Source organism: Sphingobium chungbukense (assembly GCF_001005725.1).
Classification (GTDB): domain Bacteria; phylum Pseudomonadota; class Alphaproteobacteria; order Sphingomonadales; family Sphingomonadaceae; genus Sphingobium; species Sphingobium chungbukense.
The window spans coordinates 1-57671 of the sequence record NZ_LBIC01000018.1 but is presented as its reverse complement, the minus strand read 5'-3'; the positions used below and the strand labels follow the sequence as shown (position 1 = coordinate 57671).

Below are 57671 nucleotides of genomic sequence, written 5' to 3'. Positions count from 1 at the left end.
TCGCGAACTGTTCGCCAGCGTCGGAAAGATCCAATTACCGGACTTGCTGATCGCAATAGATGCCACCACGCATTTTTCCTGGGCCCTGTTGGGCAGGACGCCCCGAAGCGAGCATGAGCTCATAATCCTCTACGCGGCCCTGATCGCCTTGGGTTCTGATCTGACTGCCGCCGACATGGCGCGCATGACGCTTAATATTGAAGCCGACGCAGTCGGCGAGATGATGCGCCGCATCGAGGCAAATGGTCGATTGCCGTGGGCCAACCGCCTGGTGCTTGATCATTTCAGGACGCTTCCGGTCACCAAGCTGTGGGGAGGTGGGATTCAGGCATCGGCCGACATGATGAGCCTTGATGCAACACGCCGTCTCTGGACAGCCCGCCATGATCCGCGGCGCCGCACGCCGGCAGTCGGAACCTACACCCATGTGCTCGACCAATGGGTGATCCTGCATGACCAAGCCGTCGTTCTGAACCGGCGGCAAGCCGGGGCCGCTATCGAGGGAGCTCTTCGCCACGAAGCCGTCGACCTCCACCGTGTCGCAGTGGATACGCATGGCCACACACATTTCGGCATGGCGCTGGCCAATCTGGTGGGATTTGATCTCGCCCCGAGGCTTGCCGGGATGAACAAGCGCAAGCTCTATCTTCCGCGTGGCCTCGATGTACCTGCCAGCCTGCGGCCAATTGTGAGTGAAACCGTCTCAACCAGCGCGATCACCCGGGGATGGGACCCGCTTCTGCGGATTGCGGCATCGACCAAGAGTGGCTGGTGTTCGGCCACCTACGTTCTGGACCGCTTTGGCAGCGCTGCGCGGGGCGATGAGGCGTTTCAGGCAGGCGATGCCTTCGGCAGGCTGTTACTGACCCGCTTCCTGGGCGCTTATCTTGGCGATCCGGCGTTCCGTGGGATGAATGACGCGTTGCTCAGCCAAGGCGAGTCGGTCCACACCCTGCAGCGCGCGATCTATTCAGGGCCGATCGGCGCACGGCATGGTCGCACGCCCGAGCAAATGGCCGCGATATCATCAGGCCTGACACTGCTTACCAACGTTATCATGACGTGGAACGCGGTCCGGATCGGTGAGGTTCGAGCGCGAAGGCCGAACACCTTTCCGGATCATCACATCATGCACATCGCCCCCAATGCGCACGAGCATATCAACACCAAAGGCGTCATCACCATTGACGTTTCGCCACACCGGGATCGGCTCCTGGGCGGGAAACCGCCGGCTGCCGGGATCAGGAGCGTAATATGAAAACCTCCAGAATGAGGGATATCAATCACTTACCGCGAGTGTTGCGCTATTATGCAAGCAATTCCAATGGGTTGCTTAGCGGCACTTTTTGCACCGCCGTCACGAGAACCCCTCATGGGGTTTAGATCAGAGACGCTTTGAGGGAGGAGTCCCTCCGATTTCAGTCGGATGCTGGCTTCCGCTGAGGGTGCAGGTGATGACAACTACAGCGGTTACAGCGTGATTCATAATCCAATGTCTCCGTAAAGCCCGGCGTCTTTTGGCAAGAGTCGGGCAATCTGCTTCAGGGCAGGGACCTCTCCAACAATTTTCCAGATTGTTTCCAATCTAAATTTATAGAGTAGGCAAGCATTTACCGCATCTCGGACAGTAATTCCAAAAATCGGGGAGCTGGTGCAGCATGCAAAGCTCCCTCGACAACTGTATAGCTCCGCCTGGCGACCATGTGCGGATGTTGGGCTGCCTCTTCAATTGTCAGAACGGGGGCGAAACATGCGTCCGTACCTTCCAACAGATTGCACCATTCTTCCCGGGTACGCGACGCGAATATCGATGCTAGAATTTGTGACTGAGCCGACCAATTGGCTGGCTCGTCACGCCCGTCCAGCAGTGAAAGCGGCGCCGAAATTCGCTCAAGAAGTGATTTGTAGAATTGCGGTTCAATCGCGCCAATCGCGACGTCGAGTCCATCGGAGCAGCGGTAGCAACGGTAGAAAGGCGCCTCGCCGCCGAGGATATTTTCCTGCGGGTTCAGCGAAATCACTCCCTGTGGTAGCAATCCCGCGAAAAAGGACATGAGGGAGGATACACCATCGACGATCGCGGCGTCGATGACTTTGCCCTTGCCCGAACGTTCCCGCTCCCATAGCGCCGCCAGTATACCGATGACCACGAATGTCGAACCGCCGCCGAAGTCCCCGACCAAGTTAAGTGGCGGCCGCGGTGGTTGATCAGCGGATCCCATGGGCGCGAGCGCTCCCGCTAGGGCGATATAATTGATGTCGTGCCCAGCACTCGAGGCGAGCGGCCCGTCTTGGCCCCAGCCAGTCATACGCGCGTAAATAAGGCCGGAATTTCGCGCGCAAAGTCGTTCGGGGCCCAGCCCAAGCCGTTCCATCACGCCGGGCCGAAAACCTTCAATCAGTACGTCGGCATCGTCAACGAGATCCACAGCACGAGAGCGCCCAACCTCGCTGCGGAAGTCCCGTTCGATAACTGTCCGTTCGCGGTCAGCTACGGGATTGGGCCAGCCATTGCCGCCCGGTCGGTCAATGCGCGTGACGCTTGCGCCCATGTCGGCTAGGAGCATCCCGGCGTGAGGACCCGGGCCGATACCGGCAAATTCAATTACCCGTAGTCCCGATAGGGGTTTCGTATTCGAAGTGGCAGCAACGACCATCGTCAGGAGTCCTTAATTCGAAAAATGACTGTGAACTGGTGGATCATGTCCTCCGACACTCGAGGTTGCGGGGGAGGATGAGCAGCTAGCTGCACGAAGATAGAGTGATTGTGGTGCAGTCTGATTCCGCAGGGCTCGAAGACCGGGGTGACTTGTATCGCCATTGGATCAACCGACAGCGATGTTCACGAAATTTCATAGATATCATCCCGATCAATCGGGGTCCCTTTCTGCTGTTAAGAGCTCTTGTTTCGGCTTGCGAAACGTCTCCCGATCCGCGCGCACCTGCATGATTTCGCCGATCACCGAGACCGCGACTTCCCACGGCGTTTTGCCGCTTCGCACGGCCCCTATTGGCGCGTGCAGTGCATTGATCCGCATAAGCGGTAATCCTGCGGCTAGAAGGCGCTCGCGCCGCGGGGCAATCCGCCTTGCGGACCCCAGAACGCCTATGTAACCGGCATCTGACCCTAGGGCTTCGACCACTACATCGTCGTCGATGTCATCGTCGTGCATTGCTGTCACGATCGCTGTCCAGGCATCTGGCGCCATTTCCCTGATCGCGTCTGGCGCGGCATTGCGAGAATAACGGATATTGGCGATCGGGGGCGGTGTCATGGGACCGAAGGGCCTGATGAGCGTGGTATCGAACCCGGATACCGCCGCAATTTCGGCGATTGCCAGGGCGATCGGATCCCCACCGACGATCATGACCCGCCATGCAGGGTCAAACCCGAGTCCATAGGTGCGACCATCGAAGGTGAACGGCGCAATGGCGCAGCTTATGGATGTAGATCGGCTCAGCCCGTCGCTGGTCAGCATCACGGGGCAGCGCCCGGCGCCAGCAGTCAACAGATTTCCGATCGCGGGATCGTCGGGATCGAGGCGTTCGAGCATTATGTCGAGAGAGCCGCCGCACAGGAGGCGAATGTCCAGCCAGGGGCTGCCATCGCCATAGCGAAGCAGGCGCGGTCGACCGTCCGCCCGCACCTTTTCCGCATGGTTGGCAACATCCGTTTCCAGGCAACCCCCCGAGAAATAGCCCGTCGCGCGACTGCATTCGAACAGCATTTGGGTGCCAGGTGGCCGTGGTGATGAGCCCCGCACACCCACCAATGTGCCCAACACCAAAAGCTGCTTTCGTGTACGCGCCTCGGCCAGGGCCGGCCGAATGTCTGTGATGCGACCGAAGAGAGGCCATTCTGAATCGTCAAGCTTCATCAGTCTATCTCCATTGCCACCAGATTGCTTCGTTATGGGGACGTGCAACGGTCGTCTGTCGGTCACTTATCTCATTATGCCACCTTGGCCTCAAACGCGAGTGGGCTTATGACTTCCGGGCTCCAAATGCCGCAGCCGGAAATTGTAGAAGTGGTTGACTGCTGGAAGATGGCAGCCTTTGCCCGCATGGATGAAGTGCTTGACGACCTCGGCATAATTGACGCTCGATACGCGCGCATCCGCAATGGCTTCTGTAACCATGCTCGCGCTGATCTCGTCTCGAAGGAAGCGCCAGGAGCGCTAAGGCATAGAGCACCACCTCACTCATTCGTCGGATTTTTCGCGGCGGGGGACAAGGAATGCGTCGACTGAAGTCTCGCCGCGGGTGGCACGGATTGGTTGACAGCAACGCGTGGCGCGGTGGGGATAGCCTTGGCGTTTCAACAATATCTGCTTCCGCACCAGGCGCGCCTCACCTCCATCTTGCGCAATCCCATTCCGGCTGCATTCGTTTCGGGGGCACCAAAGCTCAAGCAGCGATTGCATCCTTTGGCGCAAGGCCGAGCTTCTGCCGCAATGCGGGAATTGCCGCGTCAGCGCTGGCCATGCTCTCCGCTTTGACCGGGCCGTAGCCGCGGATCATATCCGGCCAGCGCGCCAAACCAACTGCCGCATCGAAGTTGGCGCTCGACAAGCTGACGAGGATTTCGCGAATCATTGTCTCGTATCGGTCGATCAGCGCGCGTTCTGCCCGCCGTTCCTCGCTATAGCCAAATGGGTCGAACGCTGTCCCGCGCAAGTGTTTGAGTTTCGCCAGGAGGCGTAGCGCAGTGAGCATCCATTGGCCGAATTCCTTCTTCTTCGGTCGCCCCGTCGCCGGATCGATCTTGGAGAAGATCGGCGGTGCCATGTGGAAGCGCAGCTTGTGATCCCCGCTGAACCCTTGGCGTACGGTGTCGAGGAAGGTGCCGTCGGTAAAAAGCCGCGCGACTTCATACTCGTCCTTATAGGCGAGCAGCTTGTAGAAGTTGCGCGCAACTATCTCAGTCAGAGCCGTGGACGATGGTGCAATCGCCCTCTCTGCCGCTACCACTGCGTCGATCAGCGCGAGGAAACGAACCCCCAGCGCCTCGTTCTGATAAGCAACCAGGTCGCGTCGCCGCCGCGCGATCAGATGCTCGACCCCTTCCGAAAGCTTCAGGCTGTCCCGGTTCGGCTTTCCCGCATTGGCGATCGACGCCAATGCCGCAGGATCGTGAGCCAGCAGGCGCCCGAGCGCGAACACCTGGAGATTGGCACGTACCGCGACGCCGTTCGCCTCAATGGCACGTTCGAGCGAGTTATGACCAACCGGCAGCCAACCCTTCTGGCAGGCAAAGCCGAGCAGCATGATGTTGGCGCCGATCGTATTACCTGTAAGCTGTTCGGCCAACTCGGTCGCCTCAACGAAGCTGACGCGACCCTTGCCGCAGAAGCGCTCGATCGCGGCACGCTGCGCCGGGACAGGTACTTCGAAATCGCGCTCGCGAGTGAAAGCCCCTGTGACGGTCGCGTGTTCGTTGACCACGGCCACTGTAGTGCCTTCACGTAGCCGAGAAAGCGATTCGTCGGAAGCAGCGGTCACGATGTCGGCGCCGATCAGCAGGTCGCACTGACCGACTGAAAGCCGCGTCGCGAGCAACTGCCCGGCATCGTCAGCAACCTTGAGGTGACAATAGACCGCGCCGAATTTCTGGGCAAGGCCGGTAAGGTCCAGCGCCTGGACCGATTTGCCTTCTGCCTGCGCGGCCGTGCCGATCAAATTGGAGATAGTCACCACGCCGGTGCCACCGATGCCGGTTACCATCACGCCGAATGGCGTGGCGGTCTCACGCACCTCGGGCTCGGGCAACCCGGCGAAAAATGTATCGCCTATCTTTACGCCCGTCGGCTTGGCCAGCATGCCGCCCTCGATCGTGACGAAGGACGGGCAGAAGCCCTTCACGCAGGAGAAATCCTTATTGCACGACGACTGGTCGATCGTCCGCTTGCGCCCGAACTCTGTTTCCAAGGGCTGCACCGACAGGCAGTTCGACTGGACCGAACAATCGCCGCACCCCTCACACACGCGATCGTTGATGATCACCCACCGCGCCGGATCGGGCGCCAGCTTCTTGCCGCGCCTGCGCCGCAACTCGGTCGCGCAGGTCTGCTCATAGATGATGACCGAGACGCCCTTCTCGTCGCGGAAAGCGCGCTGCACCGTATCGAGTTCGTCCCGATGGTGGAGCGTCGTGCCCGGCGCGAAATCGGCAACCTTGAATTTTTCGGGGGCGCTGGAAACCACAGCAATCTTGTCGATCGCCTCCCCGCGCAACTCGTGCGTGATCTGCTGGACGCTGATCGGTCCGTCGACGGGTTGTCCACCCGTCATCGCGACCGCGTCGTTGTAAAGGATCTTGTAAGTGATGTTTACGCCCGACGCGACCGCCTGGCGAATTGCGAGCGATCCCGAGTGATACCAGGTGCCATCGCCCAAATTGACAAAGATATGCTTGTCATTGAGGAAATGCGCCGCGCCTGCCCAGTTGGCGCCCTCACCGCCCATGTGCGGATAGGATATGACGTCGCGGTCCATCAGGTTGACCAGCCAGTGGCAGCCAATCCCGGCTAACTGACTGGACCCGGCAGGAGTTTTGGTCGAGCTGTTGTGTGGGCAGCCAGAGCAGAAATAAGGCGTGCGGATCACGTTCGAGCGCGGCTTCGCCAGTTCCGTGCGGACATGATCGAGATATCCGACCCAGGCATCCATCGCGTCGGTTCGGTGCATCGGCGAGAGCCAGCGATGCAGGACGCGCGCGATCAACGCGGGGTCCAGCTCACCATGCGAGGGCATCCAGCGCGCGCCCTGCGCGTCCATCTTGCCGAGCACGCGCGGGCGCGCATTGGCGGGAAGGTTGAACAGGATGTCCTTCACCTGCGGTTCCAGAATGGGACGGCATTCCTCAATGACGAGGATTTCGTCCAAGCCCTGTGCGAACGCCTCGATCGCGGTCGCTTCCAATGGCCACACGAGACCGACCTTGAACAAGGCGAGGCCCGCCGTCTCCATCTGCTCTGCGTCGATACCCAGGTCGGCCAGCGCTTCGAGCGTGTCGGACCAGCTCTTGCCGGTGGTCAGGATACCCAATCGCGGACGCGCCGCGCCATGTGTGACGCGGTTGAGCCGGTTAAGTCGTGCAAAGGCGTGAACCGCCGGCAACCGCAGCTTAAGCATGCGCTCGTCCTGATCCACCGAGCGATCGGGCCATCGAGTATGAACGTTGCCAGCCGCAGGAGGCAGGTGCATGATGGTCCGTGCCGGATCGACGTCAATTGCCAGCCACGATTCATAAATGTCAGACACGCCTTTGACCGCGGTCCAGACGCCAGCGTAGCGCGAGAGCTGCCAGCCGATCAGGCCGAAGTCGTAAATGTCCTGCACATTGGCGGCATTGAATGTTGGTATGCAAAGCGAGGCTAGTGTCTGTTCCGACTGCTGCTGGATCGAGCTTGATCGGCTCATCGGATCGTCACCCACGGCCATGACGACGCCGCCGTTGGGAGCGGTGCCCCAAAGGTTGGCGTGGCGAAGGGCGTCGCCGGAACGGTCGATACCGGGTCCTTTGCTGTACCAAAGGCCAAACGCGCCTTCAAACTTGGGATCGAAGAAGCCGATCTGCTGCGTGCCCCAGACAGCCGTGGCAGCCAGATCCTCGTTCACGCCGGGCTGAAAGCGGATATCGTGTTCCGCCAGCAGCGGCGCGATGCGCGTGAATTCCTGATCGAGATGCCCGAGCGGAGAGCCGCGATAGCCGGAAACAAAGCCACCGGTGTTGAGGCCCGCCGCGTTATCACGGCGAGCTTGATCCAGCGTCATCCGCACAAGTGCCTGATTGCCGGACAAATAAACTTTTCCTGAACTTTGGAGATATTTCGCGTCAGGCGCGATCTTGGGCGACGACATGGACCTCTCCCTTGTTAATGTCTGTTTCGTCCACGGCCTGACCAAAGTTGTGAATTAGCCGTGATTGTGATGACTTGATGCATGTATCGCGATCTGCCGTGTCTCGACAAACAGGCTTAGCCCCATTATTCTCATCCAGTGGGATTTCCTGCCAAGGACGGGCGGATGGTTGAACTGGTGGATAAGGCCTTCGACATTCTGGAGCAGGTTGCGGAAACCGCGCCCTGCTCATTGAGCGAACTGTCCGAAGCGTCTGGCGTGCCACTTTCCACCGCGCATCGTATCGTTACCGCGCTGATACGCCGCGGCTATCTCGTCGCCGAGCGAAAGGGGCGCTATCGGCTCGGAGCCGTATGGCATATTATCGCCGAGAATTATCCGCTGTCGCCACTGCTCGCGGAGATCAGCCGCCGTCCACTTGCAGATCTTGCACGCGTTACACGTGCTCACGCGCATTTAGCTGTGTTGGAGGGCGACATGGTGACCTATCTCGTCAAGCAGCGCTACGGCCAAGCTGAGGTACATTCAGCCGAGCAGATCCAGCTTGAGGCTTATTGCACTGCCATCGGCAAGGTTTTGCTGGCGCACCTCTGCCCCCACGAGATCGAAGACTATCTGGCGAGTGCGCCATTCGTGCGCCTGACGCCCGCGACCATCACCGATCCGGACCAGATCAGGACGGAACTTACGCTGGCGCGCGAAAGGGGGTGGGCCACCGAGATCGAGGAGACCTCGCAAGGCCTGATGTGCCTGTCGGCACCGATCCTTGATCAGCGTGGCAAAGCGCGGGCAGCCATTTCCGTCAGTATCGTCGAGCTCAATCCTCAAGAGCATGCACTCAAGGAGCGACTGCCATTCCTGCTCGAGACCCGACATCGCATCGAAAGCAAGCTTTTTCCAGCTCGTACGTAAGGAGATTGGTCCGCCCACCAACTACTTGTAACCAGCTTAAGTCGCGAATCGATAAAGCGAAACTGCCGAGACCTGCCATCCTGCGCTGAAGCAGTTTGAAGAGCACCGTCGATTACGTGGCGATCGCGCTACAGTCGGCGGCAAGGCTATCACGATCGTCATCCAGGTCGGATTTATGCTACCGGCAAGTAGCACTACGATCCGACCTTGCGTCGTCCTGAATGGGTTTCGCTCGCACGGAGTCTGCCAGCTAAGAGCATCCCGCATCTGGCGACTCGTTTGGATTGTTGTTGCTATCGTTTGCAAAATCCTGTTCTAAAGGGCTGTGATTAAAACCAAGGAATCGGATAGAAGACCGAAAACGGCCGATGCTGCCGTTAGTCTGGTCGGCACCAGAGCCCGCACATTGCAGGAAATGGCTAAGCTGGCGGGCGTGTCGGCGGCTACTGTGTCACGTGCGCTCGCGGACAGTGAGCTCATTTCTTCCAAAACTCGGAAGCGTATTCAAGAACTGGCGCAAGCCGTCGGTTATACGGTTAATCCTGCAGCTCGCACGCTTCGCACGCGTCAGTCCCATACCATTGCCTTGATATTGCCGCTGGGACATGAAAAGTCTCAACATCTAAGCGATCCGTTTTTCATGGTGATGTTGGCCTATTTGGCGGACGAGGTGTCCCAGCGCGGATATAATCTTCTGCTGCGACGTATAGAACCGCAACAGGATGCCTGGCTGAAGCAAATTATCGCCTCCAGCCGGGTAGATGGCGTGCTCGTGATCGGTCAGTCTGACCAGGCGGCGGTACTTCAGGAAGTAGGGTCGAGCTATGAGCCGATGGTCGTCTGGGGACAGTGGTCTTCGGGCCAGAGCTATGTTTCCGTGGGCGCGGACAACATCAGCGGCGGGCGGCTCGCGGCAGAACATCTCCTGAACAGGGGCAGGAAGCGGCTCGCTTTCCTCGGCAACACGGATGTGCCTGAATTCGCTGCCCGGTATGAAGGCTTCAAGACGATGCTGCCGCCCGAAATTTACGAGGCGCATGTACTTGTGCCTACGCATCTTACCGCGCAAGATGCTTTCTCGGCCGCTGCCCAGCTGCTGGTAGAGCACCCCGACATCGACGGCGTTTTCGCAGCCTCGGACGTGGTCGCGATGAGCGTTATTCAGGCGGCCGCTGCGGGAGGACGTCGGGTCCCGCAAGACATCTCGGTGATCGGCTTCGACGATGTGCCCATCGCGGCGCAGAGCAATCCGCCGCTGACCTCCATCCGCCAGGATCTGGAAGAAGGCGCGAAATTGATGTGCGAGCTTCTGTTCAGGCGGATGAAGGGGGAGACATGTTCCTCAGTGCGCTTGCCGCCCGAACTGGTTGTTAGGGATTCCGCCTAGTTGCATTTCGGCACCCTCTGCACCGCATTGGTGATCCTTCAGTCCAACAGCTTGTAACTACCCTTGGCCAATAGCCATTCCGCCATTTGATGGCTTGGCAGAATGGTAAGCGGGGTCTGGCGACCGCCTTGCGCAGCGCCCATTAGCCGGGATGATTGCCGCTCTTTAAGCGGGGTGGCCGGTGTCGGACGAGATTGAAGATTCAGCGAGCAGCGCAGCGACTACTCATACGAGCGGTCGTATGAGTAGTCGGATAGAGATCGTTAGCCGGGTGTCAGGCCGGCGGCGGTGGACGGTAGAGCAGAAGCTGGCCGTGCTGCGGGATGCATTCGGCCCGGAGGGCTGCGTGCGCGCGGCCTGTGAACGCCATGACGTCGGCAGCGGCTCGATCTACACATGGCGGCGACAGGCGATGTCCGGTGAGCTCGCCGGGGTGCGCAAGTCGATCAAGCCTGCCTTTGCGGAGGTGCAGATCAGCGATCAGCTGGCCTTGCCCGCGCTGACGACCGCGGCGCGCACCGATGGCGTGATCGGCATCGAGTTGCCGTCGGGCATCAGGGTGAGTGTGGACGCCACGGTAGATGCCGATGCCCTTTCGCGGGTGATTGGTATCCTGACGCGATGATCCCGCTGCCGCCCTCCACGCGGATATTCCTGGCCTGCGGGGCGACGGACATGCGCAAGGGTTTTGACGGCCTTGCCGTGATGACGCAGCAGGTTCTGGAGCAAAGCCCGCATTCCGGCGCGCTGTTCGCCTTTAGGGGGAAGCGCGGCGATCTGGTGAAGCTGCTCTGGTATGACGGTCAGGGCATGTGCCTTTTCTCCAAGCGGATGGACCGTGGCCGGTTCGTGTGGCCATCGACCAAGACTGGATCGGTGGTGATGACCGCAGCCCAGCTTTCCATGCTGTTGGAAGGCATAGATTGGCGCCGGCCCGAGCGCACGTTCACCCCTTCATTAGCGGGATAAACGCCCATTTTCCGGCGCTTTTCCTGGCATTATGACCATTGTTCCGCTATAGGATCGCGGTGTCGGACGCAGGCCTTTCCACCGCTGACAAAGACGCTCGGATCGCCGAGCTCGAAGCTGCATTGGCGGCGGCCCACGCCCATATTTCTGCCCGCGACATCCTGATCGACACGCTGCGCGTGCAGATCGCGCGCCTCAAGCGGATGCAGTTCGGCAAGTCGTCCGAGAAGCTCGACACTCAGATCGCACAGCTTGAGCTTGCGCTCGAAGAGCTCGAAGGCGAGGCCATCGTCGCCGCCGCCCGCCGGGCCGATCCGGCAGAGGTTGATCGGCCGTCGCCTGTTCGTGCGCTGCCTGCTCATCTGCCGCGGGAGGAACAGCGGATCGAGCACGAACAGGGCAGTTGCACCTGTCCAGATTGCGGCGGAGCGCTGCGGCCTCTGGGGCAGGATAGCGACGAGATGCTCGATGCCGTGCCAGTGCAATGGCGTGTCGTTCGGACCATCCGGCCCAAGTATAGCTGCCGGTCCTGCGAGAAGATCGTCCAGGCGCCCGTGCCGGTAAAGGCGATAGCGCGCGGCAAGGCGACCTTCGGCACGCTGGCCCACGTTGTCGTCTCCAAGTTCGACCATCATCTGCCGCTTTACCGCCAGGCCGAGATCATGGCTGCGCAGGGGGTCGAGATCGACCGATCGACACTGGCGGGCTGGGTAGGACAGGCATCCGTGCTGCTCGACCCGATCGTCAGTCGCATTCGCGAGGTGGGCCTCACCGCCTCAAAGATCCATACCGACGATACGCCTGTTCCCATGCTTGATCCGGGCCGGGGCAAGACGGCCACCGGCAGGCTTTGGGCTTACGCCGTCGATGATCGTGGCTCGGGCGCTACGACCCCCTCGCTCGTCTGGTATGAGTTCACCACCGATCGCACCGGTGCGCATCCCCAGCGTCAGCTGGCCAACTTCGCCGGCTACCTGCAGGCTGATGGTTACGCCGGTTATGACAAGCTCTACGACACGAACCGCGTCACCGAGGTTGCTTGCTGGGCGCATTTCCGGCGGAAGATATTCGACATCCACGCCACCAAGCCGACGCCGCTCACCACCGACCTGCTAGAACGCATCGGCCAACTCTATGAGATCGAGGCAGAGGTTCAAGGCCAGCAACCCGAGATCCGCCGACGAAGCCGGCACGACCGCACTCAGCCGTTGATCGATGAGCTGCGGCAAGCACTTGACGATGCCCTGCGCCGCCTCTCGCCCAAGTCCGAGATGGCGAAAGCGATCGCCTATGGTCGCAAGCGCTGGGTGGCGCTCACGCGCTTCCTCGATGATGGGCGTCTGGAGATCGATAACAACATTGCGGAGCGTGCCATGCGATGCGTGGCCTTGGGCCGTAAAAACTGGCTGTTCGCCGGATCAAAGGCAGGCGGCGATCGGGCGGCGGCCATCTACTCCGTTATCGAGACCGCAAAGCTCAACGGCCTCGAACCACAGGCCTATATTGCCGACGTTATCGCCAAGATCGCCGGCAACTGGCCTGCCGCTCGCTGGGATGAACTCATGCCCTGGAATTGGCGACCAGATCAGCAACCGATCGCCGAAGCCGCCTGATCTGCGGCCTCCAGCCCACGCTTACGCAGAATGTCGTTCATCATCCTGTCCTGTCCGCTGTTTGATGCATACGCTGCTTATGCTTGATCCCGAGCGACATCTTGTCGCCCGGGACCAGACTATTTTCTTTCCAACACTCCGGGCTCTCGGATGGCGAGTTGTCGATAAACGACAGCTCGCCATGCTTCGGTCCTTATTTATAATGCAGCCGAACGCGCAGGCCCACCGTTTGCGGAGTCGGGCCCCCGATCAGGTCCGGATTATATTGCCGGATGAACCACGGGCCACGTTCGTTGGTGATGTTCTGAGCGTAAAGCTCGGCTTCAATATTACCTTTGCGAAGGCCGATATTCCCATCGACGATAGCGGTCTTAGCGGTGAGATTGCCAAACTGGTTCAGGCGATTGTCACTGAAGGAGGCAGAGCCGTTGAAATACAGTGAAAGGTCATCGCCCAGCGGCGTAGTGTAGCCGATGTCGGCACGTGCGGTCCAACGTGGCTGGTTGATGATCCGGTTGCCGACTGCAACCGTAGGCCCAATACCACTCGCCACTGCGGGGTTAACGGAGACATATTCAGAGTTGTTGACATCACCCGAAACGCCGAGCGTCAGGCCGACCACGGGCTCCCATTGAAGCGAGAGATCAATCCCGCGGATGCGGGCAGTGCCAAGAGAAGCGAAAGCTGCCACGCCGGAACTCGTCACCAGAGCCGACTGGATGTCTTTGTATCGCAGATCATAGATATTGATCTCATAGCTCAGCCGCGCGTCCCGCAGCCTTCCCTTAAGCCCCAGCTCCAGGTTGCGCATTCGGTCTGGCTTCAACGCGCCCATCCCATCAATGTTGTCAAGGAGCAGGGCGTTGACCTGCAACTGAGACTGCACGATGCCGCTTCGAAAGCCCGTGCCCGCGTTCAGGTAGATGGTCGTGTCACGGTTGGGATGGTAGGCGAGGTTGGCACGCCAGGTGACAACGGTGGGCGAGGACGATCCGCCTGTGCTCGGCGCGGCAGCCTGTATGCTCGTGAAGTTTCGGTCATCGTGATAGACGCGGATACCAGCCAGGGGAACGAGCTTCCCATCGGCAAGATCATAGCTGATCTCGCCAAAGCCGGAATAGTTTTTCGTCCGAGTTGTAGTCACACCCAAGCCGTTGAGGAGGGGGACGGGGAAGTCTACCGTTTGACTAAACGCATTCTTGGCCTTGTTGTAAAAACCGCCGAGCACCCAGTGTAACGGTCCTCCGCTATTGGAAGCGAGTCGCAGTTCCTGGCTAAAGCTGTAGCCGTCATAGCCGTTTCCGAGCTCACCAATTCCGCCCAGGAAAGCCAAGTTCAGGCTGGTAAGATAGCTGGTGCTGAAATCAACATAGCCGGTCGAGCTGGTGAGCGTGGCGAAGCCAACGTCCAGATCGATGGACCCCGCATACAAATTATTATTGGTCTTCTCGAACCCGGGAACAGTACCATAATCTCTGAAGTAATACGGATCGACCGAGCTCATCTGCTGGCTATAATGCTGGTAGCCATCGAAATGTTGATATTGCAGCTTGACGCTCAAGGCGTCGCTTGGCTTCCAAAGCGCAACGACGCGAAGGTCGCGATGATCTACGTCATTGGCATTGCGTTTGAACGGAGTCCCGACCGGCGCGCCAGCGTACACATCGGCAAAACCGGGCCGGTAATCATAGCCGCCGCTGACGCGGATCGCGAGTTCGTCGGCTACGATCGGAATGGAGACCGCCCCCGCAAAACCGTAGGCTGCCTTGCTCGCGGATTTTACATTGGCGACATAAGCTTCCGCGTCGGCGGTGAACTTGGAAAGGTCAGGGTTTTTCGTGTGGTAGATGATCGTCCCGCCCATCGCGCCCGCACCATAGAGCGTGCCGTAAGGGCCGCGTAGAATTTCCACGCGATCAAGGTCCATCAGCCTGGGCTGCGGAGCAAACTGGGCATTGGGAATGATGTAAGGCGTTTCGTCGAGATAATAGCCTACGAGCGTATCGCCAATGCCGCCGCCCGTGCCAGAACCGCGAATCGAGTATGCGCGCAGGAACTCGCCCAACTGCTCTGACTGCGAAGCACCGGGGATCGCGGTGATCAGGCTGTCTGCGTTGCGGATATTCCTACCCGCCAGCTCCTCGCCGGAAATAGCCTGAATGGCTAGCGGCGCTTCGACGAGCCGCTGTGCTGAAGATTTCGACGCAGTGACGATGATGTCGTCATTCAGCCGGGCATTTCGGCTTTCGTCGGCATCACCCGCTGCTGTCGCGGGAGGGGGCGCCGTTTGAGCGGCGGCGGAAGTCGCCAGCGCAATCGCGGACACGCAGGTAGCCAGGATAACATGTCTCATTTCAGTTTCCCCTCGAATTATCGGTTTATGCATGCAATCGTTTACCGTCATATCTTCTGATGCAAACCTTTGCAAGGAATTTTAAATGAGAACTGCGGCGATAAATGATCGCGGGCTCCAATTCCACGGATCAATGCGGGGAAACAAGTTATCCTTGCGTGAGATTCCTTTCCATTATATGCAAACCTTTGCATAAAATAGTGACGGAGAGGTGTTGTGAGTCAGGAGGGGCAGAAGTTGGAACGATCCCAAAGGATACCCATCAGAACCAAGCTTCTTTTTGGTTCCGGTCAAGGGGTGGAGGTCTCCGCCACCTTCGTGGCCAATACCTTCCTCCTGTTCTATCTGACTAACGTGGCCGGGTTTTCCCCCGCAATGGCCGGCCTCATCATCTTCCTGTCATTGGTCGTCGACGCGATCGCCGACCCTTGTATTGGTTCGCTATCAGATCGCACGCGGTCCAAATGGGGGCGTCGCCTGCCGTATATGATCGCGGGACTGCCGCTCGTCTGCGCCGCGTCAATCGGCCTCTTCGCTCTCCCGCTATTCGGCGGCACATTTGCCGGTATGGCTCTGGCGCTTTCTCTGAATATTGCGCTGCGGATCGGAACATCGCTTTTTGCACTTCCTTATGCGGCGCTCACGGCTGAACTCACAAGTGATTACGACGAACGTTCCAGCGTCACTGTGTATCGGATGATCTTTGGATTTGTCGGCACGGTTCTGACCATTGCGCCTGCCTTCGGCTATATCTTTGCGACACAGGCGGCCTACTCGTCTCGCACAGCCTATCTGCTGCTGGGCCTGCTCCTGTCCTCGGTGGTTCTTGTGATGGGGCTAATCTGTATTCTCGGCGTCCGGCGCGCGGTTCGGACAAGCCCTATGGAACATTTGCCGCGGGCGGCCACGTCCAAGTCGATGCTGGCAGATTTGCGAGACCTGGCTCGCAATCCGACTTTCCTTTTCCTTTTCTGTGCCAGCCTGATCGCGCTGACGACTGCTGGTAGCATGAATGCGCTCAATCTCTACGCTTACAGCTATTTCTGGAAGCTTCCTGCGTCGCTCAATCAAATTCCTCTGTTGAGCTTTCAGGCAGGCTTGCTCCTGGGCATCCCGGCCACCGCAATGCTTTTGAAATGGAGGGAAAAGCGTGAAGTAGTGATATTGGGAGTCTGGATCATAGCATTGAGCCAGATCACGGCAGTTCTGATAGCCTATTTTTTCTTCAGGCCATTTCCAAATACGATTGCGATCATTATTCTTTCAGTAGCGAGCGCGATTTTCGGGGCATGCAATTCGCTGTTTTTCATTGCATTCACTTCGCAGATTGCAGATGCCGTCGATGAGCATGAGTTGAAGTTCAGTCAACGGTGCGAAGCCTTATTCTTCAGCTCGCTTGTATTCGCGGCAAAGGCTGCGACAGGGATCGGCTCACTGATCGCGGGTATGATATTGACGCTGGTGGGATTGAAGACGAGCACTGGATCTGTCGCTCAACTCCCGGAGGATTCTGCGACCCTGCTTGGGCTGATATGGGGTGGCGGCCACGCGATTGCATTTTGCTTCATCCTGCCATTTGCGTTCGGGAACAGGCTCAGCCGACGGCGCCACGAACAGATCTTGCAGACATTGGCCCGGCGCCGAAGCGGCACTCAGGACATGGCTGCCGCAGCTTGAATCGTCCCTTTAACTGAAATTCGGACTTGACTAATGCAAACGATTGCATATGTTGTGCAGGGACTTGATGGCGGGGGAGGGGCGAAGACATGTTGATTTCGGGCGGTCCAGCATCCTCCCTGAAGGCGCTTCTCATCTGGTTAGGCGCTGTCCTGAGGGCTGGGGGCGTATCTGAATGCCTGCGTCCTGTTGCTTGGAAGCGGATGCTCGTCTGCCAAGTCCTACTAATAATAAGGTTCCGGGCAGGAACGCGGTGAAAGCATAGCCTCCGCATCCCTTCCGGGCGGCGCCCCGGGCTGATCTGCACACAGTCCGGGGCGCAACGCCGCTACTTTCTCTCACTATCAATGGGCTGCGCCACGGTATGACAAACCTCACTTTCTGGACCGCAAATCATGTCGCTGCACTTACAGATGGGGATGTTTCTTGCACCGCGCGGATAGCCGTTCAGGATGTCATTCCCATATGCGATGAGCTGGGCATCTGGGATGCCTGGCCGATCCAACATGTAGACGGTCATCCATATCGCCTGCCCGAAGGCCGGGAGATATGGATGGCGCTAGGTGCGCCGCGTTTCGATGACCCGGACGACCGCCATGGTCATGCACGTATCCACCTGATCCTGCGGGAAGCTCAAGGCTGGCGTCATTTGGGTCCGGCAATGCCGGAAACCTTTTCCCCCGGTAGCCGGGAATGGTCGGGCTCCGCCGTTGTGGGCGATGACGGAATGACGGTGACGCTCTATTTCACGGCAACCGGCAGGCGGGGGGAGGCAATCCCATCCTTCGAGCAACGCATCTTTTCAGCCGAGGCGACACTCGACGGAGTGTTTGGCGATCCCCGTCTTATCGACTGGCGTGGGCTGCGGGAAATCGTCGAGCGGGACCCAGCGCATTACATGAGCACTCTTCAGGGGCCCGCCATTGTCGGCCAGATCAAGGCGTTTCGCGATCCCGCTTTCTTTCGCGATCCGATAGGTGGGAGCGACTATCTGTTCTTTGCCGGTTCGTGCGCCTCTTCCCAGTCCAGCTATAACGGCGTGGTTGGCGTTGCCGTCGCGGATAAGGCAGCACCAACGGGATGGTCCACGATTTCGCCCGTCATCAGCGCCGACGGGCTTAACAATGAACTGGAACGCCCACATGTCATCCATCGCGACGGTTTTTATTATTTGTTTTGGTCGACACAGAAGCATGTGTTCGACCCTGCAGGTCCGGTAGGCCCCACCGGCCTTTACGGCATGGTTTCGGAGCATTTGCTGAAGGGATGGCGGCCGATTAACGGCACCGGACTCGTGTTCGCGAACCCGCCTGAAGCGCCTGCACAGGCCTATAGCTGGCTTGTGCTGCCTGATCTCTCGGTCACCAGCTTCGTCGATGACTGGCGGGTAGATGGGGACCGGAGCTTTGGTGGAACTTTCGCTCCCTTCGTGCGCCTGAAGCTGCAGGGCGATAACGCGTCACTGGAGGGTTGAGCAATGGTGCGTGACGAAATCGTCGCTGGTGTGGAACTAGGCGGCACCAAAGCGGTGATGATGCTCGCGCGCGGACGAACCGTGATTGCGCATGCGAAGTTTCCTACTTTTGAACCTGAAAAGACGCTGCCCCAGTTGCGCGGGCAGTTGGACGCCTGGAAGGCCGAGCATGATTTCGCGGCGCTTGGCATCGCATCCTTTGGACCGGTGCGGGTCGACCCGTCAGCATGCGACTATGGGAGCATGCTGGCAACGCCCAAGCCACGCTGGTCGGGCGCCCCGATCGCAGGCATTCTGGCGCATGATCTTGGCCTTCCCTGGCGGATCGAGACAGACGTGAACGCCGCCGCAATGGCTGAATGGAATTGGGGCGCGGGCAGGGGTCTGGACAGCCTGTGTTACCTGACGCTGGGTACGGGCGTCGGTGGCGGCATCCTGATCGACGGTCTGGCGGTGCATGGCGCGCTTCATCCCGAAGTTGGACATTTGCGCCTGCGTCGCGCCGTGGGCGATGGCTTTACGGGTGTCTGCCCCTTTCATCACGATTGCGTCGAAGGACTGATATCCGGCCCGGCACTGCACGCGCGTTTTGGGCGAAGTGCCGAAGAGGTAAGCGAGGATGACCCTGTCTGGGCCAATGTCGCGTATGACCTTGCCGAACTGATCGGCGCGATCGTCCTGACCGCAAGTCCGCAAAGGATATTGATCGGCGGCAGCATCGGCTTGGACCGGTCCTTCCTGCTTCAGCAGGTGCGCGCGCTGTTCGTCGAAAGGCTGGCCGGATATTTGCCGCATATAAGTGCAGCGGCAGCGCAGGCCTTCATCTCGAATCCGGAACTGGGCCATGAGGCAGGCCCCTTGGGCGCGATCGCTGTGGGATATGCCGCGCTGGACCATGCGTTGTCGGCAACGAAAAAGGTAGATTGTGTATGAACTCGCCTATCACAGTGGAGGGCTGGGCCGATCCCGCCTTCAACACTTGTCTTGACGCCTTCCGGTCGAACTTCGGCCAAGACGGGGAACTTGGTGCGGCCTGCGCTATCTACCATAATGGCGAACCTGTATTGGATGTGTGGGGCGGCGCGGCGACCGCTGATGGAGGACAACCATGGCGCCGGGATACGGTGGCGCCGGTCTTTTCCGTGACGAAGGGCGTGGCGGCGCTTTGCGTGCTGGCTCAGGTGGATGAGGGGTTGATCGACCTGGATGCGCCAGTCGCGCGCTACTGGCCTGAATTCGGTGAGCATGGCAAGGATCGTGTCACAGTCCGCCAAGCGCTTGGCCACCGTGCAGGCGTCCCGGCGATCAGCGGCGCTATCACTCTGGAGAACCTTGCCGATCCTGCCGCCATGGCAGCGCGGCTGGGCAGCGAGCCGCCGATATTCGACCCCAACACCGCGCATATCTATCACCCTATCACGATCGGGTGGATCACCAGTGAACTGGTGCGCAGGGTAACGGGTCTGTCCGTTGGCCAATGGCTGCGGAAGCATGTTGCCGAGCCCCTGCAGCTTAATCTCCAGATCGGCAGGCTGCCCGCCGATAACTCTCCTGTCGCGCGGTTCATGGTGCCCCCGGAACGGGACTCGCCGGAGCTCGAGGCGGATAGTCTGGCCGCGCGGGCGATTTCGCTGAGCGGATTGATGGAGCCACGCCTGAGCGGACTTGCCAAGGGGATGAATGATCCGCGCCTTCAGGCTGTGGAACTGGCTGGTGCGAACGGCTTGGCCGACGCGCGATCGCTTGCGCGTCTATACTCTGCGGTCGTGACCGGCGCAGAGGGCATTTCGCTGCCCTCCATGGCTTGCGTACGGGACGCCCGCACCCCCATTTCCCAGGGGAAGCAGTGGATGACAGACTTTACGGGGCCGACCTGGGGCGCGGGATTAATGCTGCCCTGGGCCGTGCAACCGATGCTGGGTGAAGGATCCTTTGGCCATGACGGGATGGGCGGGGCACTCGCCTTTGCCCATGAACCCTCCGGCATCAGTTTCGCCTATGTCCGTAATCGAGCGGGCATAGCCAACATCGCAGATCCGCTCGTCTATCGCGTCGTCGGCATCCTCGCCGATAAGCTCGGCATCACCATTCCCACTTTCTGACGGAGTAAATTCATGCCCCTTGATCCCATGCTGGCGCAGCTCATTTCCCAGATTCCCGCGGTCCCTGAAGGACCGGTTGATTATCCAGCGGTGCGGGAGATGGCAAACAGCATGATCCCGATGATCGTAGGCCCGGACGGGACCATAGAAGTGGGTAAGGTGGAAGATCTGGGGTTGGTCGGCACGGGCGGGCCGGTGCCGCTACGCGTCTATCGTCCGATCGGTGATGCCCAGGGCACGCTGCACTATGTTCATGGCGGCGGCTGGGCAGTCGGCAACCTCGCAACGGTTGATCACACCGCGCGCAGACTGTGCCGCGATCTGGGGATGGTCGTCGTGACGAGCAGCTACCGGCTTGCGCCCGAACATCCTTTTCCGGCCGCGTTCGAAGACAGTCTGACGGCGGCGCGCTGGGTTTTGCAAAACCGGGCGGAACTAGGCGGAGCAGGCTGTCCGGCGATAATTGGTGGCGATAGCGCCGGAGGCAATTTGGCTGCCGCAGTTTCCATCGCCCTGCGCGACAGCAATGATGGAACGGGGGTCTTCGACTGCCAATTGCTACTTTATCCGGCCGTCGATCTTCGTCCCAACAGGGAATATGCGTCGCGGGTAAGGGACGCGGATCCGACGCTGGTGGCAGGTAATCTGGACATGTATGCCGCAGACTATGCTGGTGCTGCGGATCGCTCGAATCCCCTTATCTCGCCACTGGCGGCCGATAGCCTATCTGGACTGCCGACCGCGCTAATCGTTGTATTGAGCGTGGATCCGCTGCGGGACGAGGCGATCGCTTATGCCGACCGGCTTCGCGATTCAGGGGTGATGGTGGAGGTCATGGAGTTCGACAATTTGACCCATGGATTTGTCCACTTCGCCGGTATCATTCCCGCGACCGCCGTGGCAACGCAACAAGTGGTCGATCGGCTGAAGGCATTGGTAAAGGGCCAGTCTTGAAACGGACCGCGAACTCCCGCAGGCTTTCGGACTTGGAAACACGCGTATAGTCTCGCGTCATATGGCGGCTTTAACGCGGCGACTCCAAAACGTTGATGCATTGGCTCATATTGGTGGAAGCAAAAACTCGGCATGTTTGATACCGGCTTCAATTGGGTGGGCGCATAGGCCAGGGACATCGCAGAAATCCTTGCCTCCAGATGACCTCGGCCTTGTAGAGGCCGTGCGGAGCAGGGCCTACAGGACGAAGCTTGCTGCCGTTGAAGAGCAGACCTTCGAGTCCACGATCGGGCGAGGATGAGCGTCTATCAAGGCAACATAGACGAAGTTCGCCCAGATGTGAACGCACGTAGTCGACAACCCATAGCGCAATAGGTCCGCTGGCGTGAAACTCGCGGTTGACCTTGTCGAGTGGGCGTGGCGCCTGGGGAGTCATCGCGCCACTGCAGGCGACTTAAAACTTTAATAGGTTTGCGATCAGACGTCATCAGTATGTGAAAATGTAGTCAATTGAGCAAGGCGAGACTGCAGTCGAATGGCGAGCGAATTCCTGACTGGCTTACCTACTTTAATCTTACGCCACGTGTTGTAGCTAATCCCAAATCTGTCACTCAACGCTTCGTCTGTTTGACCAGTAAGAAGTCGCTCCATATCACGAACAACAGATTCACCAATTATAACTTGACCTCTCATAGTATATTTCACTCATTATTTAGTAACGAGACATATAAGAATGATCTTGCGAGAACATCCACGAACCAAGATTTCGATCCACCGAGCTTCGAGGAGCAGCTATGGATCAAGATGGTAGGTGAAGTGAGCGTTCGGTGTGGTGACCTTCGACTGCCTTCGTGCGCGGGGGTAGACCCGGTGATTGTCATTTTAGAAAACCGCCCTCCGGATCATCGAAAATTGAACCCCGAAGCTGCTTGCGTACCTTTCGCTTCATGAGTGACCAAGTCGCCTGTTTTCCCAGGTAATCAAGGGGCCAAGCGGGCCACCGCTGCGGCTTGCGATTGACGATCCAAAAATCGGTCAGATCACTATGGCGACCGGCGAGCATGTCTGCGACGGTCTGCCCATGTAAATGGTTGATGGCGAGCCCATGGCCCCAACAACCACCGATGTAGATCACGCGCTCGTCACCGACATTCGTGAGGTGAGGCACCAGGTCGCGCGTCCCGGACATGTGCCCCCCCCAATTATGTGCCAGTCTGACATCTTTCAGCGCAGGAAAGATAGCCTTCAAGTGAGCAAGCGACACCTGACCCCCCTTGGCGCTGACGGTTGGCTCCATTTCGGTTCGCGTCGGATGGCCGCCATAATAGATAAAGTAGAACTGGATCCGCTTGTCCGCAGTGGGTGCCATATAGTGGAACAGATCGAGTGAGCTTTCGATCGCATTGCCCTGTTTCCATCCGATCGACGCCCATTGTTCGTCGGACAAGCGCTCAGTCACTGCGCCGCGCGCGAAAACCGGAGCTTGATACCGGTCGAGCTCCCTGCCGAGCGGTCCTTGTAGCTGGTGGGTGAATGCATTGGTCGCCAGTACGACCTTGCTCGCCAAGATCGTTCCCCTCGGCGTCGTTACCCGTACCCCGCCGGGCGTCCGCTCCAGATGAGTCGCTGGCGTGTTTTCATACACTGCAACCCCCGCTGCCTCCGCAATCCGCTTTAGTTCACGCACTTGTTTGCAGGGATTCAGCAGACCTAGATCGGTGTCGGCGATTGCGGCCTTAAAATGGGTATTTCTGTTGTAACTGGCCTGCACTTGACGGGCATCAAGCCAGGTTATCGTATCAACACCGACCTTTTGGTAAGCAGAGTACAGATCGTGAAGATCATCGACCCATCTATCATCAAAAGCAACACGCATCAGTCCCGGAGAACGATAGTCACTGTCCAGACCATTTTGTTCGATAATCTGGCGAGTGTAAGCAGTCGCGCGACGACAATATGCGAAGGCCGCCGCAGACCGTTCCACACCGTATTTCTTGTGGATGGCCAACTGACTCATTCCAAATTGCGGCATGATCCAGCCCGCCGCTCGACCGCTGGCGCCGAAGCCTATAATTTCGCTTTCTATCAGGACCACCGAGCCCAGACCGTCCTTGGCGCAGTGCCAGGCCGATGAAAGTCCCGCGATGCCGCCGCCTATCACGAGAATGTCGCATCGCACGTCGGCATCCAGGTCCGGATTCGCGGCGTAACTTCCATAATCGCGTATCCAGAAGGACTTGCCGGCGTGCGGGGGCGACGAGGGCTTCAATTGCTCATCTGTGCCCGACGCCGGATGCGGCAGATCGTGGCCAGAACCGGGAGTTTGATTGTGCATCCTTACCTACTCCAACTATCAAGCCGGGCCGACATCATATTTGCGCAAGCCATGGTTCAGGAGGCAACAGGCACCCGTGCCGCATCGCTCGGCCGTCGCGTTGCGAATATCACAATCATCGCAAACGCAGCTGCGACCGGGAAGGGCGCGACGAGGAGGACGATGCTCAGCGAGCCTTTCGCGACCAACGTCGCACCGATGGCGGGGCCTATAGCCTGCGCAGCCACGTTCATGATATAGATCATGCGGGTGAACTTTTCATCCGGGTCGTTGTCCGCAACGAGTGACATATAATAGGTCAAGCCCAGGCCCCAGGCGGACAGGTAGGCTGCGAATGCTATCGTATAAGAGAACACTGTCGTGGAGTCGTACAGTGCCCAAATGGCGCCGAAGAACAATAGGGTAGTCAAGGCGATCCACTTAAGGCGGCCTCCTGCCACGCCGACAATTGTCGGGATCAAGACGGCTACTATCGACAAGATGTAGCTGAACGCGGCGGCCTTCGCCACCTCGGCCGAAGTAAGGCCATTGGCGAGGCCGACCCTTTCCGTAAAGCCGGAAACTATGTTTGCCCCAACGGCAAAGAGTAGCAAGCCCACCAGCGCGATCTTTCCGAACGCTATGGTGTCAAGCCGGGTGCCTTCCCTATCAGAGATCCCTGGATCACCGGTGCCGCCGCGCAGGTCGGCGGGAAGCAGAAGCGACAGAAGCACAGCGGCGCCAATCCAGAGCGCGCCCGATGAAAGGGCTGCCCCATGGCCAATATCCGCACGTAAGGCATCAAGCAGCCAGATTGCGGCGGCCGACAGCAACAGCGAGATGGCCATCCCGGCGCCGAACGCGCGATCCGGAACGGTCGCTCGAGCCATGATGCATGCACATACGGTCGTCAAAAGCACCACGCTCAATCCCGACGCGAACCGGATCAGGCAGAGCATCAAGTAACTGTCCGCCAAACCAGTCACCGCATTAGCGATCGTGGCCACGATTGAAGCGCCCAATATGAGCGACCGCCACGGCGCGCGTGGCATCAGGATGAAGCCTAGCACGGCGCCCACGACGCCGCCGGCCTGGTCAATCGTTTGAACGAAGCCCGCTTGGCTCAGGCTGATGCGCAACGAATCGACGTACATGCCCACGAAGAATGGCGCCACATCGATCAGAATGAGTGATAGAGCATAGAGGGTACACGCGATCGCCAACGTAGTTCGAGGATGTTCACCAAGTCCGCTCTTCACGCTCTATTCTCCTGATGGCAGCCTGTTCGCAGAGTGAGATCGTCCTATGATGCCCTCGACGCAGAAAGATCGCAGGCTGGGAAGCTTATCACACGCTACGAGGCTCACAAGAATAATTCGTCAATCGAATATTTATCAGTTCATCGGGTCAAGCGCCGCCCGGGAAAAGGAACCCAAGTTTAGCGCTGAGGTGCGTAGGTTACGAACAAGCGTCGCCGAGGTTGATGGAGATACCCAGCCAGCGTCGATTGGTCATGCTGCCCACCGACGGCAGCATAACGCATCAGCCGTCTCTGCGCGGGCGACGATTTCGAACGCCCTGTGCGTCAGCGCTGGATCGCCAGGATGCCGTTACAATTAGCATCTTTCTACACCAAACGCATGAGAAGGTGCAGCGATTGCGGTCGCTGCACCTTGGAGGTTGTCAGGGATGGTCTTTAAGAATGGCAGCGAAACGCGACGGACGGTAGCGACGAAGCCAAAGCGCGAAGCCGATGCCGACGACCATCGCAACTGGAATACCGATAGGGATCCGATTGACGACAGGATTACTATTACCGCTAAGATACTCGAAGTTTTCAAAGGCAAAGTATAGCGCGCCCAGCAGGCCGATAAACGCCAGTGCGGGTGCGATCACGTGCTGCCAGAGCTTACGTTGCGGATGGTCCCGGAAGTAGGAGATGACCGCAAGGCTGGTCAGCGCCTGCATGAACATAACGCCAGCCGCGGCGAAGCCGAGCGCCACCAGTCCAAGTCCCAGCATCGGGTGCAGGCCAAGATATGCGGCTCCAACGATGACTATGAGCGAGATGCCTGATACGGTCAGACTGGCCATGGTCGGTGAACCATGAACGGGATGCGCACGGCCGAGCACGAGCGGAAGGCAACCTTGGCGGCCAAGCACAAACATGTAGCGGGCAGCCACATTGTGCATCGACAATACGGTAGCGAACATGCTGGTGATGACCGCGACCTGCATGATCGTGGTGAATCCGCCGCTGATGAATTTGTCGCTGAGCTTGAAGTAGATGAGGCCGACGTCGGACTCCGGTATGCCCTTGATGTTATCAGGTCCCACCCCGCCAACGGTGATCCACGACGTCACGAAATAGAAGACACCGATGGCGCCGATTGCGAGATAGGTCGCCCGCGCAACAGACTTCTGCGGAGACTTGGCCTCTTCCGAAAAAAGCGCCGCGGACTCAATTCCGAAGTAGCATGTAAAGGCGAGCAAGATCGCAACGCCGGGCGCACCACTGGCGAGGCCACCGATATCCAATGACTGGATTGGAAATGCGTCTGTGCCGAGCTTGTCGACAAGGGCGGCGTCGAAGAACAGCAGGAGAATGAACTCGATAAGGATTACGATTAGCACAGCTCGAGCGCTGAAATCAATCTTGCGCAGACCGAATAAGCCGACGATGACCCAAGCTGCCAAGGAATAGGTTACCCAGTCCAAGTCATAGCCCAGCAAGGCCTGCACCGTGGTATGCATGATGAAACCCAGGTAACTGAAGCCGCCAGGCACAAACATCGTGTAGGAAACAACGGCCACGCACGCCGCGCCCATACCCACCACCGATCCCAGACCGCGCGCGATATAGGCATAAAAGGCGCCACCCACCAAAACCTCGCGGCTGATCGCCGAGTAGCCTACGGCGAACAGCGCTGTAACCACCGTCGCGATGACGAAGGCCAGCGGCAGGGCAGTCCCGCTGCCGAACACAAGCGCAACCGGCAGAACACCGATCACGCAGGCTAGAGGCGCGACCGCAGCAATGACAAATACGGCCAGCCTGAATGTGCTGAGCGTGCGCGGCAACGCAACGGGCTCGGCTCCACGGGGAGGAGGGACGGCTATTGATGCAGTGTCAACTATGGTTTGTGTCATCCCAATCTCCCGAAATTCTTTTCGTCTCGCATGGCACCGGATGGCTGACGGTGACCGTTGGCTACAGAGCGCAAGTGCCGCGACCATAATTATTCATCTGCATAAATGCAATCGCCAAACTTGAACCTGTAACATGCGTGGAAAAGGAAGCGCGAATGGGCCTTCCTGGCTAACTTTGTTCGCCGATACGGTGTGCCAGGAACTGGCCTGATTCAAAAGAATAGCCCCGGTCTCGCGCCTTCATAAAGGCGCAAGCCGGGGCAAAGTTATGCGATACCAGGAACACTGGTGGGGAACATAAAGCTATTTTGCGAAGTCACCAGCCTGCCACATTTCGCGCACTACGCGCCAACCGAGCGGCGAACGCTTCAGCACGAAGAGCTGACGGATCGTCTCTTCCTTTTTGGTCTTGGGAGTCGGCTTGCATTTCAGCACGGCGAATACCGAAGCAAGGTCGCCCGATGCCACAAGCGAGTCTTGCACACTAAATTCGCAGCCCTTGTTTCCATTCGGACCCAGATAAGCGAACCAATCGTCAAGCGCGGTGACGGCATCTTTGATACCGCGCCTGGGAACGGCATCCCCTTCACCCGTGATGATCACGTCTTCAGCATAGAAGCGCTTGACCAACTCGGTGGTCGACAGACCATCCCGATTTGCTTTGTCCTGACTAGCGAAGAACGCGCGGAGTCCTTCCGTGATTTCCGCGTCCGAATTAGTAGTGCCCATGTCATGGGCCATGGCACCGACTGGCGTGAGACAAAGGGCGGATAATAGGGTCAAGCCCGCTTTGAAGTTGAGAGCCATAAGACCTCCCCGATGATGATTGGTGGATACAGCAGTTATTAGCCATTTGGATAATAATGCCGGTTGTGCCTTTGTCAACGTGCCACCATCCTACGCAAGGACCAAAAATCTTCTAACCCGTAGGGCGCTTCATGGTGAAGGCGGCTGTCGAGCCGATCTCAAAATAGTCCGCGGCATAGCCGGCCCTCAACACGATCCCGGCAGAAGCGGTGTCGAACAGCCCGTCGTGCAGAAGCGCGCGATCGATGTGCACGCCGACGATCTCGCCAAGGGTCAGCCAGGCCGAGGTAGGGCTACCCGCGGCATCGGTCAGCCCCCTGATGTCGATCAGGCGGCACTCCAGAGCCACCGGGGTTTCCGCAACGCGCGGGCACTCGATGATCGTGCAATCGGCCGACTTTAGGCCTGCTTCTTCAAATTCATCAACGCTCGGCGGCGCGGGTCGCGAGCTGATGTTCATCGCCTCGGCATGGCGCCGCGTGACGAGGTTGCAGGCGAAAACCCGCGTTTCGCGGATGTTGGCCAATGAGTCCTTCTCGCCAATGCTTGAGAAGCCAATGATCGGCGGCTTGTCACAGAGCATCGAGAAGAAGCTGTACGGCGCAAGATTGGCCACTCCCGCAGCCGATCGGCTCGATATCCAGCCGATCGGCCGGGGGCCAAGGATGGCGCGCAACGGATCCCGGGTCAGGCCATGTCCGGCACGAGGTTCGTAGAAATGCGTGTCGTGCATGTGCTGGTCCGCTTCGTCGGATGAGATGGGTAGCCGGTGTCGCGCGCAGCCCGACGTGCAAATCGGCTCCGGTCGGCACTTGGCGCCACGGGAGCGAAATGGCGCGCCCTATCTCGAGCCGGTGCTTGCCAGATAAGCGACCACGGCCTTTCGATCGGAACCCTTGGCCAGGCCTCCGAACGCCATGGCGGTGCCCGGATAAGCTTCCATCGGGTTCTTCAGGAAAGTGTCAAGCTTCTCGGGCGTCCAATCCCCCTCAGCCTTTGCCAAAGCCTGGGAGTATGGATATTCTGCCGCGCCACCGATTTTGCGGCCAAGCACCCCAGCGAGGGCGGGACCGGCCGGGGACGGCGCCCCAGCCTCTGCGGAGTGGCAAACGGCGCAATTGCTGAAAACCTTCTTCCCGGCCTCGACCTCCGCAGGATTGCTCGCCAGGGCAGAATAGTCCGCGGAGGCGGACAGTGCGGGGGCGGTGTTTCCGTCCTGCTTGTTTCCGTCGGCCGTCGGGTTCGAGCATGCAGCGAGCGCGCCGAGGCACAACGTCGCGCATGCCGTCAAACGACGGTACCTCAACAACCGGTTGATCATTGTTGGTTTCCCTTCTCGAGCAACTGCGTCACCTCACGGCACGCACGAATACCACTTTCGACAGCGCCGTCGATATAGGCGTGCCAGCCGTCCGCCGTCCCGGAACCTGCGAAGAACATGCGGCCTTCCGGCTTCGCCATGTCCTTATACTTCTTGAACCATCCCGCCCGGTAGGCAGGCCACGCCTGCTTGGAAAACGGGTCCTTGACCCAGTTATAGGGTGCGATGTCGGTGATCTCCGCAGTCGGATGGATCTTGCGCAGTTCGGCGTTGACGGCGTCCTGGTCGTTGATGTCGAGGAGGGATTGGCGGCCAAGGGTCGCCTTCAGGATCGTACCCACCGTGTCGTCAGACTCCTCGGTCTGGATGGCGTTCAGGGGATTGGGATCGTCGCAGAAGGCGAAGGTGTTGCCGATATTCTGCTTGATGCGCATATACATCGTCGCGCCGTCGCAGATGTCCCCGTTCTTGATGAATGCGCGCTTCTCTGCGGAGAGGCCCGGCTTGAATTCTATGTCCGGATAGACCTGGGTCGGCAACGTGAAAAGCACCGCTTTTGCCTCGACCATCTGTCCATCGGCAGTACGCAGCGTGACGCCTGTCGCGGTGGTCTCCACCTGCTTGACTACGGTGCCGAGCCTGACGTCGGCCTTGCTGTCGTCGAGGATCGCTTTCGCGAGTGCGGCAGTGCCGCCATTGGCGATGTGCCAGTGCTTTTCTGAGTCTGTGAAGGTATATGGATCCCAGGCCGCGAGTGCGGCCAGCTTCACGAAGCTCATGGCGCTGAACGTGTTCGTGGGGGATCCCGCGTAGAGCACCAGCTCCGCGTTCAGCGACGCGCGCTGGATAGGGTCAAGGTCGAGCTTTGCCATCCTCGCGGCGGCCGAAATCTCGTCCAGCTTGGCAACCTCCGGGTTGGCGAAGGGCGAGAAGGGTTGCGGGAAAAGGGTCCTGGCGCCTTCGCAGAACTTCTTGAACGCGTCGTCGTAGCCAGCGTCAAAACGTGCCGGTGGCACATCGTGCACCTTGCCATCGGCAGTCATCACATAGGCCTTGTCCAGGTTGCGCAGCGGCACTTCCTGGAAGCCGAAGCCGTAACGCTGCATCTCGGCGAAGACATGCGGCTGTAACCAGTGCACCGACGAGCCGCCCAATTCGATCTGGCGACCAAGGAATTTACTTGTGAAGGTACGGCCACCAATGCGCGGACGCGCTTCGAGGACCACTACTCGCCAACCCTGGGCAGCCAGTTCGCGGGCGGCGGTGACACCGGCGTAACCAGCACCAACGACCACGACATCGTAGGGACCTTCGTCCTTGCCGTCACGCGCTTCCCGGTTCGGGTTTTCCTTGGCGCAGCTGACCAGCGCGATTGAGCCCGCAGCCGCGGCGCCGAATTTCATCAGCGATCGCCGATCCAAGTGTCGATCGTCCATTGGCTCGTCATTGTCCTGATGCGTAGTCATGCTGCTCCTCTTTGGCTTCCGGTGCCGCTATCGCGAATGCTATCCTGCGGCATTGATCACTTGTAATCGGGTGTATTCGTACACCCCCTCAATCCCGCCTTCCGAACCAAGACCGGACTGCTTTACGCCCCCAAACGGGATATCGGGATGGATGGCGATGTGCTGGTTGATCCAAACGCTGCCCGCCGTGATGCCGCGAGCAAGCTGCCGCGCGCGATCGATGTCCCGCGTCCAGATGGAGGCGCCCAATCCAAAAGCGCCCTCGTTGGCACGCGCGATCGCGTCCGCCTCATCCGTAAAGCGCAGTAGCGGCACGACGGGGCCGAATTGTTCGTCGGTAACCAGCGGAGCCTGATCGTCGAGATCGGCAATGATGGTCGGCTCGATGAAAAAGCCTGGTCGATTGGCGACGTGGCCGCCGGTCAGTACCGTGCCGGATGCTGCTGCCTCTTCGATCATGCCGCGCACCTTGTCGAACTGCATGCGGTTCTGAACAGGCCCGAGCGTTACGCCGTCCTCGTCGCCAGCCCCCATCCTGATTTCGCGTGTGGCGGTCACGAACCGCTCCCTGAAATCATCATATATCTGGTCGGCGACATAGAGGCGCTTGGGCGCTGCGCATACCTGGCCGGCATTGAGGAAGGCGGTGGCAGCGAGGCCCCGGGCCGCCGCCTCGACATTAGCATCCGCCAGCACGATGGCGGGATCGTTGCCGCCTAGTTCGAGAGTAACGCGCTTCATATCGTCCGCAGCGCTTCTCAGAACGGCCTTGCCGGTGTTCGTGGAGCCGGTGAACGAAACCTTGGCGATGTCCGGGTGCCCGGCCAGGCGCGCACCAAGGTCGTTGTTGTCAGCAACGATATTGAACACGCCACGGGGGAAAATGTCGGCGGCCAGACGGCCCAGTTCCAGGGTTGTCAGAGGCGTGGTCGCCGCAGGTTTGAGGACGATCGTGTTTCCGGTAATGAGAGCGGGCGCATATTTGTTGCTCGCCAGGATCATCGGGAAATTCCACGGCGTAATACCGGCCACGACACCAAGCGGGCGGCGCTCGACCTCATAATCGCCCGTGGGGTGGGTTCGCGTCTCGGCCTTCAGCTCGACATTCGCATAGAAACGGATGCCGCGGATCGTTGCCTCGACCTCGAAACGGGCTTCGCCATAGGGTTTGCCCTGCTCCCTGATAAGGAGGTGCGTAAAGCTATCCGTCTCGTTTTCGAGGCGCTGCGCGAACTCCAGCAGGCACGCACGGCGCGTTTCCCAAGGTGCCGCCGCCCATGCCGGGAACGCACGCGCCGCAGATGCGACCGCTTCGTCGATCTGCGCCCCATCGGCGGCGTGGGCCTGGGCGAACGGTTCGCCCGTCGAAGGATCTATGACCGGGATGATGCGCGCACCATCCACCAGCTGACCATCTATGAGCATTTTGTAGGCGTTCATTGCGGCTCCTGTCCTCTCGATAGTGGGTCCAACAAGTGGTCTTTATGATCTTCGGCCTGATTTTGCGGAAGCCGACCCGCTAATCGTTTCGGATGGACCGATTGCTAAGATGCTGCGAACCGCCCGAACCGATAGGGTGACGGATCTATTATGGGGTCGGCGCCCGTTATCAGGTCGGCCGCCAGTTCACCCGCCGCAGGCGAGGTTCCGAAGCCATGACCTGAAAAGCCCGTGCAGACGGTCAGCCCGGGGATGCTGCTCACGTGATCGATGACTGGCGTTGAGTCCGGGGTGACATCCACGGTTCCTGCCCACGTCTGGACGATTTCGGCCTGCTCGAATACGGGCCAGGCTGCACTCAGAGCAGCGAAAGCTTCACCGATTGCGCGTTGATCGATCGCCGGATCTTTTGTTCGGACACGCTCAAAGGGTGAACGGGCATCAGGTTTCCAGCGGCGAGGAAGGGCCAGATCCTGAAAGAATTCGCGCCCGATCGACACTCGAAGATACCGCCCTTGGGTCTTCAGGGAGGAAATATATCGTTGGCCGATCAAGAGATGGTCAAGCGTGATCGGCGCCTTTACGGCACTGCGCTGGGTTACGATAAAGCCGCCATCCGCATGTTTCCGAAAGGAAAAGTCCGGCCCTCCCACGGCAATCTCGGTCGGCCCCTCCATCGGAGCGGTGCGGGCCACCGACACAGTAAGCGGCAAAGTCGGAAGATCGACGCCCAGATTACCCAGGAAGCGCCGCGACCACAGGCCGCCCGCCAGCAAAACGGCATCGCTGCGGATCTCGCCATGCTCTGTCACTGCACCCGTGACACGACTGCCAGAAAGGACGAGCGAGCGCACCGCACAGTTTTCGAGTATGATCGCCCCCTTGGCGCGTGCGGCGCGCGCGATCGCGTAGGCGGCTAGCGAGGGCTCGGCACGCCCGTCCGACGGCGTATAGATGCCCCCAGCCCAGTCGCCGCGTCCGCCAGGAACGAGGTGATCGATATCCCGCAGGGTGAGCAGACGAGAATCCAGATCGCACTGCTCGACGGATTGTAGCCATTTCTCGTGGACATGCATTTCCGCCTCGCTTTTAGCGAGAAAGAGAATGCCGGCCTGCCGATAGCCTACATCGGAACCGACCCGCTCTGCCAATCCAGCCCAAAGCCGGTCTGAAGCGGCAGCCAGCGGCACGTCGGCCGGAGCGCGACTGGTCTTGCGAATCCAGCCCTGGTTACGGGACGACTGCTCCCCCGCTACCGACCCCTTTTCCAGGACAACCACCTGAACACCGCGCTCGCTGAGCGTGAGCGCCGCTGTCAGCCCAACGATCCCACCCCCGATAATGACCACGGAAGCGGATCGCGGAAGCCTGTCGCTAGTTGTTATGGATGCGGTTGGCGATTCCACCTGGCTATCCTTCATACATATATATACCCGCCGCCGATGGAGCGACGACGACGTGGGTCAGATCGACAGTCGTCGGGTTTCCACCTTACCCTTCGAAGCGCCCCGGAATGCGGTCACTTCGATCTCGACCTTGTACACGTTCGAACTAAGTGGAGGACACGTCAATGTCATCGCCGGATCGACGCCGCGGAAACGTTCCCCTACCTTGGCCATGACCGCTGGTACGTCGGCCGGGTCCTGGATGAAAATGCGGGACGCAACCACGTCGCCAAGGCTTGCTCCGACCGCGCCAAGCGCGCGCTCGATGTTGGCTATCACCTGTTCGGTCTGTTGGGTGACATCGTCCGGTATCTCCTGCGTTTGAGGATTGCGGCCCGCGGTGTTGGAAACGAATATCAAGTTATCGACCGCTACCAGTCGCGAATAGCTCGCCAGATCCTCATATCTTGAGCCGGTCTTGAGTTTTACGACGTTAACCATTTGTCCTCCGACTAAGTAGCGCGGCCGATCTGGCCGAATACGGATTATGCATCAGCGCAGAACGGGCGTTTCCCAAAGGTTCAGGGATTGCCCGATGTTGCGTTCGATGGCGTTTCGATAAACGATCGTGCCCCAGGCGACGTCCTCAACCGGCATTCCGCCCACCGACATGATGATGATCTCCTCATCATTCGTCCGGCCCGGGGCCTCTCCAGCGACGATGCGACCCAAATCCTCGAGATCCTCTTTGGCCATCCGGCCTTCGGCGATCATGTCCATGAACTTTACGCCAATGACGGGCACCACATTGTGCGCAGGCTTTGGCAACTCTTCAAACCAGGCTTCATAGAGACCAGTATTGTCCACGACCTTACGAACTTCCGGAGCTTCCATGTCACTGTCGATCTCACAGCTGGATGGCATAGCCAGGAAAGCGCCGGGCTTGACCCATTCACGTTTGACAAGAGGATAGGTCGATGGGTCGCCGGACAGACCGGTGTTGCAGTAGGTGACGATGTCGGATTCGCGAACCGCCGCCTCGATCGTATCGACCACCTCGATGTTCGCGATCTGGGGCATGTCGGATTTGAGCCAGGCGAGGAAGCTATCGATACTGGATTTGCCGCGCCCTTTGATCTTGATCGTGTCGATGTCGGGACAAACGGCGCACAGAGCCATGAGCGTGGTCTTACCCATGACGCCGGGGCCGACAAGGCCGACCACTTTGGAGTCCCGACGCGCCAGATGGCGAGCCCCGACGCCGGGAATGGCGCCGGTCCTGTACGCTGACAGGAGATTGGCGGACATGAAGGCAAGAGGCGCACCCGTGTCTGCGTCATTGAGCACGAACATCAGGATAGACCGCGGCAGGCCTTTCTCACGATTTTCAACGTTCGATCCATACCATTTGACGCCGGCTGTACGGAAGCGACCGCCAAGATAGGCGGGCATGGCCATGAAGCGGCGGTCGGCAGTCGCCTTCGGCATGTCGGGGAAAGGAGACTCCTTTGGAAACAACACCATCGCGCCATGGGAGTCATTATTGGCACCCGCCATGCGATAGTCGCCGTGCCACAAGAGCCCGAACATCTCCTCCATCGTATCGACGCAGGTCGGCATGTCGGTCACACCCGCTGCGATCATGTCGCTCTCGGATAAATAAACAAAATCTATCTTTGCCGGGCTGGCCATTGAATCTTCTCTCCAGAATATTATTCAAGTCAATAATAAAAAGATCGGGTCGTCGTCGGTTTGAACAGTGTCCCTGCGTCGGTTCTCCGAGCCGGTATCTACCCGGCCAGACTGCTTCTCCACGCTCGATCGCCGGATACTGCGAACATGCCTTTAGTCCTATATTAAGAGAGCCTGGCTTTCCGTGCCGATCAAATCTGCTCAGCTGATTTTCGACCAGACGGGCTCCACATATGCGCTGAGCTTTCCCGGGTAAGTTCATCCGAACGATGTTATTTCAGGCAGGGATATCTCGCGCTAGACTCTCTCAGATTTCCGGATTAATTCTACAGATGCAAAATTATTGGTCAAGTCAAGAAAGGCGGCTCTGCTCGGTCGAGAGGGCAGGGCGCATATACCTCGTTTCGAGCGGTTTGTTTTTGTTGTCGTAGGGCTTTCCTGGGCGGATAGTCGATGCGTCGTTTCGGCGATCATCTGGAGCCATGCGCGAGGGGCGAAGGAGATCGACGGATGCTGAGCGAAGGCCAGTTGATCGATCGCAAGTGCAGATTTTTCCCGTTATTTACGCCACTCGATGCCTCCGACTGCTTCGCAATGGGGCCATGGCGGCCACCTTGCTCCGTGCATCACGCCCGGCTTACTGCCCAGGTCGCCTCAAGGTCGAGCAATACCACGACATGATATCCTGACGGTTGCGCGCAACAAAATCGAGAATATAACGTTGGCGGCTCGGGCTAAACGGCGAGATAGTAAAGAGTTTCATCTTGTAATATTGCAGGTGTAGAATTAACGCGCGTCTGGGCAGCATAGGAGGTGGCGGTTGAAGGCCCATCGCATCGGAAAGACCGTAGCGAGTTGGAATGTGACGACGAGGGCGGGAACAGCTGCTGCACGCCGCAGCCGCGAAACGATACCGACCGGGCGTCGTGCGTTAGCTTCGGCGCGAGTGCGCCCGCCGCTGCCCACCTTCCTCGTCGGTCGTTACAACATCAATGCTATGGTTCTGGCGGCGTATGCGCAGATGCTACCCCACCTGTCCATTCCAACAATGGACAGGCAAATTGACCATCGGCGAAATCGCGGAGATATTATTCAGTGACTGGACGTGACGTTATCCAAGGACGTGGACGAGCTCGGCTTCTCGCAAGCCTGGTACTTGCCCATGCGATTCAGAAATCTTGATGTTGGAAGCGGTGAGAATGGAAGCTGAAGCGCAGGCCGCGGCCGCTCCGGAAAAAAAGACGGAAGCTACAGAAAGGCGGCGTAAGCCTGGTCGGCCAAGGAAGGACGGCAACCATCGCGAGACGATCCTCAACAAGGCGGAGATCGCCTTCGCAGAAGGGGGCTATGCGGGCATCAGCATCCGCGATATCGCCGAGCGGGCGGGCGTTAACCAGGGGTTGATCCGCTATTATTTCGAGAGCAAGCAGCAGCTGTTCGATGAGGTTTATCGTCGTCGCGGCGGATTGTTGTCCGGACGCCGTCACGTTCTGCTGGATCAGCTTCTTGAAGGAGGAAAACCGTTAACGGTCAAGGCGATCGTCCGCGCTTATCTTCAACCACAATGGGATCTGAAGTACAGCGGAGAGGCGGGGTCCGCCTTCGTGCGCCTTCAGGCCCGTCTGCACGCCGAGCCGGAAGAGCATGCGCTGAGACTGCGGCGGGAGGTCTACGACGCCTCAGTCAAGCGGTATGTCGATGCGCTGGCGAAGGTGCTCCCCGACATTCCCAAGAGAACCATCGGCCTGCGCATGGCGTTTCTCGTGGGGACATATCTCTTCATGCTGAACGATCTCGGCCGCATTGAGGACCTGACTGAAGGTGAGATCAGGCATATTTCCAAGGACGAGATGCTCGACCACATGGTCGAGTTTCTCGCTGCGGGCATCCAGGCGGCCGTGCCATAAGCGAACGCTGGCTGGGCTATATGCCCGGCCAGCGTCCCGAGCTCATCCGGTTGGGGTCAACTCGCCGAACCGGATTCCCGCCTTTCTGCCATCGTAAGTAGCCTGCGCGATTTGGCCAGCGCCTAGGCAGTCCCCGATCCGCTCGACCGAGCGGATGAGGCCCGCCTGGCGCTTCGCGACCAGCTCCTGATAGAGTTCATCGTCAGAGATCTGGCCGGTAACCAGGACAACTGTGTCCGCGTCGATGCGGCTTTCTACCCCGTCAAGCAGGCGGCTGGCGGTCACCAAACCTTCGTCGATCGATGTGATCATTGTGCCGACCACGATCGCGATCCCGGCTTCATTCATTGAATTGATGACGTGCACGAGTTCCAATGTGTTGTGCGTCCAGGGGGAAGGATCGCTGGCCGTCGTTACATAGGTCACCTTGCAACCCGCCTTGGCAAGGCGGTCGGCTATAACGGCCGCCATATAATAATAGTCCTCGTCGTAGACGACAACGCTGCCGCCACTCGGCACATTGTCGTTGAGGATGTCCTCCGCGCAAAGCACATGGGGAAGGTCGTGCCCCGTGATGGGCTCGTCGTGATGGCGTCCCACGCCTTCGCCGCGCCATTTGGCGCCCGTCGCAATGATGATGTGGTCGGCCCCGAAACCCACGACATCGTCTGCGTTGAGCGGACTTTCGAGATACATGTTGACGTTCGGCATCGTCTGTAGCTGACTGACGCGGTAATCCACCACGCGACCCCAGGCACTCAGCCGCGGCATCCTCCGCTCGCGTACGAGGCGGCCGCCCCATTCGCTGCCCGCGTCCGCGATAGATACCTGATATCCACGCTTGGCAAGCGTGTGGGCTGCCTCCAAGCCAGCCGGGCCGCCGCCCACTACGAGTATAGATGCGTCGGGGTCGTGCGCCTCCGGCACATTCTCAGGATGCCAGCCGTTCACATGCTCCTCGCCTGCGGAGGGGTTCTGCGTGCAACGGATTCTGGAATAGGTCATCACCTCAGCGGTGCAGGCGTTGCAGCCGATACATTCCCGGATGTCGTCGTGACGGCCCGTGTCGATCTTGTTCGGGAGGAAAGGGTCAGCTATCGAAGGGCGCGCGGCCCCGATGAGATCAAGCACTCCGCGCTTGATCTGACTTACCATCGCATCAGGCGAGGTGAAGCGGCCGACGCCAACAACCGGCTTGTTGGTGACCTTTTTCACAAAATCGATGAACGGCTCCTGCTGGCCCTCCTCAAAGAACCGACTGCTGCCGCTATCCCAGGCCCAATCGCTGACGTTCACGTCCCACAGGTCAGGCACATCGGCAAGCGCCTCCACCACACGGCGACCATCCTCGAGTGCGGTGATGTTCGAAGGCCGACGCCGATCCTCGACAGCGAAGCGAACGGCGACGGCACAGGTGTCCCCCACCGCGTCCTTCACGTCGGAAAGCGTCTCCCGGAGCAAGCGGACGCGATTCTCAAATACGCCGCCATATTCGTCGGTGCGCTTGTTCGTCCTGGTATCCAGAAAGTCCTGCAGCAGCGACAGGTTGTGCGCGCAGTAGACGTAAATGATATCGAAGCCGGCCTTGCGGGCACGCAGCGCCGCGTCCCGATACCACTGGCGGAAGTTTGTGATGTCCTGCCTGTCGATGGTTCGCGCCGAGATGGGATTGATGAAATAATGTGGGAACTTGCCGGTGGGTGAAAGCGGATGTTCGCGATGGTTGATGGCAGGGCCGGAGGCACCCGCATGCGCGAGCTCTATACCTGCGAGCGCGCCATACTCCTTCACGGCTGCGACCACGCGTGATAGCGGCTCGATATATTTGTCGTTGTACATCCGCGGATCAGGCAAAGGTGCGTGGTCCGAGGTTTCGTGGATCATCGTCTCCTCAAGACAGACAACGCCCCAGCCACCCTCGGCCCTGGCTTTCCGGAACGCAATCATCTCATCCAGGGCGGGCATGCCCATCGCGGTGGCGTGCGGCACAACATAGAACCGGTTCTTCGTTCTTACAGGGCCGATCTGCAGCGGTTCGAAGAGAATATCGTATCGAGGGTCGCGCATTTGTTACTCCACGTTATCACGCAGTCAGTTTTCGGAATGACGGGAAGACGCCGCCGCGCATCCATCTCGTCCAGAGCCGGATGGATGCGCGGGACCATAGTGCCAACGGCGTGAAGTCGCATATGGAAAGCGGCCAAAAAAGGGGCAATCACACAGCTAAGGGCATAGATGAGTTGAAAGGCGGGCCTGTTGCTTCCACGCTGATGTGGACGCAAAGATGTACCGACATAAGCGATCGATCAAGGGCCGATCTATAGTTCTCAACCTATTTTTGCCCCGCGTACCAAGCTGTTACTCATGCTCATAAGGGCTGAATGCCTTGGCTATGGCGAAGTCGTCACTTTCAAGGACGATGCTGGGCTCGTTCATCTCAACCCAGCCGCAGAATGGCGGCGACATCTCATATCCCAAAAGCTGTTGAACCCGCTTGGGATATTGTTTCACCATGTCTCGCGGCACAACCAGATACTGATTCTCCTCCTGACGATGATAGCCTTGGGTGAAGGATAGTGCGATCGCCAAGCGGCACTCGTTCGAAATATTCGCGCCCCCTCCATGATAGACGCTGCCCACATACATAAGACCCGATCCGCGCTTCATTTCAGCAGGAACCGCTTCATGGGGCTGAGGCCGCCGGTCCATGTCCCATTTATGGCTGCCCGGGATCACCATCGTTGCGCCGTTGCTTGCGGTGAAGTCCGTTCCTGCAAGAAGCGTCTGGAGGAGCACATGGGGACCGGGATGGCGGACGTGGTACATTCCATCGTCACGGTGCAGGTCCTGTGCAGCCTGGCCCGGACTGATATCGATTGCTTGCGTCACCGATACCTGAACCGTGGGCCGTACCATGGTCTGCCGTTCGCCTGCCATCATCGGGAACTCGACGCAAAGAAGTCTCTCAGCCGTGCCTAGAAACAACGGATGGAGAACAAATTCCGTCATATGCCGTGATTTGGCAAATAACGCGGACGTGCGCCGGGTTCGATTGCCCGAGAAGCCAGCCTCTCCGAACGGTGAACGCTTTATCCATGGCTCCAGGTCGCCGACTAGCTGATCCATCACACCCGGTGTGATCATGCCCTCAATGATGACGGCACCATCCCGGTCAATGATTTCACATACAGCGTCAACCGAGGTGTCATTCGAGACAGAAGCTATTGTAGCCATGACTATACCTTATCAACGTAAACGAAGGCGAGGACGGGAAAAATGGAGCGGCAATTTCTGCAATTCATGCACTTGATCACGGACGTCACAGAACAGCGGCGGGATCGAAACGATCTATCATGCGCTCTGTGTCGGTCGAACGACTCGCGCCACATTCACCCGACGCTGTCTGGAGCCTGATCCGATCAAACTGGATCGGATCAGGCTCTAAAGTCTTTCGATTCCTACATTTTCCGATCCCGCAGGTGATGCCATCTGCTTCGAAAATGCTCTAGCTGCGCACTCCTATATCCGGACGACTATGGTCCTGATATAAGCTCCCCGGCTCCCGCTGTCGAAGCTTAGTGCCGGGGAAGCGCAAAGTCGGCAGAACTTCATTTCACCGATCGTATGGCAAGTCCATTTGCTTTGCAGAAGGCGTTCTTCGAGATGAGCTTGCCGTCGCGAAAATCCAGGATATCCAGCCCGTCGACGCAAGATTGCTGGCCGTCTGCGGCCGTCATCATCATCGTCCAGGCGACAAGGGCGCGGTCGCTTGCTTCGTCCAGCATCGTCGAGGAAACCGTATACTGGACGCTTCCAAGAGTGCCGTCGAAGATGGACTTGAGTGATGCGCCGATGGCATCGACACCCTTATGCTCGATGCCGTTGGGATCCATGTACACGCAGTCTGGAGACAGAAGACCGAGCATTTTGTCGTAATCGCCGTCATTGAATGTGCTCATAAAAGCGGTAGTGTGTGCATTTAGGTCAGACATGGTCGCTCCTTTGACGTGTTGCGTGCGGAAAGATGACGGCCGCCTATGCTGGCCTTTGTAATCGGCTGGGTCAGAGGGCTCGCTCGTCCTGGCTGAGTCAGGCCTATCAAGTCGCGGAAAGCCTGTGGTGAAACGTGCGCCCATCGTTTGAAGGCGTTCCTGAAGTTGCTCACTTCGGTGTAGCCCGCCCGATCAGCCACGTCGCCAATCGTCAGTTGTGGATCGGAAAGGCATTGCTTGGCGAATGCGAATCGGACTTCCGCGATAATTTGTGCGTAAGACGTCTCTAGACAATGGAGTCGTCGGCGCAGGGTTCTTGCTGACAATCCCAAATCCCGCGCAATATCGGCTTCGGCCGCATCGAAGCGTGGGCCATTCAGAATCGCCTGCTTCAATCTGCGGATTAAAAAGGCGTCCGAAGAATGGCCCTCGTCGGAAAGCAACTGAAATAGGCCTGGCATTGCAGCGGTTATGGGCTCTTCAGCAGCACCACCCTTCTCCTGGCAATGATGATGAGTGGGCGCGTGACGCGGCGTACACCGAGGGCGCGCGCGCTTTGAATTGGCAAAGGAGTGGGAGGACTTATCCCCTGAACTCCTCCAGGTATCACGCGAGATGCACGAAGCACGCGTAACGCTCGAGCCTTCGATACCTGCGGCGCTCACCAGATGCCGCCGATTCAAACTTTCGGACTGTTTCTGGACGTTTGTTATTTGCGGTGGCATCCAGTGCATTCCTCTCGTATCTTCGCTGGCGCGCCTTGTTCGGCCGCGCGACGAAAATCTTTCAATCTCGTTATAAACTGAATCCGGTCGGCGGTTCGCAACCAAACAGACAGGACCCACGGGCAGCCTGCAATCGCACATCGGCCAGATATGCTGCGCGCAAGGTAACTTCCCGATATTTCCACAATCAATTATACAGAAAAAGAAATCAAGTGAGAATGCGCATAGGCAGCGGCCGCTGTCGCAGGCGCAGCGTCCAATCGGTCATGTGTTTGACACCTGACTAAATTAGGACCGGCTCCGATATGCATAAGCCAAGCTGGACCCCATGGATATTCGACCTTGTATTTATCCAACAGACGAATTAATGTTGCCACAGCAGCAAAGGAGAGGGCAATTGAGGGCCTACCGTATAGGGCAGATCGTGCCGAGTTCGAATGTTACGATGGAGACTGAAATACCGGCGCTCCTCCGTGCCCGCGAGACGATCTCGCCCGAGCGCTTTACCTTCCATTCGGCCCGCATGCGCATGAAGCACGTGACCAAAGAAGAGCTGTCCAAAATGGACGGCGCCAGCGACACGTGCGCCATCGAGTTATCTGACGCGGCCGTCGACGTGATGGGTTATGCATGTCTGGTGGCTATCATGTCGATGGGCAAGGGTTACCATCGTGAGTCCCAGGCCCGCCTGCATCAGGCAACAATCGATAATGGCCATCCGGCCCCCGTCGTATCGTCAGCTGGCGCGCTCGTGGATGGGATCAAGGCGATTGGCGCGAAGCGAGTGGCGATTGTGGCGCCATATATGAAGCCGCTAACCGAGCTTGTTGTCGACTATATTCGTGCCGAAGGCATCGATGTCGTCGAATGGCGCGCTCTTGAGATTTCGGATAATTTGGCAGTCGCCGCTCACGACCCCGCCCGGCTTCCGGGCATCGTCGCGTCGATGGAGCATTTGGCCGAGGTCGATGCTGTAATTTTGTCTGCATGCGTGCAGATGCCGTCGCTGCCCGCCGTCTCGATCGTTGAGGCGCAGGTCGGCAAGCCGGTGTTGACGGCGGCCATCTCCACAACCTGGGCGATGTTGCGAGCCCTTGACCTCGACACGCGCGTGCCCGGTGGCGGGACGCTTTTATCAGGGGCATTCTAACAATGGACGGCAGTCCTTTCGGATACAACGTTCATGCGAACGGCATCCGGCACCATCTTGTGCGCCATGGCGCGCCTGGGTGGCGTCAGATGCTTCTCGTGCCTGGCATCACGTCGCCAGCGGTCACGTGGGATTTCGTTGCCGCTCGCCTGGCCGAGACGTACGAGGTTCATGTGCTCGACGTTCGGGGCCGCGGATTAAGTCAAGCTGGCGACCTTGATTATTCCCTGGATGCAATGGCGGATGATGTCGTCGCGCTGACGGGTGTTCTTGATCTCGATCGTCCGGTGATTCTTGGTCATTCCATGGGCGCCCGCACCGCGATCCGCGCCGCCCGGAAAGCGCCCGGGATTTTTGCCGGGCTGATCTTGGCCGATCCGCCCGTAAGCGGGCCGGGCCGTCGCCCCTATCCCTCGGCATGGCCATGGTATGAGGATTCGATCTTGCTGGCGCAGCGCGGCTGCTCGGCGGAAGAAATGAAGGCATTCTGCCCAACCTGGACTCAGGATCAGCGCGCGCTGCGTGCTGAATGGCTCCACACGTGCGAACTGCGCGCGATCGACGCGGCCTATAAAGGCTTTCATACGGATGACGTTCATGCCGACTTGCCGCACCTTGACCTGCCGATACGGCTCGTCGTGGCCGGTGGCTCGCCGGTCATCGAAACGGCAGATATTGAAGAAATTCGGACACTGGCGCCCGGCATCGAGGTCGTGACCGTCGAAGGCGCAGGGCACATGATACCGTGGGATGATCTGGACGGTTTCCTCGGCGCGGTCGCAGGTTTTCAAGCCGACATCAAGGAGGCCACCGCAAATGGATCGCGCTAGTTTCGCGGAGATATGCCTCCACCAGCTGAAAATGTCCGGTGTTCGCGCCGACGAGCGGCTGGTCGTGCTGACTCAGGGTGACGAGCGACTAGATTATGCCGACGCGTTTCTCGCTGCGGGCCGGGCGCTCAAGGCGAATATCTACCACATGCGGCTGCCGGCGCCTGCACCGATGGGCAATTGGGCGGTAGGGCAGACGCCGCTTTCGCGGATGCCTGAAGCCGTGGAGGCATTGAAGAATGCCGATATGGTGATCGACTGCATCTTCCTGCTGTTCTCGCCCGAGCAGATGGCGATCCAGGCCGCGGGTGCTCGCGTCCTTACGGTTGTGGAGCCGCCGGAGTTGCTCGCGCGGATGCTGCCTTCCAGGGAGTTGCGTGAGAAAGTGGAGGTCGCAGGCGAGTTGCTGGGTCGCGCGAAATCGATGCACATCACGTCGCCTTATGGGACGGACGTCACGTATAAGCTTGGCACCTATCCCACTGTCACCGAATATGCCTGCACCGACACGCCGGGCCGATGGGATCACTGGCCATCCGGCTTCGTCTTTACAGGCGGCGACGACGACGGCGTGGACGGGCAGATCGTCATCGCGCCGGGCGACATATTGCTGCCGCAGAACATTTATGTGCGCGAGCCTATAACATACACGATCGAGAAGGGCGTCGTCACCTCGATCCGGGGCGGCTTGGAAGCTGATCTGGTCAAGTCGTACATGGCGGACTTTAATGATCCGCGCGGCTTTGCGCTGAGCCACATCGGCTGGGGAATGAATCCTGACGCCAAGTGGCACCGGATGACGCCCGGCGAATTCCCCGGCGGAATGGGCATGGAGGTGCGTAGCTTTCTTGGCAACGTGCTGTTCTCAACCGGTCCAAATAACGAGCTTGGCGGCATGAACGACACGGACTGCCATCTCGATATACCGCTGCGCGGTTGCTCGCTGTTTTTGGATGGAGAACCGGTGTTGCTGGACGGAGCAGTCGTAGCGAAGGACCTGACGGCTTGCGAAGGGGGTAAGGTGTTCGATGTCGCAGGATGAAGTCTATGAAAAGGCGGGGTTCGGAGGCAGCGTGCCCCGCGGCACTCGACCGGCGGTCGTGGTGGTCGATTTTACCTATGGCTTCACCGACACTGTTTACCCGACGGCGGCGGATATGCATGCGCAAATCGCGCGAACCCGTGCCATCACCGATCTGGCCCGAAGCCGTGGTTTTCCCGTTATCTACACGACTATCGCCTACCAGCCCTGGGAGGTCGAGACGTTGGCCTGGCTGCGTAAGGCCACCGGAATGAGAGCGCTTCTCGCGGGGAGCAGGCTCGTTGAGATCGATGCGGCGACCGGGATCTCCGATGGCGATCCGATCGTGGTGAAGCATGGCGCATCAGCATTCCATGGCACGAACCTGGCGGCCATGCTCACCGGGGCGGGTGTCGATACCGTAGTGGTAACGGGCGCGACTACGTCCGGTTGTGTCCGGGCGACCGTCGTGGATGCAGTGCAGTCCGGCTTCAACGTTCTGGTGCCGCGCGACTGCTGTGCTGATCGCGCGAACGCGCCACATGAAGCCAGCCTTTATGACATCGATCAGAAATATGGCGACGTCACCGACGCCGCGGACGTGACCGATTGGATCGAAAAGCTTTGAATAACGCAGGTGCATGCGCACCAGAAAACAACTGGAGGGAACCGCAATGGCTCAACATGTAATCGTCGTTGGAGCCGGGCCCATTGGCCTGCTAACCGCTTTCGGCCTCGCGAAGGAAGGCACGCGTGTCACGATTATCGAGGCAGAGGAGCAGTTCAACGATAAGCCGCGTGCGCTGGTCTATCACTATCCGGTTCTGCCCCACCTCGACCGGCTTGGACTGTTGCAGGACTGTGAAGCGGAGGGTTTCCTGCGCCAGACCTTCGGCTGGCGTATCCACAGCACGGGCGAACTTATTGAGTGGAAATGGACGCCTGAGGGGATGGGGGGGAATGCGCTTCATCTGCACCAAGGGTTGTTGTCCAAGATCATTGCACGGCATGTCTCGGCGCAGCCGAATGTGGAGATATTGCTGCGAACGAAGCTGACCGGATGCTGCCAGACTGCGGCCGGCGTGATCGCGGAGGTCGAGGGACCCAATGGATCGGCAGTGCTGGAAGGCGACTATCTCATAGGGGCGGATGGCGCGAACAGCACGGTACGCCAGAATGTACTGGGGCTCCAGTTTCTGGGGACAACCTGGCCCGAGCGCTATGTGGCGACGAACACGAGAATCAACCTGTCGGCGCTGAACTATCCTGAGTCCGTCATGCAGCTCGATCAGAAGCACGGCTCCATTATCTGCAAGATCGAGCAGCCCGACGTCTGGCGGGTAACCTTTGTCGAAGACCCAGAGCTACCTTTCGAGGGGCTGGAAGAGCGCATCCACACGATGTTCGCTGATCACCTGCCCGACCTGCCCTATGAGGTGCTCGCCTACTCGCCCTACCGCATGCACCAGCGCATAGCCGATCGGATGCGTGTGGGGCGGATCCTGCTTGTCGGTGACGCTGGCCATATCACCAACCCCACAGGCGGGCTTGGCCTGACTGGCGGCATGTTCGATGCTTTCGCCCTGATCGGCGCTTTGAACAGGGTCATCCACGACGGGGCAGGGGAGGAAATACTCGAATTTTACGAGCGCGATCGTCGTCGGGTGTTTGCCGAGGTTACGTCGCCCCGCGCGTCGTTCAATCTGCGCAACCTCTATCACCTGAAGGAAGGACAGGAGAAGGAGGACCGCATCGCTTTCCTCCGCGCCGTGGCCGCAGATCCGCGGCTAGTTGAGCGGGAAATGAGCTTCACGACGCAGATGGAAACGCATTTCTGAGCAACATGCGCACCTTTGAAATGGCAGACTTTGGCGGTGTCTTCCTGACATCGCCGCCTGTTGATGCCGGGGACGCGGTGTGGCCCGGCATCAACGCCTATGTCCAGTGGTTCATTCCTGTAAATCCCCGTCCGGTTTCTATCCTCTTCGTCCATGGCGGCGGTGGACAGGGCGCTGACTTCGTGAGGACACCGGACGGGAGGCGCGGATGGGTGCATCGGTTCCTGCAGGCGGGCTATGCAACATATGTCCTCGATCGGCCGGGGCATGGAAGGTCAGCCTGGAACGAAAACGTGCTTGGCCCGGCAACGCCCGCGGCAGAGTACGGAACGCTATACCCCCGGTTCGTGGAGCCGGGGAAGCACGACTTATGGCAAGGCGCCTCCAAGCATAGCCGCTGGCCCTCCGATCCGTTGGCGGGTGACCGGTTCATGGCGAGCCAAGGACCGATGGCCACTTCGCTAGGTGCGAGCCAGCGTCACGTTGAGGCTATCGCCGAACAACTGCTCGATCTGACCGGCCCGACCGTCGTAGTGAGCCACTCGATGGGGGGACCATGCGGATGGGCTCTGAGTGCCGTTGGCGGGCTGCGGGTCGCGGCCGTACTGGCGGCGGAACCTCTGGGGTACTCGGGCATGGTGCATCCGCTTGGAATCTTCAATAACGGTCTCGCACCGGAGGCATATCAAGGATTTCACGACCCGTTCGCGAAGCCGGTCGCCATTGTGACAGGTGAAGCCACATGGATGAGAGATGCCAATAGGCGCGCAGCGGAGTACGTACGAGCACGGGCTCCAGTGTTTGAACACATCGTCTTGGAAGAACATGGCATAACTGGAAATGGTCATATGCTAATGGCCGAGTCCAACAGCGACGAAATCGCCGATCTGATGATTCGATGGTTGGATGCGAATGTTTCGTGTGGGCTGGCTCAAGCTAGAGCCTGATCCGATCAGACTGGATCGGATCAAGCTGTATTTGTTTTTTGTTTTCCGCATTTTCCCAGCCAACAGATGATGCTATCTCCTTCGAAAATGCTCTAGATGTTGATCAGTATCTCTGCACTGACATAAATCGGAGCGTAGTCGCCGCGAGGGCGTGATCTGCATCCGTGCGACGTTCGCGATGCGCCCCCGCGGCGGTTTGATCGGAAGAAGCATCGTAACCGACTATTCGCGGCCATCGACGGTTGAATAGGGATAATGCCATCACTGCATGGCGCGCTTTTGGACAAGCAAAAGCGGGCGTTGCTGCCCTGGCGGTGAGGAGGCTGCCCCGAACCGGCGCTATTGATGGCCGATCGGATCTAAAGGTTGCCTGATGGTTTGCCAGGCAACGCGTCTGAGCCATCCTGTTTTCTAAATGACAACACATGATCGCTGAGCGGAAGCGAGCGAATCCTCGGCCCACCAGCATCATAAATTGCGTTCAGCATCGCAGTCATCACAATAGGGACGGCGTCCTCTCCAACGCCGGCAGGATGATCGTCGCTCTCGACAAGTTCGACTACGATGTTTCTACAGGCAGTGGCAAGCCGAGCGACGTTGTGATCCTGGAAATTGCGCTGGACCACACGACCGTCCTTGAGCGTGATTTTGCCGTAAAGCGCCGTAGTGATTGCCCAGAAGATGCTTCCTTCGACTTGGCCGCGGACTACTTCGGGATTGAGGATGCGGCCGCAGTTCATCACCACATATACGTGATCGACTCTAAGCCCGCCTTTGCCGTCAAGCGTAACCTCCACAACCGATGAGGCAGTGCCAGTGTGGTAGGTATCCCAATAGCTGAAGTCGCTGACCGAAACGCCTTTGCCGCGGCCCTGTGAGAGAGGCGTTTCCCAATCGGCGATTTGGCAGACCCGCTTCAACACGGCGCGCATGTGCCGGATGCGTCGAATGGCGACGTCGCGGCCTTTCAGGTCAGTGGGCACCGAACCCTCGTCCAGCAGGTCCATGTAAAGGTCGACCGGATCACGTCCAGCGGCGACCGCCAGTTCGTCCTGAAATCCCTGGTTCATCCAGACATGCTGTGTGAACGCCACGCCGCGCATCCAGCCGAACGGCTGAGGCGTCTTGACGCGAGCATACTCGATCCTAAGGTTCGGCACATAGTGCGGTAGGCGAGCCGGTCCATAGCTTTGATCGGGCGCAGTGCCGCTAATCACGCGATTGAACCACGCGATCACATTCCCCTTCTCATCAAGCCCCGCCTTGAAGCGTGAGATGGTAATCGGTGGCGGATAACCGCGCGCCATCATCTCTTCGCGGGTCCATATCATCTTGATGGGCTTGCCAGGAATGGCCTTCGCGATCTGGACCGCCTGCGATACATATTCGTTCTGGCAACGCCGTCCGAAGCCCCCCCCGACATATGGCAGATTGAACTGTACCCGTTCAGGCGGCAGCCCGGCGGTAACTGCGGCGAGTCGATGCGCTTCCTGGGCGAACTGCGTGGACGCCCAAACCTGGAGTCCGTCCGAATTCAGCCATGCGGTGCAGTTGATCGGCTCAAGCGGCATCGCGTCCATGAAGGGGTAGGAATAATCCGCCTCGATAACGCGGTGAGCACGGCCGATCGACCCGGCGAAATCTCCGGCTTCCCGGACTACCGGCTGCGGCCGCCCAGCCCGGCTGACCAGGTCCGCCATGATGGACTCACTGCTGGTGTGAGCAAATTCCCCATCATCCCACTCGATCGGAAGCGCCAGAAGCGCCTTCCTTGCCCTCCAGAAGCTGTCCGCGACGACGGCAACGGCATCGTCCATCCCGTAATCTTCTCCGCCGTCGGCAAGCGGACCGTTGAGGCCGCAAGGTCCTGCCGCGATCCGGACGACCCCGACAACGCCCGGCATCTTGGCAATCGCTTGTTCGTCGAACGAGACAAGCTTGCCGCCATAGACAGGGGATTGTTGCACGACCGCATACAACATGCCCGGCAAATCGACATCGATGCCATATTCCAGCTTCCCGGTCGTCTTGGGAACCAGATCGAGGCGCTTGATCGGCTTTCCGATCAGCCGGTAGTCAGCAGGGTCCTTAAGTTTGACCCGCGAGGGGTGCGGCGGCGCAATGTGGGAGGCGGCGGACGCGACCTCCGCGTAGCTTTGCCGTCCCCCGCCGGGCAATATGATGCTGCTCTCCTCGGTTCTCAAATCCGCTACGTCGAAGCCCGAGCGCCTGGCGGCAGCGGTCAAAAGCATTTGTCTGATCTGAGCGCCTGCCATTCTCATGGGATTGAAGAGACGGTCAGCTGACCAACTGCTCTCCGTGCATGTATATACATACACATTGTTGCGCTTGAGGTTCGTCAATGGATCGAAGAATTCGGGCCGGATCGATGACCATTTCAGATCGAGCTCTTCCGCAAGAACCTGCGAGAGGGTTGTGACCACACCCTGTCCAATGTCGCTCTGTGGAATGCGGATGCGAACCGTGTTGTCGGGCATCATTACAACCCAAGAGAATAGCTCGACCGAATCGGAAGGCTTAGGATCGGCGACCCGGCAGCCAGTCATAGTGACGGGGAAAACCACACCTGCCGAAACGGCGGCGATCGACTTCAGCAAGGAACGGCGGTCAGTATTCATGGCTTCTTCACGTGCGCCCGTTCGCGGCCGCGTGGATCGCGGCGCGTATGCGATCATAGGTCCCGCACCGGCAGATGTTCGTGATCTCGCGATCGATGTCTTCGTCCGTAGGGAAAAGTTTCTTTCCGAGAAGTGCGGTGGCTGCCATTATCATGCCGGACTGGCAATATCCGCACTGTGGAACACGAATATCCTGCCAAGCTTTCTGTACAAACTGGTCGCCATTGGCCGAAAGCCCCTCAATCGTGGTTACTTCGAGCCCGACCGCGGCCGTCGCAGCCAAAGAGCAAGATCGGGCGGTCTGGCCGTCCACTATGACCGTGCAGGCGCCGCACTGGCCGATGCCACAGCCATATTTCGTACCTTTGAGCTTCAACGTGTCACGGAGCACCCAGAGTAGTGGCGTATCATCGTCGACCTCGGCGGACATGGTCGACCCATTAATCTTCAGCTCAATCCTCATCATTATACTGCCCATCTGGCATACACTGCCGACCGCGGTAAATTGGCAATCCTTTTGAGCACGCGGAAGCCGGGGCGTCAATATAATTATCCATACGCTGAATTGGTGCAGCCCGCCTGACCCAAGCAGGGCCTACACCATTCAGGAGATCCGCACCGCAACGCCGTAGGAGTGCTTTGGGTCGGTTGTCCGCGCGCCTCGCCCGCCGGAATTTTCTTGTGAAATTGAGGGCTCCATCTGCCTTGTCGCACGTTGATGATATGTCTAGCGACAGGAGGTCAGGCGCATGATCATTCGAGCTTTAAAGCCCTGTTCATTCCTCGTCGGCGCGCTTCTCCTTGCGATTTCGGCCCCAACTGCGTTTGCCAACGGTCCCCCATCTTCGTCCCCTATCGCGGCCCGGAAGCTTTTAGCCAAGGTGGACGCAGATCAGGACAGGCGAATATCGTTGGCGGAATGGCGAATGCAGAGTCTGCCGAAAGCCAACTTCCAAAAGCTGGACCGTAACCGGAACGGCTTCATCACTTTCCGGGAACTGGCTGCTTTCCCGCCGTCGACCCTTGATGCAACGCGCGACGGAAAGCTTTCCGCCCGTGAGTTGAAGTTTGGCAAAGCCGCGGCCCGAATAGGAGCTGCACCAGCTTCCAAGTAATAGTAAGGTCGCGTTCGAAAATGGATTCTTCTCACCGACTTTGGTGAAGGATGAAAATATCCATTGAGAAGCGATCATTGGAAGAGTGATCATCCATCTTTGTAGCATTGCCACTTTTTTGGCGGGCGCTTCGACAAAGTCGAAAATTGATCGTTCAGCGTCGTCGAACACAAAATTGCTACCGACCGCGATGCTCGGCAAACACGCGAAAAAATGGGGCGATGCTTGCCCCCTGCATGGCGAGGAGTTGCAGATATCCTGAATTTGGTTTAATAATATCGCCTACAATACCGGTCCACTCGCAACTGTCGGCAATGGGGGCGGCAATGATTGTGTTGTGCGCGACGAGTCTTATCTCGTATTGTTCGTGGTCTTGTCCGGAAGGTCGGCCTGGGAAACGCCTGTTTCGCAATCTTCGGCCGTTATTGCTTGTCCCCTTGTGAAGCTGGTGGCGCCTGCGCAACGCATACCCGAGCCCGATTTAGTCGAATTTTTCATTGTCGAGGATAAGATGAGCGGTTGCGCTTCGCCGCCGCCGAAATTTGCTCCCATGGCCACTAATTTATTCGGCTGTTTATTTTCGGAAGAGCTATGAAATTGGTGTTGTGAGTGTTTCATTATAACCTTGGAACATACGCTATCTATTTGAATATAAAAAGATAATCGTCGGGAAAGGGTCGGCTGATCCATTTGCTGCGAGGCGAGTGCCCTGCCCAGCTCTAATGGGCGTTGACAATGCCATTAATTATGCGACAACGTAATTACTGCATGTTGCTCGGTCGACTCCGCTTAAGCAGAATTCCGTTCGGCGCGAGGAGAAGCAGTGGCGGTTCGCAGGTGCTGAGGGGGCGCCTTGGTCGACGCGAACGGGAAGTGCCTTCGGCGAAATGCACTCTCGCTATGCAGAGGACGTATAATGAAAGGGAGAAGTATATGATTGCTCGCATCACCCGCGGTTCTGCTCATACCGCACTGGCGATTTCGCTTGCTTCGCTGCCGCTGGTAGTCTCTGCTACTGCTTATGCACAGGATCAGGTCCAGCCTGAACCGAGCGCCGCTTCCGCAAGGGGCAATGGCGATATCGTTGTTACGGCGATGCGGCGCGAACAGCGCCTTCAAGACGTTCCAGTCGCCATTGCTGCCTTTGGCGGGGAGGCGCTTGAGAAGCGTCAGGCGGTGCAGATCTCCGATCTCATTCAGCTGTCTCCTAATTCGCAGGTCAACTATCCATTCGGTGAAGGTGGCCCGCCCAACTTCGTCATCCGCGGCATTTCCTCGACCGACTATTCCGCTAACCAGAGCAAGCCGATCGCGATCTACATCGACGAAGGCATCCGCGGCCTGTCGACATTCGAAACCATGCCTCTTTTCGATGTCGAGCGCGTCGAGGTGTTGCGCGGCCCGCAGGGCACGCTCTACGGCAAGAATGCGACCGGCGGTGCTGTCAATATCGTCACGAAAAAACCGGGCTTTTCCACCGAAGGATATGTGACGGGCAGCTACGGCAACTTCAATCGTGTTCGACTGCAAGGGGCTTTGCAGGTCCCCTTGATCGACAATGTGCTGTCGATGCGCGTTGCAGCGCTCTATGTGCACGATACAGGTGTTCTCAAGAATGTTACGCCTGGCCTTGGCGACCTCGACCAGACGGATGTTTTTGCCTTCCGCGGCGCGCTTCAGTTTGAACCTTCGGACACATTCGAGGCGACGCTCCGTTTCAACCACATGAGAAGCGGCGGCCGCAATTACGCGCCGTTTGCGGGCAACATCAACTTCAACGATCCCCAAATCATCTTTCCCGGTAACAATCTGTCCAACCTTCCGGGGTCTAACCGCGATGGTCTGGGTTTCTTCGAAACTGCCGTCAATCGCGCGCCCGAGCGTGATATCCGCAGCGACGGGCTCAACCTGATCATGAATTGGGAAGCATCCGACAACCTGAAGCTCACCTCCGTGACGACCTATGACTGGGGCAGGTGGGTTGATACCGGAGATGATGACGGTCTCGTCATCGAGGCGGATGATCCGATCGTCACCTTCGGCAAGAACATGAAGCAGTTCGTCCAGGACCTGCGGCTGGCCACCTCCTTTGATGGCCCCCTAAACGTCCAGGCCGGCCTCCTCTATACTTATGACTCGGTAAATGCAGGCTTCAACTATTCACTCCTGACGGATCCGGGTTGCGGTGCCGTATGTAGCTTCGGCTTCACGCCCACTGGAACCGGCTTTATCCAGTCGAACAGCTTCAACCAGAAGCGCAACAGCTATGCCGCTTATTTTCGTGCTGACTATGAGGTAACCGACACGCTTTCCGCATATGGGGGTGTCCGTTTCAGCCGGGATAAGGTCGCTGTCTCTAATTTCAACGCATTCCTGGGTGACAATGTAGATCCCGTAGCCATTCAATCGATCAGCAATTATTCTGATCGCCGCACCTTCAACAATACGAGTTTCGAAGTTGGCGTAAATTGGAAGCCTACGCAAAATATCCTGCTTTACGCTTCAATGCGCGAAGGGTATCGCAGCGGCGCCGTGAACGCGCAGGCCTTCAGCGATCCCTCCGAAATCACGTTCGCGCCGCCTGAAACTGCGCGGACTTATGAGGCCGGGTTTAAGTCCACGCTTCTCGACCGTGCGCTGACCATCAACGGTACTGTGTTCCAGACCGATTACGCAAATCAGCAAGTTGTCGTGACCGAGGCGGGCGGGCTATTTCCGCTCCGTTCGATCAGCGCCGCGCGCGTTCGCGGGTTCGAAGCTGATATCACCGCGCGGCCGATGGATCGGGTGACGCTTGGCGTCGGCGTCGGCGTGTTGGATCCAAAATACCGGAACAATGCGACAGTTACGGGTACGAGCGGCATCGACGTCTCAGGAAATCAGATATCCAATGCCGCAAAGTTCAGCCTCAACCTCAGCGGCGATTTCGTGCTCGCCGAAATCAACGACGCTACCGTCGACCTCAGTCTCGACGGTGCATATACTTCGCGTGTCTATTATGACATCGCTCAGACCCGAACGCTGTCTCAACCAGGCTACTGGGTAGCCAACGGTCGCATTGCATATAACGCCAAGCGTTTTGCGGTGGGTGCAGGCGTAAAGAACATCTTCAACGAGAAGTATTTTACCTACGGTTTGGGCCTGCGGTTTGTAGGATTGGATTACCTGATCCGTGGTACACCGCGTACCTACAGTGCGGATGTCACTTTCCGCTTCTGATCTTCAAAAGATGCCAGTTTGACTTTTTTGTACTTCTTTCTCGCTGACGAACAATCAGCGAGAAAGAAGTCATTTATTTAGTATAATCAAACTCCATTTCGCTGACGTTGGTATGAATTTCTCAAGGTTTAGATATAACTTTGGGACTATCATAAAAGATTTATACGGCCGCTTTGCATAATAACCTAAAACAGGAGTTGGGAATGCGCGATGTTTTGGTTACCAAAGCGACAGGAACGACCGGGCGTTATGTGGTCGAACGCCTCGCGGAGCGCGGAGCGTCGGTCAAGGCCGCATCAAGAAACCCTTCATTGGTCACGCAGGGCAACGTCGTGCCAATATTGTTCGATTGGGAGAACCGATCGACTTGGGATGCTGCACTGGACGGCACTGATGCCGTCTATCTCGTCAAACCAGAGTCGCCCGAGGTAACGCAAATCATCTTCGATTTCGTCGAGTTGGCTAAGAGTTTCGGCGTCATCAAGATCGTACTTCTCTCGGAAATAGCGGCGGAAACACGCACGGACGATGCCGATGAATTAAAAGTTGAGAGAGTGGTCGAACAGAGCGGTTTAACCTACACCATATTGCGTCCAAACTGGTTCATGCAAGACCTCGTCGATGAGCGCTTTTTTGGAGATCTGATCCGTCGAGACGGGGTCATCGTGATGACGACCGGGGGCGCCGCAACGGCCTGGATCGACGCGAGGGATATAGCTGCCGTGGCCGTCGAGGTTCTGCTTGGTGCGGATTATGACAAGCAAGCGCTCACGCTTACCGGCCCTGATGCATTCACCCTCGCGCAACTCACGGATCGCATAGCGGCTGTGACCGGGACGGTCATCCAGCCTGTCGAGGAGACGACCCAGGCGGCAGAAGAGCGGCTTCGGAAATCAGGTGCATCCGAAGGTTTCATTGAGTATTTCTCAAATATCGGACGCAGCATAATGAAGGGAGATACCGCTTCGGTCGCCGATCAAGTTGCGCTTATAACAGGACGCGAGCCCCGCACTCTTGACGCTTTCCTGACTGAGCACGCGCCTTTGCTGCAGCGCGTTGCCGGACAATGACCATGCAGGATCCGGTCGAAACTCGGCTTTCGCGTGACAACGAGGCCTTGCTCAGGAAGCAGGTTGATGCTTGGGCGCGAAATGATCTGGATGAGCTCTTGACGCTCTACAATGAAGAGATGGAATATATAGACATTCCGTTTATCGATCGCCCTGTCCGTGGAAAGAAAGATTTTCGTGAATATCTAGAAATGTATAACGCGCAGTTCGTGCCCGGCACCGTTCAAGTCGAATATGTGAATATAATAGCTAACAGTACCTCGGCTGTAGGTGAATTATCGGTTAAGGCGCGATATATTGGTGATGGCGCGCCGGAGGGGGGTGTCGATATCTCGTGGCCGGTGGTTCTGATCGATACTTTCGTCAATGGTAAGGTAAGCACTGAACACGCTCACTTCGACTCACAAGCTTTTGCAAGAGCCGTAAAATTAGCGGCACCATGATTGCAGCATGACGTCATCTGGAAGCATCTGCTGAGGCGATAGAGTTGTGATGCTGCTGGAGCCGCCGAGTGGAGAGTTTCTCTGCTATATCGATGTTATCGAAAGCAGTATAATGTTGATTGTCTGCTTCGGCAGACGAAATTTCGCCGATGGACTCCAGCTGCGGACCATGGTTGAATCAGTCCCTCCATTCAAGCGTGTTCGCCATATCCAGCGCAAAACTGGCTCTTACTCTTGCGGTGGATGTTTTAGAGCTTAAGCAGCCAATCAAAGCCGTAGGAGCGGGGGGCGCCCGGCATAGCCGAACTGCCGCGCGGGCCATCGCTCTGAATCTGAGCGACATAATATTTTTCCTTCGTCAGGTTCTTGGCCCACAAACGGATCGCGAAGCGCTGGCCTTCCCCGGGGAAAGTGTACTTCATTTGAGCGTCGACTATCGAATAGGATGGCTGACGAAGCTCATTGTCAGCGTCCCATGCAAAACCGTCATTAAATGCCCAGCTGGCATCAAAATTGAAAGTCCCATGTTCTGTTTCCAGATTATAGTTCGCACCCAGGCTGAATGTCCATTTGGGAACTCGCACCATGTCATTGCCCGAAGCATCAAATGGTTGGTATCCATATTGATACCCGCCCACAGGACCGGTTGCGGGATTGTTATTGGTATTGATGACCGGCGTCTGCGCGTTTGGGAAATCCCTATATTTCGAGTTCAGGTAGCCGCCGCTGAACCGCAGGACCAAGCCATCGGTAACAGCCGCCTGGCCTTCCAGCTCAGCGCCATAAATCCGAGCTGAGGGCGCATTGATGATGGTGACAGTAGGACCGTCAAACTGTTGAAACTGTGCATTCTTGAAATCATAGTAGAATATCGCACCGTTGAGCCGAAGCCGCTTTTCCAAGAGCTCCGATTTGAAGCCCACTTCGCTAGCGTCGAGGACCTCAGGCTTTGCGGCAGTAGGCAGGAATGGAAGGGTGTTGTACAGGCCAGACTTGTATCCGCGGCTTTGCGAGGCGTAGATCATGACATCGTCATTGATCTTATGATCCAGCGATGCCTTGTAGGTGACCTTGGTAAATTTCTCCTGTCCCATCACGGTAGCGCCGGGAACCGGCATTGTACCTGCAAGATGGGGTTCCCGTACCGTTTTCGCCAAAAGTAGCGGTAAGAATAGTTGTGATAAATCAGCATGTTGCCGACACGCCGCATTGCCGCTCCGCGTAATATCAATGGGTTGTGTGGCATTCAGGTTTTCAAAGACTCTCCGCAAGAATTCCCATAGCCTTGTCTGTCGGCAAAGGAGAGCTGCCGATGGAAAGCTGGCGAGAGCAATATCTGGGCGTTGACGCGTTGCCCACTTCACTGACCCATGCGCAGATCGAGTACTTTTTCCAGCCGGCCGAGCATATGCTCCCATATGTCTCTTCGCGTCGGCGGCCTTTGACCAGCTTAGGGCTGCTCCTGCACATCGGATTCCTGCGTATGACCGGACGTCCGTTAGCCGCGTTCGAAAGAATTCCGCCCGGAATCCTCGAGTTCGTTGCCAATCATGCCGGCATTCCAGCGCCACAGATCGCAACGTTGCGTGCAATCTATCGACGCCGGATGACGCTGTTCGCGCATCAACGCTTGGCTGCCGAAGCGATCGGCTGGCGGTCTGCGGAAGACGGTGTGCTGCGAATGCTGACGGCCTTCTTGCGACGCCAAGCCGAGACACAGATCTCGAGGCCCGATTTGATACGTCAAGCGCGTCGGTGGTTGTACGATCGTTCGTATGTCTTGCCAGGGGCACGGTTGCTTGAGCGACTTGCCGCCGCGGCGCAGGATCATGCATTGGAAGGTCTGAGATCGGAGATCGAAGCTGCAGTTGGGGCCGAACTGACAGGCAGTTGGTC

Annotated in this window: 48 protein-coding genes (1 of these 48 running past the window's edge); 25 read left to right on the top strand and 23 right to left on the bottom strand. The window is 58.4% G+C overall.

Features of this window, described 5'->3' with window-relative positions; all coding sequences use genetic code 11:
• Nucleotides 1-1258: the end of a Tn3 family transposase gene (locus YP76_RS24000; protein ID WP_084733339.1), read on the top strand. 1661 nt of this gene lie to the left of the window's left edge; only the last 1258 of its 2919 coding nucleotides appear in the window; its start codon lies beyond the left edge, outside the window; it ends in the stop codon at nucleotides 1256-1258.
• Between the two features lie 352 nt (nucleotides 1259-1610).
• Here the strand turns inward: YP76_RS24000 and YP76_RS23995 are convergent, their stop codons facing one another.
• The 4 genes from YP76_RS23995 to YP76_RS23985 all read right to left on the bottom strand — a co-directional run bounded on the left by YP76_RS23995 (nucleotide 1611) and on the right by YP76_RS23985 (nucleotide 7863).
• The gene (locus YP76_RS23995) at nucleotides 1611-2657 is read right to left on the bottom strand and encodes a CaiB/BaiF CoA transferase family protein (RefSeq protein WP_046765918.1); all 1047 of its coding nucleotides are present in this window, start codon (nucleotides 2655-2657) and stop codon (nucleotides 1611-1613) included.
• 213 nt (nucleotides 2658-2870) lie between these two features.
• On the bottom strand, nucleotides 2871-3878 hold the full coding sequence (locus tag YP76_RS23990; RefSeq protein ID WP_046765917.1) for an XdhC family protein: 1008 nt from the start codon (nucleotides 3876-3878) through the stop codon (nucleotides 2871-2873).
• 90 nt (nucleotides 3879-3968) lie between these two features.
• Nucleotides 3969-4139: a hypothetical protein gene (locus YP76_RS29200; protein ID WP_332307433.1), complete on the bottom strand. Its 171-nt coding sequence runs from the start codon at nucleotides 4137-4139 to the stop codon at nucleotides 3969-3971.
• Between the two features lie 268 nt (nucleotides 4140-4407).
• Nucleotides 4408-7863, bottom strand: coding sequence for an indolepyruvate ferredoxin oxidoreductase family protein (locus YP76_RS23985; protein WP_046765916.1), 3456 nt, complete (start codon nucleotides 7861-7863; stop codon nucleotides 4408-4410).
• A 165-nt stretch (nucleotides 7864-8028) separates the two neighbouring features.
• Between YP76_RS23985 and YP76_RS23980 the strand changes: the two genes are divergently transcribed.
• From YP76_RS23980 to tnpC, 5 genes are all read left to right on the top strand, one after another.
• Complete coding sequence (locus tag YP76_RS23980) at nucleotides 8029-8775, top strand: IclR family transcriptional regulator (protein WP_052757568.1); 747 nt, start codon at nucleotides 8029-8031, stop codon at nucleotides 8773-8775.
• A gap of 325 nt (nucleotides 8776-9100) precedes the next feature.
• Complete coding sequence (locus YP76_RS23975) at nucleotides 9101-10162, top strand: LacI family DNA-binding transcriptional regulator (RefSeq protein ID WP_332307432.1); 1062 nt, start codon at nucleotides 9101-9103, stop codon at nucleotides 10160-10162.
• A gap of 241 nt (nucleotides 10163-10403) precedes the next feature.
• Nucleotides 10404-10787, top strand: coding sequence for an IS66-like element accessory protein TnpA (gene tnpA, locus YP76_RS23970; protein ID WP_046765915.1), 384 nt, complete (start codon nucleotides 10404-10406; stop codon nucleotides 10785-10787).
• Nucleotides 10784-11131 (top strand): IS66 family insertion sequence element accessory protein TnpB, encoded by a 348-nt coding sequence (tnpB, locus tag YP76_RS23965; RefSeq protein WP_006957496.1) that lies wholly within the window; start codon nucleotides 10784-10786, stop codon nucleotides 11129-11131. Before tnpA ends, tnpB begins: the two co-directional genes overlap by 4 nt.
• A 101-nt stretch (nucleotides 11132-11232) precedes the next feature.
• The gene (gene tnpC / locus YP76_RS23960) at nucleotides 11233-12744 is read left to right on the top strand and encodes an IS66 family transposase (protein ID WP_157035871.1); all 1512 of its coding nucleotides are present in this window, start codon (nucleotides 11233-11235) and stop codon (nucleotides 12742-12744) included.
• 193 nt (nucleotides 12745-12937) lie between these two features.
• On the opposite strand, the gene YP76_RS23955 is transcribed toward tnpC, so the two are convergent.
• Entirely contained in the window at nucleotides 12938-15070 is a 2133-nt protein-coding gene (locus YP76_RS23955; protein ID WP_232307706.1) for a TonB-dependent receptor, read from the bottom strand.
• Nucleotides 15071-15334: 264 nt separating this feature from the next.
• Here YP76_RS23955 and YP76_RS23950 point away from each other — a divergent pair, with 264 nt between their 5' ends.
• The 5 genes from YP76_RS23950 to YP76_RS23930 all read left to right on the top strand — a co-directional run bounded on the left by YP76_RS23950 (nucleotide 15335) and on the right by YP76_RS23930 (nucleotide 21304).
• Nucleotides 15335-16774 carry an MFS transporter gene (locus YP76_RS23950; RefSeq protein ID WP_198147587.1) on the top strand — a complete coding sequence of 480 codons (1440 nt, stop codon included), beginning with the start codon at nucleotides 15335-15337 and terminating at the stop codon, nucleotides 16772-16774.
• 364 nt (nucleotides 16775-17138) lie between these two features.
• Nucleotides 17139-18248: a glycoside hydrolase family 68 protein gene (locus YP76_RS23945; protein WP_046765912.1), complete on the top strand. Its 1110-nt coding sequence runs from the start codon at nucleotides 17139-17141 to the stop codon at nucleotides 18246-18248.
• Between the two features lie 3 nt (nucleotides 18249-18251).
• The gene (locus YP76_RS23940) at nucleotides 18252-19181 is read left to right on the top strand and encodes an ROK family protein (protein WP_198147586.1); all 930 of its coding nucleotides are present in this window, start codon (nucleotides 18252-18254) and stop codon (nucleotides 19179-19181) included.
• The gene (locus YP76_RS23935; RefSeq protein ID WP_046765911.1) at nucleotides 19178-20350 is read left to right on the top strand and encodes a serine hydrolase domain-containing protein; all 1173 of its coding nucleotides are present in this window, start codon (nucleotides 19178-19180) and stop codon (nucleotides 20348-20350) included. Before YP76_RS23940 ends, YP76_RS23935 begins: the two co-directional genes overlap by 4 nt.
• Before the next feature lie 12 nt (nucleotides 20351-20362).
• Nucleotides 20363-21304: an alpha/beta hydrolase gene (locus tag YP76_RS23930; RefSeq protein ID WP_046765910.1), complete on the top strand. Its 942-nt coding sequence runs from the start codon at nucleotides 20363-20365 to the stop codon at nucleotides 21302-21304.
• A gap of 877 nt (nucleotides 21305-22181) precedes the next feature.
• Here YP76_RS23930 and YP76_RS23925 read toward each other — a convergent pair.
• The 11 genes from YP76_RS23925 to YP76_RS23875 form a co-directional block, all read right to left on the bottom strand.
• Entirely contained in the window at nucleotides 22182-23639 is a 1458-nt protein-coding gene (locus tag YP76_RS23925; protein WP_052757567.1) for an NAD(P)/FAD-dependent oxidoreductase, read from the bottom strand.
• Between the two features lie 56 nt (nucleotides 23640-23695).
• Nucleotides 23696-24877 carry an MFS transporter gene (locus YP76_RS23920; RefSeq protein ID WP_157035869.1) on the bottom strand — a complete coding sequence of 394 codons (1182 nt, stop codon included), beginning with the start codon at nucleotides 24875-24877 and terminating at the stop codon, nucleotides 23696-23698.
• A gap of 424 nt (nucleotides 24878-25301) precedes the next feature.
• Nucleotides 25302-26768 carry an APC family permease gene (locus tag YP76_RS23915; protein WP_198147585.1) on the bottom strand — a complete coding sequence of 489 codons (1467 nt, stop codon included), beginning with the start codon at nucleotides 26766-26768 and terminating at the stop codon, nucleotides 25302-25304.
• Nucleotides 26769-27071: 303 nt separating this feature from the next.
• Nucleotides 27072-27575, bottom strand: coding sequence for a hypothetical protein (locus YP76_RS23910; RefSeq protein ID WP_157035868.1), 504 nt, complete (start codon nucleotides 27573-27575; stop codon nucleotides 27072-27074).
• Nucleotides 27576-27687: 112 nt separating this feature from the next.
• Entirely contained in the window at nucleotides 27688-28308 is a 621-nt protein-coding gene (locus YP76_RS23905; RefSeq protein WP_046765906.1) for a flavin reductase family protein, read from the bottom strand.
• A gap of 108 nt (nucleotides 28309-28416) precedes the next feature.
• Complete coding sequence (locus YP76_RS23900) at nucleotides 28417-28896, bottom strand: c-type cytochrome (RefSeq protein WP_052757566.1); 480 nt, start codon at nucleotides 28894-28896, stop codon at nucleotides 28417-28419.
• Nucleotides 28893-30362: a (S)-6-hydroxynicotine oxidase NdpB gene (ndpB, locus tag YP76_RS23895; protein ID WP_084733334.1), complete on the bottom strand. Its 1470-nt coding sequence runs from the start codon at nucleotides 30360-30362 to the stop codon at nucleotides 28893-28895. Before ndpB ends, YP76_RS23900 begins: the two co-directional genes overlap by 4 nt.
• A 39-nt stretch (nucleotides 30363-30401) precedes the next feature.
• The gene (locus tag YP76_RS23890) at nucleotides 30402-31802 is read right to left on the bottom strand and encodes an aldehyde dehydrogenase family protein (protein ID WP_017181812.1); all 1401 of its coding nucleotides are present in this window, start codon (nucleotides 31800-31802) and stop codon (nucleotides 30402-30404) included.
• A 104-nt stretch (nucleotides 31803-31906) separates the two neighbouring features.
• Nucleotides 31907-33151 (bottom strand): NAD(P)/FAD-dependent oxidoreductase, encoded by a 1245-nt coding sequence (locus tag YP76_RS23885; protein ID WP_232307705.1) that lies wholly within the window; start codon nucleotides 33149-33151, stop codon nucleotides 31907-31909.
• Nucleotides 33152-33265: 114 nt separating this feature from the next.
• Complete coding sequence (locus YP76_RS23880; RefSeq protein ID WP_046765903.1) at nucleotides 33266-33688, bottom strand: RidA family protein; 423 nt, start codon at nucleotides 33686-33688, stop codon at nucleotides 33266-33268.
• A gap of 51 nt (nucleotides 33689-33739) precedes the next feature.
• Entirely contained in the window at nucleotides 33740-34879 is a 1140-nt protein-coding gene (locus YP76_RS23875; protein WP_025547105.1) for a tyramine oxidase subunit B, read from the bottom strand.
• Between the two features lie 820 nt (nucleotides 34880-35699).
• Between YP76_RS23875 and YP76_RS28000 the strand changes: the two genes are divergently transcribed.
• Together YP76_RS28000 and YP76_RS23870 are read left to right on the top strand one after the other, a co-directional pair.
• Nucleotides 35700-35978, top strand: coding sequence for a hypothetical protein (locus YP76_RS28000; protein ID WP_124810772.1), 279 nt, complete (start codon nucleotides 35700-35702; stop codon nucleotides 35976-35978).
• A 100-nt stretch (nucleotides 35979-36078) separates the two neighbouring features.
• A complete protein-coding gene (locus YP76_RS23870; RefSeq protein WP_046765902.1) occupies nucleotides 36079-36786 on the top strand; it encodes a TetR/AcrR family transcriptional regulator in 708 nt (235 codons plus the stop codon).
• Between the two features lie 42 nt (nucleotides 36787-36828).
• Here the strand turns inward: YP76_RS23870 and ndpC are convergent, their stop codons facing one another.
• The 4 genes from ndpC to YP76_RS28445 form a co-directional block, all read right to left on the bottom strand.
• Nucleotides 36829-38853, bottom strand: coding sequence for a 6-hydroxypseudooxynicotine oxidase (ndpC, locus tag YP76_RS23865; RefSeq protein WP_046765901.1), 2025 nt, complete (start codon nucleotides 38851-38853; stop codon nucleotides 36829-36831).
• A 291-nt stretch (nucleotides 38854-39144) separates the two neighbouring features.
• A complete protein-coding gene (locus YP76_RS23860) occupies nucleotides 39145-40020 on the bottom strand; it encodes a phytanoyl-CoA dioxygenase family protein (protein WP_046765900.1) in 876 nt (291 codons plus the stop codon).
• Nucleotides 40021-40394: 374 nt separating this feature from the next.
• The gene (locus tag YP76_RS23855; protein WP_157784779.1) at nucleotides 40395-40778 is read right to left on the bottom strand and encodes a nuclear transport factor 2 family protein; all 384 of its coding nucleotides are present in this window, start codon (nucleotides 40776-40778) and stop codon (nucleotides 40395-40397) included.
• Complete coding sequence (locus tag YP76_RS28445) at nucleotides 40766-41239, bottom strand: helix-turn-helix transcriptional regulator (RefSeq protein ID WP_228222936.1); 474 nt, start codon at nucleotides 41237-41239, stop codon at nucleotides 40766-40768. The genes YP76_RS23855 and YP76_RS28445 overlap by 13 nt, the downstream gene beginning before the upstream one ends.
• A 661-nt stretch (nucleotides 41240-41900) precedes the next feature.
• Between YP76_RS28445 and ndpH the strand changes: the two genes are divergently transcribed.
• The 6 genes from ndpH to YP76_RS23825 are packed head-to-tail and all read left to right on the top strand — an operon-like array spanning nucleotide 41901 to nucleotide 47289.
• Nucleotides 41901-42653, top strand: coding sequence for a maleate isomerase (ndpH, locus tag YP76_RS23850; protein WP_037514121.1), 753 nt, complete (start codon nucleotides 41901-41903; stop codon nucleotides 42651-42653).
• Nucleotides 42654-42655: 2 nt separating this feature from the next.
• Entirely contained in the window at nucleotides 42656-43483 is an 828-nt protein-coding gene (gene ndpF, locus YP76_RS23845; RefSeq protein ID WP_046765898.1) for an N-formylmaleamate deformylase, read from the top strand.
• Complete coding sequence (gene ndpE, locus YP76_RS23840; RefSeq protein ID WP_046765897.1) at nucleotides 43470-44525, top strand: 2,5-dihydroxypyridine 5,6-dioxygenase; 1056 nt, start codon at nucleotides 43470-43472, stop codon at nucleotides 44523-44525. Before ndpF ends, ndpE begins: the two co-directional genes overlap by 14 nt.
• A complete protein-coding gene (ndpG, locus tag YP76_RS23835) occupies nucleotides 44512-45132 on the top strand; it encodes a maleamate amidohydrolase (RefSeq protein WP_046765896.1) in 621 nt (206 codons plus the stop codon). Before ndpE ends, ndpG begins: the two co-directional genes overlap by 14 nt.
• Before the next feature lie 46 nt (nucleotides 45133-45178).
• Nucleotides 45179-46342, top strand: coding sequence for a 6-hydroxy-3-succinoylpyridine 3-monooxygenase NdpD (gene ndpD, locus YP76_RS23830; RefSeq protein WP_157035867.1), 1164 nt, complete (start codon nucleotides 45179-45181; stop codon nucleotides 46340-46342).
• Between the two features lie 5 nt (nucleotides 46343-46347).
• The gene (locus tag YP76_RS23825) at nucleotides 46348-47289 is read left to right on the top strand and encodes an alpha/beta fold hydrolase (protein ID WP_046765894.1); all 942 of its coding nucleotides are present in this window, start codon (nucleotides 46348-46350) and stop codon (nucleotides 47287-47289) included.
• A 359-nt stretch (nucleotides 47290-47648) separates the two neighbouring features.
• Here YP76_RS23825 and YP76_RS23820 read toward each other — a convergent pair whose 3' ends face one another.
• Nucleotides 47649-49895, bottom strand: coding sequence for a nicotine dehydrogenase subunit L (locus tag YP76_RS23820; RefSeq protein ID WP_157035870.1), 2247 nt, complete (start codon nucleotides 49893-49895; stop codon nucleotides 47649-47651).
• A gap of 40 nt (nucleotides 49896-49935) precedes the next feature.
• On the bottom strand, nucleotides 49936-50394 hold the full coding sequence (locus YP76_RS23815) for a nicotine dehydrogenase subunit S (protein WP_046765937.1): 459 nt from the start codon (nucleotides 50392-50394) through the stop codon (nucleotides 49936-49938).
• A gap of 283 nt (nucleotides 50395-50677) precedes the next feature.
• On the opposite strand from YP76_RS23815, the gene YP76_RS29330 reads away from it, so the two are divergent.
• The 5 genes from YP76_RS29330 to YP76_RS23795 all read left to right on the top strand — a co-directional run bounded on the left by YP76_RS29330 (nucleotide 50678) and on the right by YP76_RS23795 (nucleotide 55775).
• Complete coding sequence (locus tag YP76_RS29330) at nucleotides 50678-51043, top strand: EF-hand domain-containing protein (RefSeq protein ID WP_046765892.1); 366 nt, start codon at nucleotides 50678-50680, stop codon at nucleotides 51041-51043.
• Between the two features lie 85 nt (nucleotides 51044-51128).
• Nucleotides 51129-51305 (top strand): hypothetical protein, encoded by a 177-nt coding sequence (locus YP76_RS29325; RefSeq protein ID WP_157035866.1) that lies wholly within the window; start codon nucleotides 51129-51131, stop codon nucleotides 51303-51305.
• 671 nt (nucleotides 51306-51976) lie between these two features.
• The gene (locus YP76_RS23805) at nucleotides 51977-54262 is read left to right on the top strand and encodes a TonB-dependent receptor (RefSeq protein WP_046765891.1); all 2286 of its coding nucleotides are present in this window, start codon (nucleotides 51977-51979) and stop codon (nucleotides 54260-54262) included.
• A gap of 203 nt (nucleotides 54263-54465) precedes the next feature.
• Complete coding sequence (locus YP76_RS23800; protein WP_046765890.1) at nucleotides 54466-55332, top strand: NAD(P)H-binding protein; 867 nt, start codon at nucleotides 54466-54468, stop codon at nucleotides 55330-55332.
• Nucleotides 55329-55775, top strand: coding sequence for a nuclear transport factor 2 family protein (locus YP76_RS23795; protein ID WP_084733330.1), 447 nt, complete (start codon nucleotides 55329-55331; stop codon nucleotides 55773-55775). Before YP76_RS23800 ends, YP76_RS23795 begins: the two co-directional genes overlap by 4 nt.
• 248 nt (nucleotides 55776-56023) lie before the next feature.
• Here the strand turns inward: YP76_RS23795 and YP76_RS23790 are convergent, their stop codons facing one another.
• A complete protein-coding gene (locus tag YP76_RS23790) occupies nucleotides 56024-56893 on the bottom strand; it encodes a TonB-dependent receptor (protein ID WP_046765888.1) in 870 nt (289 codons plus the stop codon).
• 194 nt (nucleotides 56894-57087) lie between these two features.
• Between YP76_RS23790 and YP76_RS23785 the strand changes: the two genes are divergently transcribed.
• Nucleotides 57088-57671, top strand: a 584-nt coding sequence (locus YP76_RS23785; RefSeq protein WP_046765887.1) for a DUF4158 domain-containing protein, incomplete at its 3' end; no start/stop codon positions are given.

Excerpts from the sequence above, each read along its gene's own strand:
- YP76_RS23915 (WP_198147585.1), bottom strand. The coding sequence starts at position 26,768 with ATGACACAAACCATAGTTGACACTGCATCAATAGCCGTCCCTCCTCCC.
- ndpC (WP_046765901.1), bottom strand. The coding sequence starts at position 38,853 with ATGCGCGACCCTCGATACGATATTCTCTTCGAACCGCTGCAGATCGGC.
- YP76_RS23880 (WP_046765903.1), bottom strand. The coding sequence starts at position 33,688 with ATGGTTAACGTCGTAAAACTCAAGACCGGCTCAAGATATGAGGATCTG.
- tnpB (WP_006957496.1), top strand. The coding sequence starts at position 10,784 with ATGATCCCGCTGCCGCCCTCCACGCGGATATTCCTGGCCTGCGGGGCG.
- ndpG (WP_046765896.1), top strand. The coding sequence starts at position 44,512 with ATGTCGCAGGATGAAGTCTATGAAAAGGCGGGGTTCGGAGGCAGCGTG.
- ndpD (WP_157035867.1), top strand. The coding sequence starts at position 45,179 with ATGGCTCAACATGTAATCGTCGTTGGAGCCGGGCCCATTGGCCTGCTA.
- YP76_RS23790 (WP_046765888.1), bottom strand. The coding sequence starts at position 56,893 with ATGCCGGTTCCCGGCGCTACCGTGATGGGACAGGAGAAATTTACCAAG.
- YP76_RS23930 (WP_046765910.1), top strand. The coding sequence starts at position 20,363 with ATGCCCCTTGATCCCATGCTGGCGCAGCTCATTTCCCAGATTCCCGCG.
- YP76_RS23925 (WP_052757567.1), bottom strand. The coding sequence starts at position 23,639 with ATGCACAATCAAACTCCCGGTTCTGGCCACGATCTGCCGCATCCGGCG.
- YP76_RS23870 (WP_046765902.1), top strand. The coding sequence starts at position 36,079 with ATGGAAGCTGAAGCGCAGGCCGCGGCCGCTCCGGAAAAAAAGACGGAA.
- YP76_RS23825 (WP_046765894.1), top strand. The coding sequence starts at position 46,348 with ATGCGCACCTTTGAAATGGCAGACTTTGGCGGTGTCTTCCTGACATCG.
- ndpF (WP_046765898.1), top strand. The coding sequence starts at position 42,656 with ATGGACGGCAGTCCTTTCGGATACAACGTTCATGCGAACGGCATCCGG.
- YP76_RS23875 (WP_025547105.1), bottom strand. The coding sequence starts at position 34,879 with ATGGCCAGCCCGGCAAAGATAGATTTTGTTTATTTATCCGAGAGCGAC.
- YP76_RS28445 (WP_228222936.1), bottom strand. The coding sequence starts at position 41,239 with ATGCCAGGCCTATTTCAGTTGCTTTCCGACGAGGGCCATTCTTCGGAC.
- YP76_RS23985 (WP_046765916.1), bottom strand. The coding sequence starts at position 7,863 with ATGTCGTCGCCCAAGATCGCGCCTGACGCGAAATATCTCCAAAGTTCA.
- YP76_RS23940 (WP_198147586.1), top strand. The coding sequence starts at position 18,252 with ATGGTGCGTGACGAAATCGTCGCTGGTGTGGAACTAGGCGGCACCAAA.
- YP76_RS23800 (WP_046765890.1), top strand. The coding sequence starts at position 54,466 with ATGCGCGATGTTTTGGTTACCAAAGCGACAGGAACGACCGGGCGTTAT.
- YP76_RS23935 (WP_046765911.1), top strand. The coding sequence starts at position 19,178 with ATGAACTCGCCTATCACAGTGGAGGGCTGGGCCGATCCCGCCTTCAAC.
- YP76_RS29200 (WP_332307433.1), bottom strand. The coding sequence starts at position 4,139 with ATGGTTACAGAAGCCATTGCGGATGCGCGCGTATCGAGCGTCAATTAT.
- YP76_RS23815 (WP_046765937.1), bottom strand. The coding sequence starts at position 50,394 with ATGATGAGGATTGAGCTGAAGATTAATGGGTCGACCATGTCCGCCGAG.
- YP76_RS23980 (WP_052757568.1), top strand. The coding sequence starts at position 8,029 with ATGGTTGAACTGGTGGATAAGGCCTTCGACATTCTGGAGCAGGTTGCG.
- YP76_RS23990 (WP_046765917.1), bottom strand. The coding sequence starts at position 3,878 with ATGAAGCTTGACGATTCAGAATGGCCTCTCTTCGGTCGCATCACAGAC.
- YP76_RS23910 (WP_157035868.1), bottom strand. The coding sequence starts at position 27,575 with ATGGCTCTCAACTTCAAAGCGGGCTTGACCCTATTATCCGCCCTTTGT.
- ndpB (WP_084733334.1), bottom strand. The coding sequence starts at position 30,362 with ATGACTACGCATCAGGACAATGACGAGCCAATGGACGATCGACACTTG.
- YP76_RS23945 (WP_046765912.1), top strand. The coding sequence starts at position 17,139 with ATGACAAACCTCACTTTCTGGACCGCAAATCATGTCGCTGCACTTACA.
- YP76_RS23905 (WP_046765906.1), bottom strand. The coding sequence starts at position 28,308 with ATGCACGACACGCATTTCTACGAACCTCGTGCCGGACATGGCCTGACC.
- ndpE (WP_046765897.1), top strand. The coding sequence starts at position 43,470 with ATGGATCGCGCTAGTTTCGCGGAGATATGCCTCCACCAGCTGAAAATG.
- YP76_RS23900 (WP_052757566.1), bottom strand. The coding sequence starts at position 28,896 with ATGATCAACCGGTTGTTGAGGTACCGTCGTTTGACGGCATGCGCGACG.
- YP76_RS23805 (WP_046765891.1), top strand. The coding sequence starts at position 51,977 with ATGATTGCTCGCATCACCCGCGGTTCTGCTCATACCGCACTGGCGATT.
- YP76_RS23855 (WP_157784779.1), bottom strand. The coding sequence starts at position 40,778 with ATGTCTGACCTAAATGCACACACTACCGCTTTTATGAGCACATTCAAT.
- YP76_RS29330 (WP_046765892.1), top strand. The coding sequence starts at position 50,678 with ATGATCATTCGAGCTTTAAAGCCCTGTTCATTCCTCGTCGGCGCGCTT.
- tnpA (WP_046765915.1), top strand. The coding sequence starts at position 10,404 with ATGAGTAGTCGGATAGAGATCGTTAGCCGGGTGTCAGGCCGGCGGCGG.
- YP76_RS23860 (WP_046765900.1), bottom strand. The coding sequence starts at position 40,020 with ATGGCTACAATAGCTTCTGTCTCGAATGACACCTCGGTTGACGCTGTA.
- YP76_RS23795 (WP_084733330.1), top strand. The coding sequence starts at position 55,329 with ATGACCATGCAGGATCCGGTCGAAACTCGGCTTTCGCGTGACAACGAG.
- YP76_RS23890 (WP_017181812.1), bottom strand. The coding sequence starts at position 31,802 with ATGAACGCCTACAAAATGCTCATAGATGGTCAGCTGGTGGATGGTGCG.
- YP76_RS23995 (WP_046765918.1), bottom strand. The coding sequence starts at position 2,657 with ATGGTCGTTGCTGCCACTTCGAATACGAAACCCCTATCGGGACTACGG.